Genomic DNA, 56,851 nt, shown 5'->3' on the forward strand with positions numbered 1-56,851 from the left:
GATCTTCTCTCACATGGATAGTGATTTGATCAGCTAAATTTGCACTCAAAATAGCAGCTTCAAGTAAATCAGGATCATTTACTTTTCTAGCTTCTCTTAAAACTGCTATATGATCGATATTAACCCCTAAAAGCATAAGTTTTCCTTATAAGTTTTTTGCTATTATACTTTAAATTTTTTAAGGAGAGCTAGTGCTAGGTATTGATATGGGTTCAAATACATTAAGAGTTGTTTTAATGGATGAGAATTTTAATAAATTAAAAAGCGAAGAATTTATCATAGGTGCAGCTAAAAATATGCAAAATGACACCATTAACGATGAAGCCATAGAAAGAATTTTTAGCGCTTTAAAAATCTTAAAAGAAAAAAACTATGATTTAAGTCAAGCCAAAGCAGTCGCAACAGCTGCTTTTAGAAAAGCAAAAAATACTGAGTTTATTTTTGAAAAAATTCAAAAAGAATTTAAACTTGATGTAAAATTAATCGATGCAAAAACCGAAGCAAAACTAAGCATTTTAGGTATGCAAGAGCGTCTTAAAGCTCTTAAGCTTTTTAGAAAAGACCTAAACTATTGTGATTTAGGCGGTGCTTCTTGTGAAATTTCAAATGAAAAGTTTAGTAAAAGTTATGATTTTGGAATTATTAGTTTTTATGAAAGAATGCATTTTAAAGCCATAAAACCAAGTGCTTATGTAAGATTTTTTAAAAAATATCCACAAAATCTTGCACGTATTAAAGATGAAAAATTAAAAATTCATCTAAGCCCCTACCCTGCGCATTTAAAACAACTTGCCCTAAAAGCTTTTAATCTTAGTAAAGATATAAAATTAAAAGGAAATTTTTTCATATTAAATTCAGGAGTACCCACCACACTTTGTGCTTATAAACAAAACATAAAATACAAAGATTACCTAGAAGAAAATGTAAATGGCAAAATACTCAAACGCAAAGATTTTTTTGATTTTGCTTTAAAAATTTGGAATTTAGAACAAGAAAAAGCTAAAATTTATCTTGGGGAAAATAGAAAAAAATACCTCATAGCAGGCTCAATGATACTTTTTGCTTTATTTAATAAGCAAAAGCTCATTGTAATTGATGATGGTGTTAGAGAAGGTGTGTGTATAGCACATTTTAAAAATATCAAATTTTAAAGGAGAAAAAATGGGTTTAAAAGATCAAATTTTAGAAGATATTAAAGAAGCTATGCGTAATAAAGATGATTTTAAAAGAAACACTTTAAGAACGCTTAATGCTAGCTTTAAACAAGTAGAAGTTGATGAGAGAATTACGCTTAGTGATGAAAGAATATATAAAATCATTGCAAGCGAGATTAAAAAACGAAATGAAGCAGCTTTGGCTTTTTCTAAAGGCTCTAGAGAAGATTTAGCACAAAAAGAACTCCAAGAAGTAGCTATTTTAAGTGCTTATTTACCAAAACAACTTAGCGATGAGGAATTAGAAAATGAGCTAAAAAAACTTATAGATAAATTACAAATTAGCTCTTTAAAAGAACAAGGTATTTTGATGAAAGAAGCTAAAGCAGCTTTTGGCGCAAGCGTTGATGGTAAAAGACTTAACGAAATGGTAAGAAAGCTTTTAGCATGAAAAAAGTTTTAACACTTTGCGCCTTAGCTTTAAGCTCTTTTGCTTATACTCAATATGAATTGCATCCTAGCTTTAAAGCTTATTTTAAAGACTGCTCTTTATTGATGGATAAATATTATTATATTAATTGTTATGATTATAATTATAAAGGCACTAAGGCTATTGCCTATAAACTAGAAGCTAAAATTTTAAATCAAGGACACATCAAAAAACGCCCAAGATTTCAAGAAGATACAAATATACCTAAAAAATACAGAACTTATTGGGAGGATTATCTAAGAAGTGGTTATACAAGAGGGCATGTCGTGCCAAATCAATCCATGAATGCAACCCCACAAGCTCAACTTAGCACTTTTTTAATGAGCAATATCACTCCGCAAAAAAAAGATATTAATGCAGAAATTTGGAATGAAATCGAACAAAGAGAAAGATATTTAGCAAAGAAAAATAAAGAATTAGAAGTCTTAAATTTAGTACTTTATGATGATAAACCAAAACACATTAAAAACAATATAGCCATTCCTAGTTTTTATGTCAAAATTCTTAAGGCTAAAAATTTCAGCGAATGTTATAAAGTGCCAAATAATGATAATTTTGCAAGATTTGATAGAAATTATTTTAAGGAAGATTGTAAAAAATATATTGATTAAACTAGAAGCAACAAGGCTTCTAGTTTAGTTTTTACTCAACTTCAGCATCGATTACATCATCGTCTTTTTTCTTTTGAGTGTTTGGTTCTTCTTTTTTATACATATTTTCTGCTAATTTATGAGAAACTTCACTTAAAGCTTTCATTTTACCTTCGATTTCTTCTTTAGAAGCATTAGCATTTTTCAATGTCTCTTTTAACTCATCTAAGGCTTTTTGAATATTTGCTTTATCATCATCGCCTACTTTATCTCCAAGCTCACTTAAAGATTTTTCTACTTGATGCACTAAGCTATCAGCAGCATTTCTAACTTCTACTGCTTCTTTGCGTTTTCTATCTTCTTCTTTGTGAAGCTCTGCATCTTTTACCATGTTGTTGATTTCTTCTTCACTTAGTCCGCTTGAGCCTGTGATTTTAATCTCTTGAGCTTTACCTGTAGCTTTATCTTTTGCACTAACTGTTAAAATACCATTTGCATCAATATCAAAAGTTACTTCAATTTGTGGCATACCGCGAGGTGCTGGTGGAATTCCTTCAAGATTGAAATTTCCTAAAGATTTATTATCACGGCTAAATTCTCTCTCACCTTGTAAAACATTGATAGTAACTGCGCTTTGATTATCTTCAGCAGTTGAGAAAACTTGCTCTTTTTTAGTTGGTATAGTTGTACCTTTTTCGATGATTTTAGTCATCACCCCACCTAAAGTTTCAATACCCAAAGAAAGTGGAGTAACATCAAGCAATAATACATCTTTAACATCACCTTTAATAACCGCACCTTGAATTGCCGCACCTATTGCAACAACTTCATCAGGATTTACTGATTTATTAAGCTCTTTTCCAAAAGCTTTTTTAACTTCTTCTTGTACCAGTGGGACACGAGTAGAACCACCCACCATAACAACTTCTTTTACTTCACTTTTATCAAGTCCTGCATCTTTTACTACCTCGTTAATCTTACTAATAGTTTCAGCAACTAAGCCATCAATCATACTTTCAAATTTAGCTCTTGTTAGAGTTTTAGTTAAGTGTTTTGGACCACTTGCATCAGCTGTGATAAATGGTAAATTAATATTAGTTTCATTAGCTGAACTTAATTCTTTTTTAGCATTTTCAGCTGCTTCTTTTAATCTTTGTAAAGCCATTACATCGTTTTTAAGATCAATACCTGTTTCATCTTTAAACTCATTTGCTAAAAAGTCGATTAACTTATTATCAAAATCATCGCCACCTAAAAATGCATTACCACCGGTTGCCAAAACTTCTACAACATTATCACCTGTTTCAAGCACAGTAACATCAAATGTACCACCACCTAAATCATAAACTACAATTTTTTCACTTTCTTTTTTATCAAGTCCATACGCCAAAGCTGCTGCAGTTGGTTCATTGATAATTCTTAATACATTTAATCCTGCAATTTGTCCTGCTTCTTTTGTAGCTTTTCTTTGTGCATCATTAAAATACGCTGGAACAGTAATAACCGCATCTTCTACTTTTTCACCTAAGAAAGCTTCTGCATCTTCTTTTAATTTCATTAAAACTTTTGCTGAAATTTCTTGTGGAGTATAAATTTTACCTGCTATTTCAATCGCACAAGCCCCATTTCTCTCTGTGATATGATAAGGTAAGCGATTTTTAGCTTCTTTTGCTGCTTCTTCATTGATCATTAAACCCATAATTCTTTTTATAGAATAAATAGTTTTTTCAGGATTAGTAACCGCTTGACGCTTAGCGCTATCTCCAACTAAAACTTCACCTTTATCTGTAAAAGCAACTACCGAAGGAGTAGTATTTTTACCTTCTTTATTTGGGATAACTTTACTCTCACCTCTTTCATACACACTCACACAAGAATTTGTTGTACCTAAATCTATACCTATAACTTTTGCCATTTTTTATCCTTTTTATTAAATTTTATTTTGCAACACTAACTTTTGCTGATCTAATCACTCTATCATTCATCATATAGCCCTTTTGTAAAATTTGGACGATATGATTGCTTTCATGATCAGCACTTTCAACATGAAACATCGCTTCATGTAAATTTGGATCAAACTCACCATCTGCTTCTATTACTTTAACCATATGTTTTTCAAGTTTTTTCAAAAGCAAGTCTAAAGTGTTTTGAACCCCTTCTTTGATTTTCAAACTTATTTCATCATTAGCTTCTACATTAATAGCCGCCTCTAATGCATCAACTACATCAAGCAAATCTTTAGCAAAACTTTCATTTGCATAAATTGTTGCTGAAATTTTTTCTTTTTCCATTCTTTTTTTGATATTTTCAAATTCAGCATTTGCTCTTAAATAAGTATCTTTTAACTCATTATACTCTGCTTGAAGTTTTTCTAATTCATTGTTTTGACTTTCTGAATTTTCCACTGCTTCTTCTAGCATTTGCTCATTTTGCTTTTCTTCGCTCACGCAGCCTCCTTTATAATATTTAACATTGTTTTAAAATCAGAATACACACTACCGGCAAAAACCACATTAGATTCTTTGCCTAAAAATGTACTCTTAAGCTTTAACCCCATAAAACCCTCTTCAAACAAAGGATCAAATTGCAATTTATCATTAAAATAAAATCCAATTTGAGGAGATAAAAGCTTAGCAAATTCATCATTTTGATAAATTTGATAAGCCTTACTCTCATTATATCTATAATAAACCATAGCTTCTTTTAGCATGACAATTTTTTCCAATAACTCTTTAAACTCAACTCTAAAAGCTAAATTTTCAATACTTTTTAGATCAAGCCCTATAAGTCTTTGCAAGAAAATCAAACTATCTTGGCTAAATCTTAAAACCAACTCATTTTGTCCAAAATCAAGTATGATAAATTTATCATTAACCTTAGTAATATCTTGCAAAATAAGCTCATCACCACCATAAACTAAGGTATAAATTTCAAACTTATCAAGCAAAAACTCTAGCAAAGCAAGATCATTAATTACAATCTCATTTTCGCAAAGTTGCTCATACCAATAAGCCTTCATAGCACTAAAAGTTGGTATGCGACCACTGCTAATATGAAGTTGTGTTAATACACCCTCATCGCTTAATTTTTTAAAATAAACTCTTATAGTAGAAGCAGGTATGCTTACTTTATGATTTAACTCATTAGAACCCACAGGATTATTACCCTCTAGATAGGTCTCAATGATGGTTTTTAAAATTAAATCTTTTTTACTATAAGACTTCACTACAAAACCTTAAATTTTTTATTTTAGCACTCAATGTTTTTAAGTGACAAAATAATTATACAACTTTAGTATAATAATGTCAAGTTATTTTTAAATAAAAATATTTAAAATTATTTAGTCTATATAACTAAAGTTTATTTAGCCATTTATATATAATATATAAAAACTTATTTTTCAGTTTTTTTAAAAGAAAAGATAATATAATTGCGTCTAGCAATATTTTTTAAAAGGTTTACAATAATGAAAAATCTTACTTTAAGAGAAAAGCAAGATCTTGAAGCTTATGTGTTTTCCAATATAGAAAGAAAAAAAATGGCTTTAAGTAGAATTTTAAAGTTATATTATTTAAGATTTTTTAGATTAGTTTTTTAATTTATATTTTCTCATACCCTCTTTTGTGAAAGATAAGTCTTTAAAATCAGGGGATGAGATTAACTCCATACAAGTTTTATCCAAATTTTCCATTCCGCTTACTTGCATACTAGCTTGCAAATTTTCATCTAAATACAAATCAAAAACTACACAAGTTTGATCATTAACCTTGTAAAGAATTTTTCCACCTTTTTTCTCATCTAGTTCATATGCTTGTAATTTATCATTTTTACTCATTTTCTTAATTTCATCTGCAAAAGATTGATGTAAGGTATAATAAATCATAAAATCACGCATAATATTTTTAATATCAGCAATTTCTTTTCTTAGTTTTGATAAATCTTTAGCGTATAAACTTATAAATTGCGTATTTAAGTATTCATTTAGACTTTTTTCATTTAAATTTTCACACAGTGGATAAATTTTAACCACGAAAGCCTTATTTTTAGCAAGCACTATATCCACACAAGCTTGTTTGTTTTGTTTGTATTCTAAAAATAAAGCTTGACTTGAGCTTAAATTTAGCGTGTTTTGTTTATTGTAAGCAAAATCACTTAGATCTTCATAGATATTTGCATAAGAAAAAATTCCCATAAAAAGCAATAATAAAATTTTCATTCAAATAAATCTTTATGATGAATTTTTAAGTACTCTACCACTTCTAAGATCTCATCAACTCCTTCTTTTTGAGTATTTTGACAAACCTCATCAATACAATCAATATAAACCTCAATTGCTTTTTCTAATTTTGCTCTTTTTACCCCAGCAAACAAAAGCATTGCCTCTAAAACTATGCTTAATTCATATTGTAAATTTTCTATTTCTTCTTTAAAATCATGATTTGTTTTCATTATTTTCCTTTAATTCTTTGCTTTTAATTAAATCTACAAATTGTGCTTTTATGAAATCATAATTAGAACTATCTTTATACGCAGCAAATAATCCACCGCTAGCATTTTTATGCCCTCCCCCATTGACCAAGCTTTTAGCCATCAAACTCACATCGATTTTATTATTTGCTCTAAAACTTAAGGTTTTTCTTGAACTAAGATCAACAAAAAAATCAAAATCGGGATTTTGCATTAAAAAATCATTTCCAATTACAGAAGTATTGCCTATATTTGAAGTTAATAAACCTTTACTTCCTTTATAAAATACACTAAATTTTTCTTTATTTACACTTAGTCTTTCTACCACAAATTTGGAAATTAAATTGCTTAAAGTATCATCATTTTCTTTTTTAAAAAAAGATTTTTTTAAGCCATGCAAATCATCATCTAAATTAATATGAGCATTTTTTTGATGAATGTATTTTCTACAAACATCAAAAAGATAAAAAAGATATTTGATATTTTCTTGTGCAAACATTACTCTATTGATTTCTTTTGCTCCAGAAACCATACCAAGTAATACTTTTCCAAGTTCAAAGTTCTCATCTTCACTCAACCAAATATCTACTGCATTTACCACATCTACAAATTCTGACAAAGCCTTATTTTCGCCATAACATTTACTAAAAAAATCATAAACAATCTTAGTAGCACATCTTTTATCATCTAAAAAATACCAAGGATATTTTTGCATACACTCTAAGCCACTTTGATGATGATCTAAAAGTAAAAGCTTGATTTTTTTACCTTCTATAGCTTTTTGAAAATCTTCACATTGACTTAAAGTTAAATTTAAATCCGTGATTAAAATCACAAATTCTTCATTAGGATTTTGCTTTAAATCTTCCTCTATATTTTTAAAAATCACATTAAAATTTTCATTAATCTCTTTACCATAATTAGAATTATAAAAATAACAATTCTTAAAATAAAAATCTAGCACATACTGACAAGCATAACCATCTAAATCTGTATGTGAAAGATGATAAATTTTCATATTTTTCCTTTATAAATTAACAACTTTTATGATACCTTCTGTTTCAAATTTGGTATTTTCTGCAATCTCAGCAAAACTTAAAACTGTAATATTAATACCAAAATTAGAACAAATATCAGCGATAAATTTTCTAAGTTGTGGCTCAACACAAAGCAAGAAAGGTTTAATTCTTGTATTTGCCACACTTGCAAGTTCAGCTTTTAAAGCTTCTACCAAAGCGCCGGTTTGAGCTACATTTATCATTAAATGATACGAACCATCTTTAAACTGCACATGCTCCATTAATTTTGCAGCCGCAGCAGCATCAAAAATATAAAAGCTAATTTGTCCTTTTTCATCCACATATAAATTTGTAATTGCTCTTGCTAAAGAGGCCCTTACATGCTCAATAATCATATCCAAACTCTTACTTACTTCAGCTATATCACTAATTGATTCTAAAATTGTAAGCATATCTTTAATAGGAATATGTTCTTTAAGTAAAGCTTTTAAAACTTTTTGAATCAAACCTATGCTAGCAACTCTTAAACAATCATCTACCACGATAGGATAATCATTTTTGATTTTATCCAATAAATTTTGAACCTCTTGTTTGGTTAAAAGCTCTGAAGCATTAGCTTTTATAAGCTCGCTCATATGGGTTGAAATCACACTTGCTGGATCAATTACAATATAACCATTTAACGTTGCCTCATCTTTTAAAGATGATTCTATCCATAAAGCATCAGAATTAAAAGCAGGTTCTTTAGTAGCTATACCTTCGATAGGCTCAGTGATAAATCCACTATCCATAGCCAGATATTTATCAGGATAAATTTCAGCACTAGCTATACCCACACCTTTGAGCTTGAAAGTATATTCATTAGGCTTTAATTGTAAATTATCTCTAATTCTAATTTTAGGCATTAAAAAGCCTAAACTTTGAGCTATATTGCGTCTTGTTGATCTAATACGCTCTGTTAATTCACTTTCTGCTAGCTTGATAAGTCCATAACCTAATTCTAATTCTAAAATTTCTAATTTTAAAATATCTGTGATTTTATTTTCTTCTTCTCTTAAAATTTCTTCCTCACTGCGTTTTTGAGGTTTAGTTTGCTCTTGCTCATCAGCTTCTTGGGATTTTTTAGCTGAAATTGTATTAATTTGAATTTTACCCTCTTGCACTTGTTTTATCATATAACCAAGTCCTAAAAACACTAAAGCCATAAAGCCTAAAGAAAAATGTGGTAAACCAGGCACTAAAGCAAAAATAAACAAAACAAAACCTACAATTAGTAGTGTTTTGTATTCTCCTAAAAGCTGATTAATAGAACCTTCAGCAAAATTATCCTCATCTTTGCTAGCACGCGTAATAATAATTGCAGTTGCTGTTGAAGTTATAAGTCCAGGAATTTGAGAAACAAGTCCATCACCTATTGTTAATATAGTATAAGTTGAGGCACATTCTCCAAGCTCCATATCATGCTGAAAATAACCTATCATAAACCCACCAATTAAATTTACAATAGTAATGATAATCCCAGCAACAGCGTCTCCTTTTATAAATTTAGAAGAACCATCCATTGCTCCATAAAAATTTGCTTCAGCTATGATTTCTTGGCGTCTTGCGCGTGCAGTTTTTTCATCAATCAAACCTGCATTTAAATCCGCATCAATAGCCATTTGCTTACCTGGCATCGCATCAAGAGTAAATCTTGCTTGAACTTCAGAAACCCTTGTACTACCTTTAGTTACAACCATAAAATTAATCAAAACCAAAATACAAAAAACAACCATACCTATAACATAATTACCACCAACAACAAATTCCCCAAAACTTGCCACTATATCACTAACAGCAGTGGGACCTTGATGACCCTCACTTAAAATCATACGCGTTGTGGCAATATTAAGTGAAAGTCTAAAAAGTGTGATAATTAAAATCAACGTCGGAAAAGTTGTTAAATCTGTAGGTTTTGGAATATATAAAGAAATTAAAATAATTAAAACTGAAATTGCAATACTTAAAGCAAGAAAAAAGTCTAAAACTATACTTGGTAAAGGCACTATAATAATTGCTAAAATTGCAATAATTACAGCTACTATAGTTAGACTCTTTGCCTTTAAAATAGGTGCAACAAGCGGAGCAATCCAAGGCAATACTAAGCTAAAAATATCTCTTTTAGCCATTATTTTGAATAATATCCTCTAGAGTAATAGAAACTAAAAAATCATCTATCTTGTTTTGAAGTTTCACTAAAACAGGCATAATTTTACAATTTTCTTCTTTTTGCGAAGGACAAATTCCATTACTACACTCAAAAACATTAATAGATTTTTTCTCTACGCTATTAATAATTTCTTTTAAAGTATATTCACTTGGCTTTTTAACAAGCATAAATCCACCTTTAGCACCCTTATAAGATTTCAAAAGTGCGTCTTTAGCAAGAGCTTGTAAAATTTTTGCTAAAAAACTTTTTGGTATATCCAAAACGTTTGACATAGTATCTACATCTTGCGGTTCTTGAGATTTTGCTATATGAATTAAAGACAATAAAGCATATTCGCTAGCTTTGGTAAATAACATTTGTTCCTTTCAAGTTATAAATATAATATATTATTTTTGGTTATTAATAAAAATTTTTATTATATCAAAAATAAGTATCGATAAATATTAAATTTCATATTTTTTAAAATTCAGCATTTTTTTTGGTTTTTTAGTTATAATTACACCTTTTAATTTAAATACCGCTCAGGAGGTCTATTATGGCTTTAGATTCGGCTAAAAAAGCAGAAATAGTTGCAAAATTTGCTAGAAAAGAAGGAGATACAGGTTCTCCAGAAGTTCAAATCGCACTTTTAAGTGCAAGAATTTCAGATTTAACAGAACACTTAAAAATCTACAAAAAAGATTTTTCTTCTCGCTTAGGTCTTTTAAAGCTTGTTGGTCAAAGAAAAAGACTTTTATCTTATCTAAAAAGAAAAGATTATCAAGCTTACACTAAATTAATCAGCGAATTAAACTTAAGAGATAAATAAGCCTCGTGCTTATTTATCTTTATATATTTTTTATTATATTTATTTACTACTACTTTAATTTAAGCTTTCAAAATTTTGATATTTTATTCACAAGAGTTTCACAATGTGATTTTAGCTTCTAAGCACCTAAAAATAGCACTTTAAGTTTTATAAATAAAAATATTTTTCACATTTAAATTTATTGATTTTTAAAGTTTTTTCACTTTTGCTATAAAAAACCCATCTGCATAGTCATCTGGTAAAACTCTTTTGGCAAATGATAAATCAAACTCATCACTTTTTGAGTAAATAAAATTAACATTAGCTAAATCAAAATCAAGCAATTCTAATTTAAAATTTTCATTTCTTAATGCATTTTCTAAAACTGCTTCATTTTCTTCTCTTAAAAATGTACAAGTGCTATACACCAACTCGCCACCATGTTTTAAAGCTAACAATGCTGAATGCAAAAGTTTTTTTTGTAAATTTGCTATCTGCTTAATTTCTTTTGTATTTTTTTGTATTTCAAAACCCATTTTTGCAAAAGTTGAGCAAGGTGCATCAAGTAAAATTTTATCAAATTTCAAAGGACAAGCTTTACCTATAGTACGCGCGTCTTTTAAGAAGCATTTTACAATTTTAACTTGATAATTTTCCATAGTTTTTTTTAAGGTAAAAAAACGTGTTTTAGATAATTCACAACTTGCTAAATAACCCTCATTTTGCATAAAATTAGCTAAATTTAAGCTTTTTCCACCAGGAGCTGCGCACATATCTAGCACATTCTCACCGGCTTTAGCACCTAAAGTTTTAGCACATAAGTATGAAGAATAATTTTGTATATAAAACTTGCCCTCATCAAAAGCTTTCATTGAACTTAGTTTGCTTTTGAAAATACTAGGTATTTTATAGCAATATGGATCAATTTTTTCAAATTTTATATTTTCATTATTTAAAATTTCTTCTAGTTTTTCATTATTAATAAGCAAGGAATTTCTAAAAATATTAATATATTTTTCTTGATTAAAACTTTGAAGGATTTGTTCTTTTTGCTCTTTTGTATAAATTTCATCTAAAGCTGTATTTAAATCAAGTAAGGCCATAAAAATCCTTTAAAAATAAATACGCAGCTAAAGAATCAAGTTTGCCATCTTTTTTCTTTAAATTCACCATGCCAAGTTCTTGTGCATTTTTAGAACTAAAACCCTCATCAACAAAAAAAACTTCTTTGTCAAAATCAAGTAAAGATATGAAATGCTCTATCCTTTTTCGCATTTCATCTTCACTAGATCCACCTAAAGGAATTCCTACTACTAAAGTATTGATATCATACTCTTTGATATATTTTTTTACCTCATTTGCTGCTTGATTACGATTTTTTCTAATAATAGCTTCAAGTGGCATAGCTATACTTTTATTAATACACAATGCAACACCTATACGCTTTAAGCCTATATCTAATGCTAAAGTTTTCATAAACAAGTTCTTATTTTCACTCCAGAAATTTCTACCAAACCCTCAAGTTCATACTCATAAACTCTATCGCCAAATTTTTTTAAAACTTTTTCTAAATCGTCTTCATGTTTTAAAAAACTTAGTAAATCATCTTCGCTTTGTTCATGATGAAGTTCTCCAAACATTCTTACAAATTCTTCAAAATTGTGAATTAAATTTGCTTTTTTTGTAGCTAAAAGTAGATTTGTTCCTTCGCTTTCATCTTTCTTATGAGGTAATACATATATAGGTTTATTCATACTTAAAGCAAGTCTTGCACTTTGCATAGAACCACTTTTTAAATCAGCTTGAGCTATTATAACAACCTCGCTTAAAGCAATGATAAGTCTATTTCTTAATAAAAAATCATAGGGCTTTGCCTTGTAATTTCCTTCATTTTCACTTAAAGCCAAAGCATTTTCATAAATATTTAAAATTTCATTTGTGTTTGCTTTTGGATAAATCTCATCAAGTCCATTAGCAAATATAGCTATGGTTTGAGGATAAGCTATTTTAGCTGCTTGGATATCCACCCCCAAAGCTCCGCCACTTACCACACAAACCTTAGCTTTTTTTAACAAAGTCACCAATTCAACAAGACAATTTTTAGTATAAACACTCATTTTTCTAGAACCTATAATAGCTACTTTTCTAGCATTTAAAAGCTCTAAATTACCTTTATAATAAATCTTTAAAGGCGGATTTAAAAGATTTTTAAAATCTTCAATATTCTCAATAAATTTCATTTAAATACACAAGCTCAACTGAATTTAACAAATCTTTACTTTGCACTAAAGCTTTAAAAGTCTTTTCTCTTGGATGACCAATAGCGATAGCAAAACCTTTCTTTTTTGCCTCTTCTACTGCTTGTCTGAGTTGGTTTTTAATATATGCTATATCATCTTCATTATCCAAAAAAACATCTCTAGCTATATAAGGTTGTTCAAAATGACTTACTAAATTTTTAGCTTTAGAATTTCCTATGGTTCTTGAATCTACAAAAATAAAATCATTTTGTTTAAAGGCACTAAATAATTTTTCCATAGCCTGCTTATTTGCAGTAAATAAACTTCCTGTGTGGTTGTTAATAAATTTTACTTTTGGAAATTGCTCTTTTACAAAAGCTACGCGTTTACTTATTTTTTGTATATCATCACTAGGGTGTAAAGTATTTAATTCTGCCTTGTCATATTTTATAGCAGCAAGAGGCAAATGCACCATAAAAAAGTCAAAATCCTTTGCAAACTCAGCTGTATAAGGATGGCGTTTATCAGGTGGAAAAAAAGATGGGATTAATTTTAAATTTGTTTTTTTAAGCATATCTACATGAGTGTGACTTGCCATATCATCTATAATAATTGCTAGACGAGGTTTGCTATTTTTTTGCACTAGGATTTGAGTTTTATTATCCTCATTTTTATCTGATATATTTTGCTCTTTATTGATTAATTCTTTGCTTGTATTTTGATCTATTACTTCTAAAATTAAAGTTTGATTATCCTCTTTAGTTTGATTTAACTCTGTATTTACAGGGTTTAAATTTAAAATTTCACTAATGTTTTTATCTAAAAATTCTAATTTTTCATTTTCTAAAGTCAAATTTATATCATTAAAACTAAAATTGCTTTCTTGCTCTTTTGTAGGTGGTAATAGTTCTTTTTTGGTTTGATTATAGTCTAAGGTTTTATTTTCTTCTTTTTTTAAAAACAAAGCTCCAAATGCAAAAAGAAAAATTCCAAACACAATAAGACAAAGTGCTATAAGCACTTTGTATTTTTTATTTATAGTTTTCAAATTAGTTTTTATCTTTATCAACTAATTTTTTAGCGCTAATCCAAGGCATCATAGCACGAAGTTCGCGTCCTGTTTTTTCTATCAAAGAATCATTCATTAATTTACGCTCTGCGTGCATTCTTGCAAAATTTGCTCTTCTTTCTAAGATAAAATCTTTAGCAAAACTTCCATTTTGTATGTCTTTTAAAACACCTTTCATAGCCTCTTTAGTTTCTTTGGTAATAATCTTAGGCCCTGTGATATAATCTCCATATTCAGCAGTATTAGAAACAGAATATCTCATATCAGCAATACCACCTTGATAAATCAAATCTACAATTAATTTCATTTCATGCAAACACTCAAAATACGCCATTTCAGGCTCATATCCTGCTTCAACTAAGGTTTCAAAACCAGCTTGGATTAAAGCACTAAGTCCTCCACAAAGCACTGCTTGCTCACCAAATAAATCTGTTTCAGTTTCAGCTTTAAAAGTCGTTTCTATAATACCTGTTCTACCACCGCCTATAGCACTAGCATAACTTAAAGCTAAATTTTTAGCATTTTTACTCTCATCTTGGTGGATAGCAATTAAACAAGGAGTACCCCCGCCTATACTAAATTCATGCCTTACAGTATGACCAGGAGCTTTAGGAGCTATCATAATCACATCTATGCCTTTTGGAGCAACAATTTGTCCATAGTGGATATTAAATCCATGTGCAAATGCTAGAGTTTTACCTGCTTTTAATTCAGGTTTAATTTCTTCATTAAAAATTTCACTTTGAATTTCATCAGGAGCTAAAATCATAATCAAATCTGCTTCTTTAGTAGCTTCTTTTACGCTTTTTACTATAAAATTTGCTTTTTGAGCTTTTGCCCAACTTTGCCCACCCTCTTTTAAGCCTATGATCACTTCTACACCACTATCTCTTAAATTCATAGCATGAGCATGACCTTGAGAGCCAAAACCTATAATAGCTACTTTTTTTGATTTTATTAAATTAATATCACAATCTTTATCATAATAAATTGATACAGCCATTATGCACTCCTAAAATTAAAATTAAAGCAAAGATTATAACTAAAAAATATAAATTTAATCCTTTTATGATAAAATTTAAGTTTTGAAAAATTACTATAAAGAGTCTTATGAAAGAATTATTTAATCAACTAAGTTATGGTCTAAATGCTAATGAAATTACCAATAAAAACAAGCAAATAATTAGAGAATTATTAACTTGTGATATTATTAAATTTTATAAAAACAAATACTATTTAAAAGATGGCTTTACTTTTGGTAAAATTGACATTTCTGTTAATGGAACGGGATTTTTAGAAAGTTTTGATCCTGCTTTTAAGCGTGATTTGCTCATAGAAAATAAAAATTTAAAAGGAGCAAATTATGCTGATATAGTTGTAGCAAAATTACTCCCTCTTAAAAAAAAGCGTCCAAGTGCTAAAGTTATTTTAATACTTAAAAGAGCCCATGAAACATCTTTGGTTATGACTAAAAAATACGGCGAAGCAGTCCTTGGAGTAAATATTCAAACAGGGCTTACATGTGCCTTAAAAGCCTCTCAAAAATCCTTAAAAGCTCTGCCTTTAGGAACTATTTTAAAAATAGAAAATCATGATAATAATATCACTGAAGTGATAGGGCATATTGATGATGATTTTGTGGATGAAAAAATTTCCTTAGCACTTTTTAATAAAAATGCAATTTTTGATAATTTATGTGAAAATGAAGCAAAAGCTTATGGAGATAAAGTTGATGCAAGTATGTATCCATCAAGAAAAGATCTTAGAAATTTAAATTTTTGCACCATTGATCCAATTGATGCAAAAGATTTTGATGATGCAATTTATTATGATAAAAATGAACATGCCATTTATATAGCCATAGCCGATGTAAGCGCTTATGTGCATGCTTATAGCGCCATTGATAAAGAAGCAAGATCAAGAGGCTTTTCGATTTATTTTCCTCATATTGCCATACCTATGTTGCCAAGAGCTTTGAGTGAAAATATTTGCTCACTAAAACCTAATGAAGATAGGTTAGCATTTTGTTTTAAAATAAGCTTAGATCAAAACAATGAAGTGATTAAAGAAGAGCTTTTTGAGGCTATTATCAACTCAAAACGCCGTTTTAATTACGATGAAGTTGATGAGTATTTACAAAAGCAAGAAGATTTAGGCGCAATCAATTGGCTTTATGAGGTTTTCAAAATCACTCAAAATTTACGAAAAAAACGATTAAAAAATGCTTGTGAGTTTAAAACCCAAGAGTTAAGAATGACTTTAGATGAAAATAATAAACTCATAAAAACACGCCTTGAAAATGACACTGCCTCGCATAATTTAATCGAAGATTGCATGCTTTTAGCTAATAAAGCTGCAGCAAAACTCATTGATATAGGAGTTTTTAGAAATCACTTAAGTCCTGATTATAAAAAAATAGATCAATTACTAGCCGATCTTTCAACACTTAGTATAGATATTAATCCTAAAAATAATGTCATAGAATTATTTAAAGACATTCAAGTCTTAGCAAATGAGCTAAATATAAGAGAAGAAGTAGATAAGCTCATCATCAAAGCGCAAAAAAAGGCAGAATATTCTAGTGAAAATGCGGGACATTTTGGCTTAGGTTTTGATAAATATACCCATTTTACAAGCCCTATTAGAAGATATTCTGATCTTATTTTACATAGACTTTTAAAAGCTAAAATCAATAATGATGAAAAAATGTTTAATTATTTGCTTTTAAACATACAAAGCACTTGCGAGGAATTAAGCTTACTAGAAAGAGAGGCAGATAAAGTTGCTTGGCATTTCATGGATAGAAAATTTGCAAGATGGGCAAAAGAAAATATAGGAAAAAGATTTAAGGCTTTGGTAGTAGAAAATCAAAGTTCATTGCAAGTCAAATTAAATGATGAAATTAAGGGAGCTTTGATTACCATCATAGGTTCAAGGGCAAATTTATTAGAAAATGTAGAAATAGAAATCACTGAAGTAGATATTGTCAGTGCTAAAATTTTTGGCAAAATCACCAAGCATTTTAGTTTAGAAAGAAACCAAAATGTATAAAAATCAACTCCAAAGCTTACTTAATGGCAATAATTTTCCTAATTTTTTCTTGCTTTATGGAGCGGATAATTTCCAAATAGAACTTTATGCTAAATTTATTAAAGACAAATACTCTTTTGATGAGAGTTTAAGATTTTATTTTGAAGAATATGATTTTAAGCAAGCTTATGATTATTTATCTAGCGCTTCTTTATTTAGCGAGAGAAAACTGCTAGAAATCAAAACTCAAAAGAAAATCCCAAGTAAAGAACTCAAGCAACTTTTACAGCTTTGTCAAAATTCGCAAGATAATTATTTTTTACTTGAAATTTATGATGAAAGCTCCAAACAAAGTGAAGCGGAGAAAATTTTTGCTAATAATTTTTGCAGATTTTATAAAGTAAATTCAGCTAAAGAGGGCATGGAGTTACTAGCTTTAAAAGCTAAAGAATTAAATATCAATATCACTCAAAATGCCCTTTATGCTCTTTTTTATAATTTTAATGAGAATTTATATTTAGCAGCTAATGAGTTAAATAAATTTAGTGGTTTAAATATCGATGAAAAAATCATTCAAGAGCATTGTTATAGTTTAAGTACTATTAGCTTTGAAAGTTTTTTTGATAAACTGATGCAAAAACAAGATTTAAGAAACGAACTTGAAAATATTTTAGAAAATTATAATGAAATAGCATTGATTAATGCCTTATATGCAAATTTTTCTAGACTTTTTAAAATTGCATTACATGTTAAAATTTATGGAAATTTAGACTTAAAAGAAATTTTAGGCTATACCCCGCCTATTTCTGTGGCACAAAATCTTCAAAAACAAGCTCTTATGATCAAAATACCACAATATAAACATATCTTTTTGACACTTTGTAATTGCGAATATGAATTAAAAAAGAATTCTAAAATAGAAAAAAAAGAGTTTTTAATCGCAACACTTTTACAACTTAGCTCCATATTAAAAAGTTAAATTAAGAAAACTTATGGTAAAATAAAATTTGCATTTTATGCAAATCCTTGCCTAAAAATTTTAGGCTTTATATCCATAAGGAGAAATTAAATGAGACATTATGAAGTTTTATTCATATTAAAACCGACACTTACAGAAGAAGAAGTAAGTGCTAAGTTGGAATTCGTAAAAGAAGTCCTTACAAAAAATGGCGCAGAAATTGAAAGCGTAGTTCCAATGGGAACAAGAAAACTTGCGTACAAAATTAAAAAATACGAAAGAGGAACTTATTTTGTGATTTATTTTAAAGCTCCTACAAATTTAATAGCAGAGCTTGAAAGGGTATTAAGAATCACTGAAGAAGTAATTAGATTTTTAATCGTAAAATATGAAAATAAAAAAGAAATAGCAGCTTGGGAAAAACTAAGCAAAGGTATCAAACAAAATAAAAAAGAAATCAAAGCTAGCGAAAGTACAGAAGGCTAATTAATGTTTAATAAAGTCGTTTTAGTAGGTAATCTTACAAGGGATATAGAGATGCGCTATGCTCCATCAGGTAGCGCAATAGGCTCTTCTGCTATAGCTGTAACAAGAAGATTTAGTACAAATACAGGAGAAAAAAGAGAAGAAACCTGCTTTATCGACATTAGTTTTTTTGGTAGAACAGCAGAGATTGCTAATCAATACCTTAACAAAGGTAGTAAAGTTTTAATTGAAGGTCGTTTGAGATTTGAGCAGTGGAGCGATCAAAATGGACAAAATAGATCAAAACACAGTATTCAAGTTGAGAATTTAGAAATGTTAGGTTCAACTGTACAAAATAACCAACAAAACAATTTTGACAATCAAAATTATGGCTATAATCAGAATTTTAACCAACAACAAAGTTTTGATCCTTATGCTCAAGTACAAACTAGAACAAACCCATCTAATACCTATCAAAATCCTCAAAAGGAAACCCCTATGAAGGAAATTGATATTGATAAATATGATGATGATACAGAATTACCATTTTAAAGGAAAAAATCATGGCAGAAAAAAGAAAATATTCACGTAAATATTGCAAATACACTGAAGCTAAAGTTGATTTCATTGACTATAAAGATACAGCATTATTAAAACATGCTTTATCAGAAAGATTTAAAATCATGCCACGCCGTTTAACAGGTACTAGCAAAAAACACCAAGAAATGGTTGAAGTTGCTATTAAACGTGCAAGACATGTAGCACTTATCCCTTACATCGTAGATAGAAAAGAAGTTGTTACTAATCCTTTTGAAGGGCTATAATTATTAAATCAAACCCAAGCTTTTAAGCTTGGGAAAATAAAAGGTTGTTTTATGTTTTCAGATATAGAATCTGAAATTTATATAATTTTACTTGCTTCTGTTGCTATTATAGCAGTTTTGAATCCTTTTGGAAATCTTCCTCAATTTCTTGCAATGACTGAGGGCTTAGATGCTGATACAAGAAAAAAACTTTTTAGAAATATCATTTATACTGCATTTTGTATTGTTTTAGTTTTTTTACTTTCTGGACCATTCATCATGAAATATTTATTTAAAATAGATATTAATGATTTACGAGTTGCGGGCGGTTTGATTTTAATCATCATGAGCACTAAAAACTTACTTTTTACTCCATCAAGTTCTCAATTTCAACATTATCAAGGATTAAGCCATAAAGAATTATTGAAAAAAAGTATAGTACCAATGGCATTTCCTATGCTAGTAGGTCCTGGAACACTTTCTACTATAGTGGTTATTTCAGAAGATCAAAATTTAGCTATAGCTATAGCTTCTGTATTGCTTACCTTTGCTTTTATTTTTGTTTTATTTCACTTTTCAGCTACTATTGAAAAAGTCATAGGAAAACTTGTGCTTTATGTTTTTTCGCGCATTGCTTTAGTTTTTATTATGGCTATGGGAGTAAAAATGATAGCTATTGGAGTTCAAACTTACATTCAATCTAATTTAGGATAAACAAAAAAACTTTTTTGTAAAAACACTTCTTCATTTACTGCTTTATTGTCATTTAATAACACGCTAATATTTACCGCTATAATGCTTTTTGCATTAGTATCATTTGCTATCAATTTATATCCTTTACACTCACCCAAAGGATAGGCATAATCAATTCGTATTTTTATATTATTATATTCAAAATTATATTCATTTAAGCATTCTTTACCCTCTAAATAGGCTTGATATAAAAAATATTTAGAAAGCTCTTTTACATCATGAAGTAAAATCTTTCCTTGAGTATAAAGAGTTAAATCTTTCATAATTCTTGGAGAATATGAAGAAATTTTTATTACAAATGCCATAACAAAAGAGATAAATAAAATAAAAGATATTGTATAAACCATAGCAAACGATTTTTTCATAAAAACATCCACTTTGATAAACATTCATTTTGACTTTTATCGCATATTAGAACTTTTAGCGTCTTATCATCTTGCTTGAAAATAAGCTTTGAAATATTTTGAGCTAGTAAAAAAGATCGTTTGTTATGATTTAAATCATCTATTTGTATATAAATATTTTCATTTTCTAAATATACTCTAACATAAGCATATAAAATAGTATAAAATCCACTAAATTTCTCATTAATAAAATGGATTTTCTCTCTATCACTAACTAGCGCTTTATAAATTTTTGAATTTTGTATATCATAAAAATACATATAATCATTAGCATATATTTTTAACTTTTTTTCACTATGCATATCTTTATAATTACTTAAAATTCCTTTAGAACTTCCATTTTCTATAAAATGCAAATTGCTTTTTGGACTAAAAAAACTTTCATTGTTTTCTAAAATAATGCCACTAAAGTTTAATTTTTTTAATGACAAATCGTAAAAAATATCATCATTTGCACTCATATAACACTCAAAAGAACTACTTGTCAATGTCACATTTAAACAAGAATGATAAATTTTTTCCATACTAAGCAAAGTTTGGTTTAAATTTAAAAATACTGTGTTGGAATTTTTAATTTTGTAACTATGATTATAAAGATGTATGGCCGGATTACTTAAGATAATAATCAATACACCCAAGATAATAAGGCTTAGTGTAAGCTCTAATAAACTAAAAGCTTTTTTCATCTATAAAAGCTTCTTTATAGGATAAATCTTTTATTTTTAAAGATTTGAGTTTAAACTCATCACTAGTGTATTCTAAAAAATTATAAGTGTTTATATTTACTTCTTTTGCTTTATATGAAGGATTTTGCATAAATAATTCTTTTTCTTCATTAAAAAGGATTTGATTTTGCCATATAACATTTAAAGATTTATTTGCAAATATAAGATAATAAGATCCAAAAACAAAAGATAAGATTACAATACAAAAAGCAAGCTCTAGGAGACTAAAAGCTTGCTTCATTTATTTAAACTTGCATTAAAAGCTTCAAAAAAAGTACCGCGCAAAGCTCTTTTTTCTAAAGCCTCAACCCCTCTTATAGTCACCCCTGCTGGAGAACAAATTTTTTCTTTGATAATAGCAGGATGTGTATGGTTAAACAAAGCACTAAAGCTTTCAAAACTTGCACGAGTAAGCTCATAACTAAGCTCATTTTTTAAACCATTTTTAACACCTGCATTTGCTAAACTTTCTGCTACCAAAGCCAAAAACGCAGGAGCACAGCCACTTAAAACCATAGCCACATCAAATTCTTTTTCATTTTGCAAACTTATGGCTTTACCAAAAGTATTTAATAACGATAAAATTTCATCTTTATATAAATCATTTTCCATCAAATACGCAGTCGCTGAGGCTTTAAATTCAGCTGCTGTATTTGGTATGATTTTTATATAATTTTGCGCATTAACACAATGAAGTTGCTCAAAAGTAGTATTTGCTAAAACTGAAATAAGCCATCTTGCCTTGCCTTTTAATTTAACAGCTACTTCTTCTAAAGCATAGGGTTTAAAAGCCAAAATAACATTTTTATTTTCCATATCAAACTCATCATACGATATGACTTTAAAATTTAAACTACTTGCTTTTTTTAAATCTCTTGCAACTATTATCACTTCATAAGCATCACTTATGCCTTTAGCTATAGCACTTGCCATAGCGCCATTTCCTAAAATATAAATTTCAGACATTATTTTGTTTGTTTAATAAAAGCTGAAATCTTTTCAGACTGAAAATAATTAGGATATTTGCTTGTATCTAAAATCACTTGCACTAAAGAATTATTATCATAATTCATAACAACAGGTGCTAAAAAATTAACTGTAGATTCTTCTAATGGCTCATTAATAGCCACTATAACAAATACACCAAAATTAGTTTGTTCATTTAAAGCTAATAATTCTTGATAATAATCAGGTACTTCAAAATCATAATCAGGACGGATCATATAAGGATCAATCATCACAAAAGAAAAATCTTTACCATCAAGGCTTTTAAGTCTATAAAAAACCTCATCTATTTTGTAAAAGTTCATATTTTTGGTATCTTCAAACCCCAAAATAGGACATTTAACTTCTAAGTTCATTTTGCCTCCTAAAATCTATTGACTAAGAAATTACAACACATAAAGCAATTTTAGTTCCAACTTTTTAAATTGCGCTAATTAAAACTTTTTAATTATAATTTTAATTTAAAAATTAACATTTTCATAAACATAAAAACACTATAATTGCAAATTATTAAATTTATAAGGTAACACCATGAAAAAACTTTTTATTTTTTCGCTTATTATCGCAGGTTTATTTTTAGGAGCATGTAGCTCAAAAAAAGCTGAAGATTTATATAATCTAAGTTCTATGGAATGGTATCAACAAATTATAAAAGATTTACAAGAAAAAAATCTCGAAGCAGCTGATAAACATTATACTTCAATGGCAGCTGAGCATATTGCTGATCCATTATTAGAACAAACTTTGCTTATATTAGCTCAAGCTCACATTAGTGAAGAAGAATACGAAATGGCAAATTTTTATCTTGATGAATACTTAAATAAATTTGGTGATTCAAAAAATGTAGCTTATATAAGATATTTAAAAATCAAAGCCAAATTTGACTCTTTTGCTGTACCAAATCGCAACCAAGCACTAATGTTAAAAACAATAGAAGAAATCAATGAATATAATCAAAACTACCCTAATGTGCAATATAATGATTTAATTGACACCATGCTTACTAAATTTAATCTTGCAGTTTTTTACCTTGATACTAGCATAGCAGAGTTATATCAGAAAAAAAACAGAGAGCAAAGCTATGAAATTTATAAGCAAAAAATAGAAAATTCCGATTTTAATAAAATCGATATGATTAAACCAGAACTTCCATGGTATAGAAAAATATTTGAAGAAGGTATAATGTAATGAAATTAGAAAATACTCAAAACTATCCGACAAAACTTCCTGTTCTTGTGGAAGATGAGCTTTTTTTATACCCTTTTATGATAACACCAATTTTTTTAAATGATATGCAAAATATCAAAGCCTTAGATACTGCTTTACAAAATGAAAGTATGATTTTTGTGGCACCATCAAAAATTGAAGGTGGACGTGGTTTTGATGATATTTATGATTGTGGTGTTATTGGAACTATTATGAGAAAAGTTCCACTACCTGATGGTAGGATTAAAATTTTATTTCAAGGTTATGCTAAAGCTAAGATTGTTGAAAAAATTTCAGATGATCCCTTGCTTGCTCTAGTTGATTTAATCCACCAAGAACCATTATGCAACACAAAAAAAGAAGCAATTATCGAAGTGGTAAGAGAAAAGGCTAAAGCTTTATCGACTGTAAGTCATTATTTTCCACCTGATCTTTTAAGAACCATAGAAGAAGATGTTGAGCCTAGTAGAATTTGTGATTTAATACTAAATTCTATCAAAATAAAAAAACAACAAGCATATGAATTTTTTATCGAAACTAATTTAGAAACCAAGCTTTTAAATTTAATTGATTATTTAGCTAAAGAAATCGAAGCAAACAAAATCCAAAAAGAGATCAAAAACAAAGTTCATTCTAAAATAGATAAAGTCAATAAAGAATATTTCCTAAAAGAGCAACTCAAGCAAATTCAAAGAGAGCTTGGAAGTGACATACAAAAAGAAAGCGAAGTAGAAGAATATAATAAAAAATTAGAAAAGAAAAAAGCTTTTATGTATGAAGAAGCTTATAAAGAAATCAAAAAACAAATTCAAAAATATGAAAGAATTCATCAAGATAACTCAGAAGCCTCTATGGTACAAACTTACATAGAAACGGTTTTAGACATACCTTTTGAACACTCTTCAAAGAAAAAGCTTAATCTAAAAGATGTGTCTTTACAGCTTAATAGCGATCATTATGCATTAGAAAAACCAAAAGAACGTATTGAAGAATACTTTGCAGTTAAAGAACTTTTAGAAAAACGCAAAATTAAAGATAGAGACGGTGCTAAAGTTATCTTGTGTTTAGTTGGGCCTCCAGGTGTTGGTAAGACTTCTTTAGCAAATTCAGTTGCAAAAGCATTAAAAAGAGAATTAGTGCGCATAGCTTTAGGTGGTTTAGAAGATGTAAATGAATTAAGAGGACATAGAAGAACCTATATAGGAGCTATGCCAGGACGCATTATACAAGGACTTATAGAAGCAAAACAAAGTAATCCTGTGGTTGTACTTGATGAGATTGACAAACTAAGTCGTAATCATAGAGGAGATCCAAGTGCAGTTTTACTTGAAATCTTAGATCCTGAGCAAAATACTAAATTTAGAGATTATTATCTAAATTTCAACATTGATTTGAGTAAAATCATTTTCATAGCCACCGCAAATGATGCTAGTTTAATCCCACCTGCTTTAAAAGATAGAATGGAATTTATAGAACTTAGCTCTTACACTCCTCAAGAAAAATTCCAAATAGCCAAAAATTATCTCATACCTGATGAAATAAAAAAACATGGATTAAAAAAAGAAGAAATTAGCTTTGATGATGAAGCTATAGAATTGATAGTCAATGAATATACCAGAGAATCAGGTGTAAGAAATTTAAGAAGAAAGATTGCGGAAGTTTGCAGAAAATGTGTTAAAAAACTTCTTTTAGAAGAAAATACTAAACACATTCAAATCAATACTGAAAATTTAAAAGATTTTTTAAGTAAGAAAGTTTTTGAGATAGAAAAACATGAAAAAGAAAATAAAATCGGTCAAGTAAATGGACTTGCATGGACTGCAGTGGGTGGAGATGTTTTAAAAATAGAAGCCATTAAGATCAAAGGTAAAGGCGAGTTGACTCTTACAGGAAGTTTGGGTGATGTGATGAAAGAATCAGCAAAAATTGCTCAAAGTCTTATTAAAAATTTAATTGATGAAAAGCAAATCAAAACGCCAAAAAATCTTTCTTATAAAGAAGATGAAAGCATTTATAATCAATACAATCTTCATATTCATGTTCCAGATGGTGCAACACCAAAAGATGGACCAAGCGCAGGTATAACAATTACCACAGCCATTGCCTCTATTTTTAGTGACAAAAAAGTAAGATCTGATGTTGCAATGACAGGAGAGATTGACTTGATGGGTAATGTTTTACCAATAGGTGGCTTAAAAGAAAAATTAATTGCTGCTTATAAAGCTGATATTAAAACGGCTATTATTCCACACAAAAACTACGAAAGAGATTTAAAAGATATCCCAGAAGAAGTAATAAAAAACATGAAAATAATTGGGGTAAAAACTTTAAATGAAGTATTAAAAATAGCTCTTGTTTAAAAAAACTAGAAGCTCATTAAGCTTCTAGTTTATCCATAATAGCTTTACTTTCTTTTTCTAACTCTTGTATATCATAAACTATTGCATCATATGTATCTTTATCAATATTTTCATTTTTAGAAAGTTCAACCGCGGTATTAGCTTTATTTTGTATCAACTCACGTTTAATATCTAATTCCTTAGGCGAAACAAGCGAGCAAAATACACTTTGAGCATCTTCATCTTTACATAAAGTAGAAATAGGATCTAAGTTTTGAAGTTTTTCTTGTGATCCATTAAGTGTTAAATACACATCAGATTTATATAAAATATGATCTATCTTCATAGCAGAAAGAGTTAAATTAGAAGCAAAACCCACAAATTCTCTTCCTAAATGCAAGCTTTTATCTTCAAGCTCTTTAAATGCTTTGCTAAAATCTAAAATTTTAGTATCCGAAGAATTAGCAATATCATAAACTTTTTCACTATTTTCTTGTATAGAGCCAATCTCTTGATTCATTACTTGAATTGCCAAGGTAATCTCGCCAGTTGCTTTTTGTGTTTTTTCAGCAAGTTGTCTTACCTCATCTGCAACTACCGCAAAACCTCTTCCATGCTCTCCTGCACGTGCAGCTTCAATAGCTGCATTTAAGGCAAGCAAATTTGTTTGATCTGCTATATCTCTAATTACACCTACAATAGAATTAATATTTTGAGAATTTGAAACAAAAGTATTAATCACGCCTTTACTTTCTTCGGCAACCTCCATCATCATATCCACTGAAGATTTAAGCTCATCGACTTCTTTTCCATTTTTTTGCGCAGTATCTGAGATAACCTTAATATCTCCAAAAACTTCCCTCATTAGTTTTATATTATTATTTAAAGCATTAGAAACATTAATCAAATTTTGATTTTGATTATTTAAACTTAAATCCATTAATTTTCTTGATAAAGCATTTTTAAAAACAGACTTTCCTGTTTTTTCTATATCATCTAATGCTTTATTGATGAATTTAATATTATGAACAAAAATCCCTTTCAATCCCTCAGGAATAGCTCTTCTAAAATACTCCCCTTTTTGTGAGCAAGCAATAGAAGTATTAATTTCTCTCAAATAAGCCTCTAAGCCATCTATGGTATTGTTAAGATTATCAGCAATTTGTTTAAGTTTTTTGTCGCTACACTTAATATAAACTACACGTCCATCAAAGTTTCCATTTTTTAATTCTTTACTTAAATTTAAAATTTTATCCACAAATTGTTCATTGGAATTTTCTAAATAAGCACCAAAAACAAATACTAACAACAAAAGCGCGAAAAATCCTACTGAAAAATATTCTTTAAAATATAAAGCACAAAGTATTGCCAAAACATTTAAAATAACTCCACTATATATTATTTTTTTCATCATCCACCTCACTATTTTTGAAGCTCTAAGATTAGTTGATTATAACTCATACCATAAGAATTAACTATTTTGACAAGTTCTTCTACACCAGCTTTTATTCCACCGCTTTTTTCTGCTTCTAAAAGAATTTTATAAACTTGCTCTATGGTCGGTATAGCTTCTCTTTTAGGTTTTCTTCTTACTGAATAATAATTTATAATATTTCCTTGATCATCAAATGAGGCTGTAACATTAGTAAAAACCCAATAATAATCATTTTGTTTGGTTTTATTTTTCACAAAGGCAAAAATTTCTTTTCCATCTTGTATATAATCCCACAAACACTTAAAAACCGTTCTTGGCATATCAGGATGACGCACTATATTATGAGGTTTATATAGAATTTCCTCCATTTTATAACCTGCGTATTTTAAAAAGTCATCATTAGCATAAATAATATCCCCTTTTAAATCTGTTTTAGAGGTTATTAGTGTATCTGGCTCTAAAATTTTTTCTTGCGACATTTTTTTCCTTATTATTTATTTACAAAATATTATATTTCATTTATCATAAAATTTCATTAAAATTAAAACCTTTATCATAAAGTATCTTTCTAACTAATTCTTGATGCTCCTTTCCTTTAGTTTCTAAAGTAATTGAAATCATCGCATCGCCATACTCAAGCTTAGTTGAAAATCTATCATAATCAATTTTAACTATATTAGCTTGTGCTTCTTTAATAGCATCACTTAAAGCACTCAAAGCACCCGGCTTATCAATCAAAGTAACATTAATAAGCATTTTTCTAAAAGCTTTAAATAAACCTTTTTCTATAATGATATTTAGCATTTGCACATCGATATTTCCACCACTTAAAATCACTCCGATTTTTTTATGGTTTTTCAAATCTATTTTTTTATGCAAAAGTGCGGCAACTGCTGATGCTCCTGCTCCTTCGACTGTAATTTTATGCTTTTCAAGTAAATACAATACTGCATTAGCTATTTCTTCATCATCAACTTGAATAAAATCATCAACACATTCAAGAATAATATCAAAATTAATTTTATTCACATCACGCACTGCTATGCCATCAGCTATAGTTCTAACAGCTTTTGAATTAATCATTTTTTTGCTTTTAAAACTCTCATACATCGCAGGAGCTCCCTTAGCACTCACTCCGATGACTTTTATAGCAGGATTAATTTGCTTAGCAGCACTTGCCACTCCACTAATCAAACCTCCTCCACCAACTGGAGCTAAAATCATATCCAAATCACTTATTTCATCAAGCATTTCAAGCATTAAAGTGCCCTGTCCTGCTATAATACTTTCATTTTCAAAAGGATGAATAAAATTTAAATGATGTTCTTTAGCATAATTTAGTGCATAAGCATAAGCCTCGTCAAAATTATCCCCTTTTAAAATCACTTTTGCACCTAAATTTTTAGTCGCACTTACTTTTAATAAAGGCGTAGCTTCAGGCATAACAATCACAGCTTCTATGCCAAATTTTTTAGCACTAATTGCTACTCCTTGTGCGTGATTTCCTGCACTTGCAGCTATTACACCTGCTTGTTTTTGTTCTTTAGTTAAATTAGCTATTGTATTATAAGCTCCTCTGATTTTATAAGCACCTGTTTTTTGCAAATTTTCACATTTTAAAAAAACATCAGTTTCTAAAAACTCACTCAAAAAAGAAGAATGCACAAAAGGGGTTTTTAATACAAAATCTGCAATTTTTTGTTTCGCTTGATAAATTTTATTTAATTCAACCATGATTATCCTTTTTGTAGTTCTATTTTAATACAACGATCTTGAACGCAATTTATACCATATTTTTTACATTTTTGCATTATTTCTTCATTGATAATGCCAAGTTGCATCCAAAAATTTTTAATCTTTTTACTTAAAAGGTCTTCAAAAATTTCATTTGCAAAACTTGCTTTTCTAAACATTACAACCGTATCAACCTCAAAAGGGATTTCTTTTAAGTTTCTATAAACTCTTTCATTTAAAATAAAATCTTCTTTAGGATAGATGGGATAAATTTTATAACCTAAATCTTGTAAATATTTACTTACAAAATGAGAAGGTTTATCTTGATTAGGGCTAAGTCCTATGATGGCTATATTTTTCATAGTACTTAGTATTTTATAACTATCGCACAATGCTTTTTCCTTTTTAAAGCATTGTATCTAAAATCAAATTAATAAGAAGCTTTTTTTACAACCAATAAACAATACAAAATCAAAGCCATTGTAACTAATAAAGCACAAAAAGCGTAAACATTAGCAAAACCTATACTTGGCTCTATAATGCCTAGCAAATAAGGACTTACTCCTATACCAAAATCTAAGGCTATAAAAAATGTAGAATTAGCCAAGCCCATTTTTTCTTTAGGTGCAAGTTTTATAGCTAAAGCTTGAGCGCTTGAAGTAGCATTAGCATAACCTAACGCACAAAAAACTCCAGCTAAAATAATCATATAAAAATTTAATGCAAAAGCAAGTAAAAGCAAACACACTATAAAACTCAAAAAGGAAAAAATCATCACAATGTTAGCACCATATTTATCAAACACTTTACCAGCAAGTGGTCTAAAAACCATAGAAAACCCAGCATATATTACAAAAAACATAGATCCAGCAAAAGCTAAATTTAAACTTTGGGTATAAGCACTCATATAAGCTATAATAGCACCAAAAGGACATGCGAGTAAAAAAGTCACTAAGGCTAAATTTAAAACTGATTTTTCAAAATAATTATAAATACTAAATTTTCTTTTTGTATGATGATGTTTTTTAAATCTTCTTACTTTTAAAAAAATAGATAAAACTAATGCAAAGACAATACTCAAACAAGCTATTAAAAAACTAAGCCAAAATTGATTGATAGAGTCAAGTTTTATAGCCAAAAAAGGCCCTAAGGCTGAAGTTAAAACAACGCTTGTAGCATAATATCCTATTCCAACTCCTCTTTTATTGCTAGGTATTATCCTAGCAATAGCTACCCCACAAGCACAAGAGCAAATTCCATAACAAACCCCTGCTAAAAAGCGTATTAAAATTAAAAAATATACATTATAAAATTTCAAATACAGTAAATTAATAAAAAGATAAAACAAAAGTGAAAATACTATAACCTTTTTTATATTAACATCATCGATTATAGAACCAAAATAAAGTCTAGAAAGCAAAGCACCTATAACAAAAGCTCCCATGATAAGACCTGCGGTGCTAGTTTGAAGGTTTAAAACACCTAAAACATAATCTGTACTAGAAATAGTACTCATATAAAAAACAAGACAAATAGCAAAATTTATCCCAAAAATACAGAAAAAATTTACATTAAATAAATTATATTTTTTACTTAATCCCATGAAAAAACCTTTTAAATTTTCTCATTGATATAATCAAGTAATTTTAAAAGTCTTTCTTGATCTTTTACATCTAAGATATCTAAAATATTTCTTTCGTATTTTCTTATATAAGCATTTGCATCTAAAAAAATTTCTTTACCTTTAACGCTTAAAGTAATGATTTTTTCTCTTTTATCATCTGCTTTTAAAAACTCTATATATTCAAGTTTTGCTAATTTAGAAACAACTCTAGAAAGTATAGCTTTATCCATCTGATAAAACTCACATATTGGAGCTAAAGTGCTATAACCATGCTGATTTAAATATACAAAAACCCTCCAATCACTTGATTTTAGTCCAAAGGGTTTTAAAATTTCATTGACTTTATAGAGTATTTTTCTATTTGTATAAGTAATTTTTTGAAATAAAATAAGAAATCCTTTATAAAAATTAATTGATTAAATCAACTATTTTTATAATAACAAAGCTTGTATAAATTCTAACTTATACTAAGCTTTTATTCTTAAATGTACCCCACATTCAAGATGAGGAGTATTAGCAAATTGATCAAAAAAAGCTAAATTTAAAATTTCATGACTTTGACATAAGATTTCAAGATTTTCTTTTAAAGTGATAGGATTACACGAAATATAAATGATATTTTCATAATTTTTAATAAGTTCAATCACGCTTAGATCAAGCCCTGCTCTTGGAGGATCAACCAAAACATGAGATATTTTAAAGCTATCTAAATCTATACCTTTTAAGCGGTTAAATTCTCTTTCTTTTTTCAAAGCTTGACTTAACTCTTCACTAGAAAGCCTTGTAAAAGTTATATTTTCAATAGAATTTAAAACGCAATTTTTTAAAGCAAATTCGATATTTTTTTTAGAAATTTCAGTTGCTAAAACTTTGTTAAAATTTCTTGCTAAAGCTATAGTAAAATTTCCATAACCACAGTAAAGCTCTAATAAATCTTGTTTAAAATCACTTCCAATACAAGATATAACCCATTCAATCATCTTTTCATTGATAAAAGTATTAGGCTGGATAAAACAATCATTATTAAACTCATATAAAAATTCATTTGTATTGATTTTTAAAGCTTGTCTTAAATTTTCCCCATTAAATATAAGTTTTTTACCCCTGCTTCTTGCTATGAGTTTGAGATTTAATTTTTCTGCTAATTCTTGTAAATCTTGTGCAATTAACTCTATATTTTTATGGAAAAGTAAAGTTATACTTAAATCTAATTTTGTAGCTAAAAACTCTACTCCAAAAAGCTTTTGTTTTAAATTTTCATTTAGATTATTTAATAAAATAGGCATATGTTTTTGAATTTTTTCATCTGCTATATCAAATTTTTCAATAGGAATTTTTTTCTTATTTTCAAACATTGCATAAGAAATTTCCCCATTTTCATGATGATATATAGAAAATTCTGCCCTAGTTCTATAAGCTTTTAAAGGTGATTCAAAGCACTGAATTTCTCCATCATATAAAGAAGAAAACAATGCTTTATTTAAAGCAATTTTTTCTTCAAAATGCATCTATGCATCTACCTTTTTGCCAACTACAAAAAGTAAAGCTATCATAGCTAAGATTCCAAAAACAAGCCCTAGCCATACATTAAGTCCTAGTGCTACTGGTAAATAACCACAAAGAATACTAATAGTACAAACACTCAAAGCATAAGGCATTTGCGTGCTAACATGAGCTAAAAGATCGCACTTACTTCCCATAGATGAAAGTATCGTGGTATCAGAAATTGGCGAGCAATGATCTCCAAAAATAGCTCCTGTTAAAACCCCTGAAATATTAATAATCATATATTGGTGCAACTCTGCTCCACTTAATTCATTATGAACCCCAACAGCCATAGCTAAAGGAATAGCTAAAGGCATTAAAATACCCATAGTCCCATAACTAGTTCCTGTTGAAAAAGAAATAATAGAAGCAAAAATAAAAATTGCTGTAGGAAGCAAGTAAATAGGTGTTTTATCTGAAAATAAATCAATTAAATATTTAGAAGTTCCTAAATCCTTAATCACAGAAGCTAACGACCACGCACAAAGTAAAATAATCACAGTCATAATCATAGTTCTCCAACCATGAGTCCAAACCGCAATAGCCTCTTTTAAAGTAAATATTTTTCTATACATTCCTAAAATAATAGCTACTATGGTAGCTAAAAGTGCTGCTTGAAACAATACTACAGAAGCATCAGCTGCACCAAAAGTTTCTCTAAAGGCAAATAAACTAAGCGGTGCTGCATCAATTTGTGTTTTAATACTCGCATCATCTAGGGCATTATAACCACTAAAATAAAAACCTATAAATGAAAATACAATCAAAACAGCTAAAGGTATAATAGCATTAGAAGCTTGTAATTTTACATGCTCTTTTGGCTCTAAAACCTTATCTTCTATATTATCAATTTGCTCATGACCATGAGAAAATTTACCCGCTCTAGCTCTAAGCTCAGCTTTTAACATAGGTCCAAATTCTCTACCTGTATAAATAGTCAAAACAACAAAAATCAACATAAAAAGATTATAAAATCTATAAGGTAAGGTTTGTACAAAGATTTCAAAAGCATTGATTTCTTCTTTTACTATACCTAAATGCGCAAAAGTTGCATTATCGATTAGATCATATCCGCTACGAATCAAAGAAATTTCAAGTCCTATCCAAGTAGAAATGATAGCAAGACCGGTAATTGGCGCTGCAGTTGCATCCATAATAAAAGCAAGTTTTTCACGGCTTACTCTAAATTTATCTGTCACTGGACGCATGATAGGACCTACGATTAATGAATTAGCATAATCATCAAAGAAAATAAAAATCCCCATACACCAAGTAGCAAATTGTGAGCTTTTTGCCTGCTTAGCTTTAGTAGAAAGCCAAACCGCAACTGCTTTTGTACCACCTGTTTTAGTAATAAGAGCTACAACCCCGCCTATAGTTAAAACTTGTAATAAAATTCCTGCATTACCCGGACTTGCCATAGCATTTACCACTTTAGAAATAAAGCCTGTAAAAGAAGCAATAATAGCATGATAAATGCTATTTTCAATAAGTCCTAGCATAAAAGTACCACTTAATGCACCAATAAACAACGAAAGCACTACATCTTTGGTAATAAAAGCTAAAATAATAGCTATCACCGGTGGTAAAAGCGTCCAAACTCCAAAAAGCTCTGCATTTGCTTGTGCATCAGCAAATAACAATAAAGGAGCTAATAATAAATAAAAAATTTTCATATTTTTCCTTAAGTTTTTATATTTTCTCGCTAAAAGTTCCTGCCCATGTTTGAGTCACAGGCATAAGTTCAATTTCGTTAATATTAATATGCTCAGGCAAGCTAATAATAAAAGTAATAATTTTTGCTATATCTTCAGCTTTAATATATTTAGTATTTTCATAAACCTCATCAGCCTTTTTAATATCACCTTTAAATCTCACTTCACTAAATTCGGTTTTACAAAGCCCTGGTGCTATATTAGTTACTTTTATATTGCTTCCGCGCAAATCCGTTCTTAAAGCTTTAGAAAATTGCGCTACAAAAGCTTTTGTACCACAATAAACATTACCTCCATAATAAGGCACATTTGCCGCAATTGAACCAAGATTAATCACATGAGCATTTTTTGCCTTTCTAAGTAAAGGTAAAGTAGCTCTTGCTATGTATAAAAAGCCTTTGATATTAGTATCTACCATGGCTTCAATATCTTCAATGTCCAAAGAATCAAACTCATTTAAACCCAAAGCAAGACCTGCATTATTAACAAGCAAAGAAATATTTTGCAAATCTTGAGGTAAATTTTCAATTGCTGTAAAAACTGCTTGTTTATCCCTAACATCAAGCACGATAGGATAAATTTTATCCCCATAAAGCTCTTGTAGTTTTTCTAATCTTTCTTTGCGTCTTGCTATGGCTATAACCTTATAATCAAGCTCTATCAAAGCTTTTAAACTTTCTAATCCAAAGCCTGAGCTTACCCCTGTTATTAAAGCAATTTTCATGGTTGCGCCTCTTCATATAACATCAAATTTTCATTTTCTTTTAAACCAAGTTTTTTTAAAAATTTAATATTTTCTTCTTTTTTTGCAATGATGGCAAAATCAAGAGCATTAAATCCTAAATCATCTATTTCTTTATAATTAGCTTTATAATCTATAAGTAGTTTAAGCATTTTTACATCAGCATAATTTGCCCCATGCATAAAGATATTTTTAGAAGTATGCTCAAGCGCGCATAAGGTGATAAAATATGGCGTATTACTTCCCATACTGGCAATAGAAAGTTTTTCATTATCATTAATGTATTTTTGATTTACATTTGCACCATTTTCAAGCAAAAGCTTGGCAACTTTATAGTTGTTATATTCAACAGCATAAAACAAAGGTGTTTTTCCAAAAGAATTTTTATAATCAACCACCGCTTCATTTTCAAGCAAAAGCTTAACATTTTCTGCATTATCTAGTGCAAAAAATAAAGCAGACTCATAACCTTCATTTATTTTTACACCCAATTTGATAAATTCTCTTATAATCTCACTTTCTCTAATATTTAACAAGGCTGATTTAAAACCATTGTTTAATTCTAAATTACTAATTTTTTTAGTATAAATATACTCTTTAATCTGCTCTAAAGAGTTATTTTTATTAGCTACAAATTTTTCAAAATCTGAAATATCTTTAAAGATTTTAGTCTCGCCAACCGCCCAGTTTAAAAATTCATTCAAAGCATTACTAGCAAAATAAATCGCACTTGCTTTATCTAAATTAAATTCCTTTTGAAAATATCTTGTTAAAGGATTAATCGCATTATTATATTCTTTCCAAAATTCCTTAAAAAGTTTAAAATTTCCAATGCTTTGATAAGCCCAAAATCTAAAATACGCTTTTAATTTTGCAAATTTTTCTTCAAGTATTATAGGATCTTGCAAAGTCTTTTGATAGCCTTGTGGATCAAGTGCAATTTCTAATAATTTAAAATCAAATTTTCTCAAATCACTAAAATATTCTCCACCCATGCAAGCACTATTGCTTCCTCTAATTTCATTAGCAAGCTCATATAATCTTTTTGTGATTTGATGGTTTTTTAAAGAAAAAGCACAATTTAAATCCACTTGAGCAAAATCTTGTGTATTTTTTGGCTCAAATTCTTTAAAAAAATCAGCTTTATTTTCCTTAACATACTCACAACTATAATCCAAAGCTAAAGCATTTAAACTTATAATCAAACTAAATAATAAAATCTTCAAATATTTTCCTTGAATATAAATTAAATCACTATTTTAACTAAATTTTTGCTTTAATAACAATTAATTAATTTAAAATTCATACAATGCTTGCTTTTAAATAAGGAAAAATATGTATCAAAGTTTTTACAAGGCTAATTTTGCTTATATTCTTTTACAAAGTGATAAAGATAAGCTTATTAATGTTGATTTTACTATATATAAGCCTGATTTTACTAAAGATAAACCCCCTGTTTTAGAACAAGCCTTAGAAGAACTAGACCTTTATTTTAACAAAAAGCTTTTTGCTTTTAACACTCCCCTAGTTCTTCAGGGAAGCGAATTTGAACAAAAGGTATATAAAGCTTTGATAAAAATTCCTTATGGGCAAACTAAAACTTATCAAGAAATTGCTTCTTTTATCAATCATCCAAAAGCTTTTAGAGCAGTAGGTAATGCAAATTCTAAAAATAAACTTGCAATTTTTATACCTTGCCATAGAGTAGTAGCTAAAAATCACTTAGGTGGATACAATGGTGGTTTATTTATCAAAGAGGCTTTACTTAAATTAGAAGGCGCACTTTAAAATGCCAAGCTTATTGCTAGCAAGTTTTATTTGGGCTTTTTCTTTTCCATTAATTGGGCATTTTATTACCTTAGAAATGGATAGTTTTTTTGCAGCATTTGCAAAAGTTTTTTTGTCTTTATTGGTATTTTTACCTTTTTTAAATTTTAAGATAAATTTGCATTTAAAATTAAAACTCATAAGCATTGGGGCTTTGCAACTTGGCGTGATGAATTTATTTTATTATCATTCTTTTTTATATTTAAGTGTAAGCGAAGTAGCGCTTTTTACGATTTTTACACCTTTTTATGTTGTACTTTTTTATGGGCTTTTTTCAAAAAATCTTAGATATTTATATTTTATAAGTATTTTTATATGCATTATGGGTGCTTTTGTAGTTAAATTTGATAATATTAACTCTAATTTTTTATATGGATTTTTACTTATTCAAGGGGCTAATTTAGTATTTGGAGCTGGACAAAGTTTTTATAAAATTTTATTAGAAAAAAATACAAATTTAAGCCAAAAAGAAGCTTTTGCTTATTTTTATCTAGGCGCAACCAGTATAACCTTACCTGCATTTTTATTTTTTGGAGATTATAATAATTTGCCATCCAATTTAAGTTCTTGGATAGCCTTGATTTATCTTGGGACTATTGCTTCAGGACTTGGATATTTTTTATGGAATAAAGGCTCTACTGAAGTAGATAGTGGAGTTTTAGCCTTGATGAATAATGCCATTATACCTATAAGTATTTTTATCAACATGAGTATTTTTGGAGTAGATGTAGAGCTGCTACCTTTTTGTATGGGGACTTTAATCATTCTTTTTTCATTTTTTATACATAAAAAAATCATGCATTATTATAATAAGAAATCTTACTCAAATACAAACCACTAGCAGGAGCTAAAAATCTACAATGAGCTTTTTTAGCATTAATTTGCTCCAAAAGCTCATTTTGGCTCATTTTTCCTTCTAATACTTTTAAAATACTTGCCATCATCATTCTAATTTGTGATCTTAAAAAACCATTTGCTTCAAAATAAAACACAGTGTAATTTTTATAAGCATAAACTCTAGTTTTATACATTTTTCTTATGCTTGTTTTATTATCAGAGCCTTCTTTTTGAAAAAGTTTAAAATCATGCTCTCCTTCAAATAAAAATGCAATTTCCTTGGCTAATTTAATATTTATTTTTGGATAAAAATACACATATGAGGCTAAAAAAGGATTATATTTTTCATGACTTATAATATAGCGATATGCTCTTTTTTGCACATCAAAACGCACTTGAAAATTTTCTTGCATTCTTTGAATATGCTTTATATGTATAAATGGGTGCGCAAAATGATTGATTTTATTTTTTAAATATACAAAATCTTTAAAATGTTCTCCCGCTTTTACACAAGCGACTGCATTAAATGCATGCACACCTTTATCAGTTCTTGAAGCAAATAAAGGCTTTTCATAAATACCCAAATGCGACAAGGCCTGCGCTAAAGCATCTTGGACACTAAGCTTATGTGGCTGAGTGGCTGAACCTTGAAATTTAGAACCATCATAAGAAAAAGTTAATTTTAAAAGCATTAATACTTACTTGCAATTTTTGCTTTAAAATAAAACAAAGAAGTAATTAAAAAGCTTGAAAAAATCACAGCAATAGCTACAAAAGGAGGATTATAAAAACTAATCAAAAGCGTAAAATAAGCAAAAATAATCACAAAAATTCCAAAATAAGCAAAACCTTTTTCATAACGATAAGTTACTATACCAAAAGAGAGTGCAAAAAGCACGCTAGCTAAAGGGAATAAAGCTATAAGAATATAAATAACAAATTCTTTTGCTTTTTCTTTATTGCTTGTTACATCAGACCAATACCCATAAAAACTTTGAGTATTTAATTCTTTAGAAGAAAGCTTGCTTTTAATTAATAAATTTTTAAAACTAGAAATATGCCAATCTTCTTCTTTAATCTCATAAGCTTTTCCCTCATCTAGCTTAAAAGTAATAACCCCATCATTGGTTTCTAACTTTCCTTCTTTGGCTAAAATCACTTGTTCTTTATCTTGTGGGTTTTTCTTTGGATGATACATTATGATGTTTTTATAAGTTTCATCAGAATTTTTAGCATCGATAAAAACAAGCCATTCCCCATATCTTTGTCCAAATTCTCCTGTTTTTATGCTTACTTTAGCGCTAATTTTTTTATAATCTACAAAATTATCAAAAAGTTCAAAAGATATAGGTATAAAAACCAAAACCACCACAAGCATAAAAGCACTTACTAAAGCTGCAATTTTTGCAAAAAAACTTGCTATCATACTTGGAGCTATACTCAAAGCAAACAACACTGTGCTTTCATTTTCCCTAGAAAGTCTATAAAAGGCCAAAGTTAAAGCAATGAAAAAAGATATGGGTAAAGTAAAAATCAATATCTTTGGTAAAAGAAAAATATATAATTTGATTAATTCAAAAAAAGTAATTTCAATATAAGCAGTAATTTTAGCAAGTTGTATAAAAAATATAATCGAAACAATAATAAATAAAGTAAAAAATAAAGACAACATTGTGCTTAAAAACTGATTAAGCAAATACTTATAAACTAGTTTCATAATATACTTTCTACACTTAGATTAATCAAAATTCCGCAAAATAAAAAAGGAATCATAGGCATTTGATAATCTTTCTTGGCTATTTTTATAAACATCAAAAGACTTAAAAAACTTGCAATAAATAAAATTAAAAAGCCTTTTTCATAGCCAAAAATTCCAAAAATCAAAGCTATTATTATAACATCACCTTCCCCTAAACTTTCTAAAATTTCATCTCTTTTTTTAAAATTTTTAATAAAATTAATCACACTTTTTAGTATGAAAATTAACCCCGCTCCAAAACACACTCGAAACAAAAAGCTATCTTGAAAATCCTCTAAATTTAAACCATTTTGTAAAAAATCAAAACAAAAAGCTAAAATAAATAAAATCCAAAGCCAAAGCTCACTCACTGCTTTTAAATAATAATCCATCCAAGAAAGTGCTAAAAATATAGCTAGCATACAAGCAAAAATTAAAATTTGAAAAACATCTTCGATTAAATAAAAAGCAAAGACAAACAAACACGCGCAAAGAAATTCATTAAAAGGATAAATCAAAGAAATTCTTTCCTTACAAAAAGCACATTTGCCTTTTAGAAATACAAAAGATAACAAAGGAAAAAGATGATAAAATTTCAAAGTTTTAAGACACTTAGGACATTTTGATCTTGGACTTATTATGCTTTCTTTATTAATCGTTCTTAAAATCAAAACATTAACAAAAGAACCAACACAAAGTCCTAGTAATAAAAAGAAAAATATCATTTACCAAAGGTTCTTTTGCGTTTTTTAAACTCAGTAATAATATTTGCGATTTCTTTTTTAGTAAGTGCAGGAAATAAGGTTTGACTAAAATAAATTTCTGCATAACTTGATTGCCATAATAAAAAATTTGAAATTCTTTTAGCACTCCCTACTCTTAAAAACAAATCCACATCCTCGCTTAAGTCAAGATTTGCTTGTATATTTGCTTCGTTAATTTCAAGATTTTTTTCAATCACCTTTTTAACCGCTCTAACTATTTCATCCTTACCTCCGTAAGAAATAGCTAAATTAACGCATAATTTTGTGTAATTTTTAGTTTGTTCTTGAAAATTTTGTATTTTTTTTAAGGTTAATTCATCTAAAAGACTTAAATTTCCTATAGCTTTAAAACGCACTTCATTGGCTACAAATTTATTTAAAGACTCATCAAGATATTTATTTAATAGTTTAAAAAGAAACTCCACTTCTTCTTTTGGTCTTTGCCAATTTTCTGTACTAAAAGCATAAAGGGTTAAATTTTGAATTTTTTCATCTATACATACTTCTATGATTTTTTCAACAACTTTAGCACCTTGACTATAGCCAATTTTTTCTAAAAGTCCATTTTTTCTAGCCCATCTTCTATTGCCATCCATTACCACAGCAAGATGTTTTAATTCATTCATTCTATCCCTTTATATCCATCAATCTTTTAAAAACAAACATAGGATTGAGCGTATTAACTACTTCAAATTTAAAATACTCGTTTAAAAAATGTGCTACTTTGGCAAAAGGTGTTTGTATACGTGTGATTTTACCATTATCAATTATAATTTTTAAAGCACCAAAAATTTCAAAATACAAATACACTTCTAAAATATTTCCATTTTTCTTAGCTTCAAACAAAGCCCTATTTCCCTCATAAACAAAAGGTATATGATAAATTCCTTCAAAAAATGCAAAAAACATTTCCTTATAAATTTCAAACTCATATGCGCTTTTGCTTTCCATAAGTCTTTGGATAATGAATTTTTTATACCAAGCTTTTTCATCACCTTCTTGTAAAAGCTTTTCTATAAGTTCGGTCCCTTCTTCAAAAAGTCTAATTTTAGGTTTTTTCAAAAGATTTTTAAAAGAAATCATGCCCTTATCTTCATAAACTTCAGCTAAATATTCCTCCCCTACTTCAAGCTCTATCATACTTTTTGTTTCAAGCTTTTTAGTATTTAAAAGCAATACATAGCGATTATATGCGCGTTTTTCTAAAATTTGCATTCTTACAGGTAAGGTTGAATTGATGATATTCACCAAAGTTTCCTTAATTCTTGCGCTAAAATAAAACCAAGTTTTTCTTTGCTTTGTTTAGAACTTTGAGAAATACTATCTTTAGTGATAAAACAAATGCTATTTTCATCACTTCCAAAGTTCATTTGCTCATTTAAGACATTTAAACACACCATATCTAATTTTTTACTAACTAAAGATTTTTTAGCATTTTCTAAAGCATTTTGCGCGTCAAATTCCATCTTAAAGCCTATTTTTTTGCCTTTAAAATCTAAATTTTTTAAGATGTCTTCATTCAGCTTTAATTTTAAATCAAGTCCGTTTAAATGCTCATTTTTCTTAATCTTACCCTTATAAGCCTCAAGAGTAAAATCACTCACAGCAGCAGCCATAATTAAAGCATCAAAATCTTTGTATTTTTGCAATTTTTCTTTTAACTCTAAAGAAGATTTAAATTTTTCTAATTTATAAGGTGTTTTAAACTCTACTGAGCTAACTAGCACCACCTTAGCACCTAAAAAATATAAAGCATCAGCAATTGCCTTTGCCATTTTTCCACTTGAAAAATTACTAATACATCTTACATCATCAATTTTTTCTTTAGTTCCACCACCGCTTATAACAAAACTTTTATCTTTAAAAAAATCTTCTTGCATTAGACTTCTTTTTAAAGCATTTATAATGCTATCAAGCTCAGCCAAAGCACCCAAACCCTCATCTTTACAAGCTAGGGTTTTAACTATAGGATCAATGATAATATAACCTTGTTCTTTTAAATTTTTTAAAGAATTTTGAGTACTAAAATGTAAATACATGTTTGTATTTGCAGCGGGTGCGATTAAAAATGGTTTATTTTTATCTACTGCTATTAAAGTTTGAATAAATAAATTATCTGCTATACCATAGTTTAATTTATTGATAGAGTTTATACTAGCAGGCGCAAAAAGCACACAATCACAAGTCTTGCTAAAGGCTATATGATTATTAGTATTTTGCCAACTTTCATTATCTTCACATAAAATTTCATCCGCTAAAGCTTCAAAGCTAAGCTTAGTGCCAAATTTTAAAACTCCAAAGCTTAGCAAAACTTTAACCCTAAAACCTTCTTTTTTTAATAAAGAAATAAGCTCATAAGCTTTATAAAAGGCTATGCTTCCACTTACTGCTAGTAAGATTGTTTTCATTTTTTACCTAGTTTTTTATAGTAAAAATCTTCTATGATTTGCACTTTTGCCCTATTAATATGCAAAGAACCTTTTTCTACATCCTTACACACAGTACTTCCTGCTGCGATGATTACCTCATCTTTTATCTCTACTGGAGCGATAAATTGCGTATCTGAACCCACAAAAACATTTTTACCTATTTTAGTTTTATGTTTTTTAACTCCATCATAATTACAAGTGATAGTACCACAACCTATATTAGTTCCCTCATCTATTTCACAATCCCCTAAATAACTCAAATGCCCTGCTTTAACTCCATTTAATAAAGCATTTTTGCATTCTACGAAATTTCCTATATGGGTATTTTTAAGCTGACATTTTGGACGCAAATGCGCTAAAGGACCTACATCGCTATTTTCCACTATACTATCTTCAATCACACTTGAACTTTTAATGATAGAATTAATGATTTTTGATTTTCCTTCTATGCGCACATTTTCATACACTTCACACTCGCCTACAAACTCAACTTCATCTGATATAAAAGTCGTCGCAGGCATATGAAAAATCACTCCTTGCTTCATCCATTCTTTTTTAATCGCTTCTTGCATAAGATCTTGAGCTAAGCAAAGCTCAATTTTATCATTTACCCCCATAAAATCTTGCTCATTTACAAATACCGCATCGATTTCATAGCCCTTTTCTTTTGCTAAATAAACCGCATCGGTTAAATAATACTCTTTAGCTTTATTATCATTTTTTATCAAAGGCAATACTTCTTTTAAAATTTGTGCTTTTATAGCATAAACACCACTATTGCAAATGTTTATAGCAAGTTCTTCTTTGCTTGCATCTTTTGTTTCTACTATTTTTTGAATTTTATTTTCTTTTAACACTATTCTTCCATAACTTTTTGGATCTTTTGCCTCAAAAACTGCCACATTAAAATCACTCTCATTTAAAGCTATTTTTTCTAAATCATCTGCTTTAACTAAAGGCATATCACCACATAAAATCAAAACTTTTTCATGCTTACTCTCATAACCCCTTAAAGCCCCTGCAGTACCTGGAAAATTTTGCAAGTCTTGCTCTAAAAAGCGTGTATTTGGAAAATGCTCTAAAACAACTTGTTCAACCTTTTCTTTTTGATGAGAAAGCGCCACACATACATCATCACTAATTTTATATGCTTGTTTTAAAATATGTAAAATCATTGCTTTTGAGCAAATTTTTTGAAGCACTTTTGGATTTTGTGATTTCATACGCGTGCCAAGTCCAGCAGCCAAAATAAGCACAGAAATTTTCATAATTTACCTTTGTTTTAAAAATTATTGCTTATTTTAACAAGCTAAAGTAAAAATTATTATTTTTTATAAAATCATTTTTATTCTTTTAAGAGTAAAATTGCTAAAATAACGCTTTTAATTTTAACCAAGGAAATATTTTGAGGGTTTTACTAGCTTTAATTTTATCAAGCTTGGCTCTTTTAGGCGCTGAAGCAACCATACCAACTGTAAATTTAAGCCTAAGTGCTCCAAATAGCCCACAACAACTCGTAACAACCCTAAATATAGTCATAGTTTTAACCATACTAGCTCTTGCTCCTACCATTGTTTTTGTAATGACTTCATTTTTAAGACTTGTTGTAGTATTTTCTTTTTTAAGAACAGCCCTTGGTACTCAAACTATGCCACCAAATACTATTTTGGTTACCTTAGCTTTGATTTTAACTTTTTTCATTATGGAGCCTGTGGCTACAAAATCATACAATGAAGGTATAAAACCCTATATCGCTGAACAAATAGGTTATGAAGAGGCTTTTGCTAAAGGTGTTAAGCCTTTTAAAGATTTTATGCTAAAAAACACTAGGGAAAAAGACTTAGCGCTTTTTTATAGGATTAGAAATTTAGAAAATCCAAAAACCATAGATGATGTGCCTTTAACAGTTTTAGTGCCAGCCTTTATGATAAGCGAGCTTAAAACTGCTTTTGAAATAGGCTTTTTACTTTTCTTGCCATTTTTGGTTATTGATATGGTAGTAAGCTCGGTATTAATGGCTATGGGTATGATGATGCTACCTCCTGTTATGATTTCTATGCCTTTTAAACTTTTGATATTTGTGCTTGTAGATGGATGGAATTTACTCATACAAAATTTAGTCAAAAGCTTTTTAACCTAGCAGAATAAAATGTATATTTTTTCTTCCTTATTTAGTATATTTTGTTTGCTTTTTGGTGGATATTTTGCTAAAAAAATCAAAATTTTAAAACAAAAACAAGCGCGTGCTTTTTTAGATTTTGCTATTATTTTTGCCTTGCCTTGCTTGATTTTTGAGCGTGCTTATCATTTAAATTTTGATTTTTCTTTGATTGTTATTATATTGCTTGGGTTGGGTTGTGCTATTTTTTCAGCATTATGTTGTGTATTTTTAGCTCTTTGCTTTAAATTTAGCAAAAGCACTCTTGTAAGTATTTTTTTACTTTCTAGTTTTGGAAATACTTTATTTGTAGGTATACCTATTATTAGTGGAATTTATCAAGATCCTCATTTTTTGGGCGAGATTATCCTTTATGATGCTCTTGCTACTTCTTTGCCTGTAGCTTTACTTGCTCCCTTTATCATATCTTTAGCTAGCGAGCAAAAAGTAAGCTTTTTACAAAATCTTAAAAAAGTTTTTACTTTTCCACCTTTTGTTGCTTTGATTTTAGGACTTTGTTTTAAGCTTACTGCACTTCCTAATTTTATCTTTGAACCTTTGCGTATGCTTGGAGCTAGTGCCACACCTATAGCGCTTTTTGCCATAGGTTTAAATTTAGGCTTTTTAAGTATAAAAACTTCTTATAAAGCAACTATAATAGTCATTTTTGGTAAAATGATACTCACACCTTTAATCTTTTTAGTGCTTTTAAAGCTTTTAAATTTCAAATTAAATCCTAGCTCTATCATTGCTTTACTTGAATCAGCTATGCCTACTATGACAATGGTTGCAGCTATGATTATGAAAGCAAAACTTGATACAAATTTAGCAGTTAGTTCTGTGGCTTTTGGTATAGTTTTTGCCTTTATTTCTTTACCTATTTGGGTATATTTTCTAAGCTAAGGATATCAATGACATTTGCTATCTTTGGAAAATATCTTTATGATGATCTTGCTTTTACTCTTAAAGCTCACACTCAAAAAGAAAGCAAAAAAGCTTTTAAAGCTATAGAAAAATACAAAAATCAATATTATTTTTTAGGTTATATTCAATATGAATTTTATAAATATCTAGAAGATAAAAACTATAAAAGCAAAGAGCCTTTTTTATATTTTTTTGCTTTTAAATCAAAAAAAATCTTCACAAGCGAAGAAAAAAATTTAGACTTTTATCCAAGTTTTTCATCCAATTTAAACCAAGAAAAGTATTTTGAAAACTTTGACAAAGTTAAAGATGCTATAGCTAAAGGTCAAAGCTATCAAGTTAATCTCACTCAAGAATTACATTTACAATCAAATCTTAATATGTATGAGAGTTTTTTAAGCCTTTATCCTAAGCAAAATACCCCTTATAAAGCTTATATGAAAAATGAATTTTTAGAACTAGCTTCATTTTCACCTGAGCTTTTTTTTAAAATCAAAAATAAAAAAATCATCACAAAACCCATGAAAGGCACAATCAAACGCTCAAATAATCCAAAAGAAGATGAAAATCTAAAAAAATTTTTAAAATGCGATGAAAAAACCATTAGCGAAAATGTAATGATAGTTGATTTATTACGCAATGATATTTCAAAACTCATCAAAAAACATTCTTTAAAATGCGAACTTTTTAAGGTTAAAACCTACCCTACCTTACACCAACTTATTTCAAAAATAAGAGGAAAATTAAAGCAAAAAAATGATTATTTTAAAATTTTCAAAGCCCTTTTTCCATGTGGATCCATCACAGGTGCACCCAAAATAGAAACTATTAAACTCATAGAAAATTTAGAGCAAAGAAAACGCGGGATTTATTGTGGTGCAATAGGTTTAATCCATAAAAACAAAGCAAAATTTAGCGTAGCCATACGCACTTTAGAGAAAAAAAATAATGATGATTTTTTAAGATATGGTGTGGGAAGTGGGCTTGTGTGGGACTCACAAAAGCAAGATGAATTTGAAGAATTAAAACTAAAAAGCAAAATTTTAGAACCTAACTTTTACTTGTTTGAAACAATGTATTATAAAAATCATTCTATTTTATTTTTCAAAGAACATTTACAAAGAATTTTAAACTCAGCTAAATTTTTTGGATTTGATACTCAAAGATTAATACATGATTTTAAAAATATACTAGAGAGTAAAGATAAAAAATTCCATTTTAAATCTTTACAAAATTTTAACAATTTTGTTTTCAATCATCATCATTTTTTTACAAAAAGTAATTTTACTCAAAAAGGTTCAAAAGCTATTAAGCTAAAACTTTTTAAAAATGGCCTTTATGAGTTTGATTTTAGCAATATACAAGAAAATTCAAGTAAAAAACTACTCATAAGTAAAGACATTGTAAAAGTAAATCTTTTAACACACCATAAAACTTCTCTGCGTAGTTTATATGAAGCAAATTCTCATCTATGGAAAGAAAATATTTGCTATGATATAGTTTTTTTTGATGAAAAAGGCATACTTTATGAGGGTTCAAGAACTAATATTATTATAAATTTAAATGATGAGTATTTTACCCCTTATGCTAAAAACTGCCTCAATGGCATTTATAGACAAGCACTCTTAAAACACAAGCTCATCAAGGAAAAAGATATCACTAAAGATGAGTTTTTAAATGCTAAAGAAATTTATGCTATTAATTCTTTAAGAGGCTTAAAAAGGGTGTTTTTGTGAAAGTTTTGATTATAGATAATTATGATTCTTTTACCTATACCATAGCCTTTTATTTAAAAGAATTAAATATTACTTATAAAATCATCAAAAACGATAAATTTAAAAATCCAAAAAAGCTTAAAAAATATGATTTTACCCATCTTTTAATCTCCCCTGGACCAAATTCTCCAAAAGAATCAAAGTTAAGCTTAAAAGCTATAAAATATTTTAAAAAAGATAAAAAAATTCTTGGAATTTGTCTAGGACACCAATGCATAGCACATGTTTTTGGTGGTAAAATTTCTAAACTTCCAAATCCAACTCATGGTAAGGTAAAAACTATAAAATTTAAACCAAACCCACTTTTTAAAAACCTTGAGCAAAATTTTAAAATTTGTTTATATCACTCTCTTTATGTTAGCCATATAGGTAAAAAATGTGAAATTTTAGCCCAAAGTGAAGATAATATCATCATGGCTTTAAAACATAAAAAATACAACATTTATGGAGTTCAATTTCATCCTGAAGCCATACTAAGTCAAAATGGCAAAAAGCTACTTAAAAATTTTCTTGCTTTATCATTACTTTAAGTTATATTTTCTATAATAAAACAAAAAGTTTAAAAATGAAAATTTTATATTTACTTTTCTTGCCCTTATTTTTGCTAGCTAATAATCTTAAAGAATTTATAGATTTAAGTTTAAACAATGAAAATTATTTACAAAAACAACTCCAATTTTCAAAAAGTATTTTAGAACAAGAAAGTGTGCAAAATGCTTATTTACCAAGTTTACATTTAGGTGTTTCTTATCTTGGTTCAAACAAAGATCGCTTTATCATAGAACCCCAAGAAAGTCTAATGAGTACTCTTTCGCTTAAATTTTTACTTTTTGATGGGGGCAATAGAGAAGCAAAAATCGCTAGCATGCAAAGTCTAAAACAACTTGCTCATCTTGAAAAAGAAAACATGGCAAATTATATGGCACTTAGTGCTAGTGTTTTGTATTTTAATTATCTTAGCTTAGAAAGTATTATAGCAAGCGATAAACAAAAAAGAAATCACTCTGCAAAATCAACTCAAGCGCTTAGAAAATTTTTACCAAGCTGGACTTGCTAGCCAAAGTGAGCTTGAGAGCATAAGAGCAAAATTTGAATTAAGCTCTTATGAATTAGCTCAAAATGAATTAAAACTATATGAATTAAAAAATGAAATTTATAATCTTAGTAAAACGCATTTTACGCCTTCTTTTCAAAATATTTTACAAGAACCAAGTGTAGAAAAAAACAAAAGCTATGAAATAGCCCTTATGCAAGAAAAATTAAATTTAGAAAATTTAAAAATAGACTCTGCTAGAGCTGAGTTGTTTCCAAAAATATTTTTACAAAATAGTTTTAGTTTTTATGATATGAACTACAATCCTAAATTACCGCATGAGCTAAAATCAACAAGCGAAAGCTTTCTAAAAGAACATGGACAAAGCAATCGTTTTATTTTAGCTTTTGAATGGAAAATTTTTGATTTTGGTGCTAATCAAAAAGCTCTAGAAGCTCAAAAATATACAAGTAAAATCACTCAATTAGAGCTTGAAAAAACTAAAAGAAAGGTAGATATAGAACTAGATAATCTTTTACAAGAAATTGAAATTTCTAAAGTTAAAATAAAAGCATTAAATGCGAGCTTCAACGCAGCTAATTTAGCTTTTGAGGCCATTGAAAAAAAATACACCGCAGGACTTTGCTCATATGTAGAATACCTAAATGCATTAGAATTAAAATACAAAAGTCAAAGTCAGCTTGAACTAGCTAAAAATGAACATGAAATCACAAAAGCAAGGTATTATTTTGCAGCTGGAATTGATATAAAAACAAAGGTTTTAGAATGAAATTAGTATTTTTAATTTTATTTTCTCTACTCACTTTAAAAGCTGAAGAAATTTATGCTAGTTTTGATGTGCTCGCACAAAATCAATCAAAATTATCCTTGCAAAGTGCTGGTATAGTTAAGGCAATTTATGTGAATGTTAATGATAAGGTAAAAAAAGATCAAGTTTTACTTAAACTTGAAGATTCTAGCGAGCAAATAGCCTTAAAATTAGCACAAAATGAATACAAACTTGCCACTCTTGCACTAGAACATGCTAAAAGTTCTTTAGAAAAATTTAAAAAAGTACAAGAAGTTATAGATAAGCAAAGTTATGAAAATGTTTTATTTGAGTTTCAAAAAGCACAAAGCTTGCAACAAAAAGCCTTTTTAAATATACAACACTATAAAGACTTAATCGATAAAAAAACTTTAAAAGCACCTTATGATGGGATTATTTCTAACAAATATATTGACATAGGCGATGGAGCTAAGGGAATTTCTCATGTTTTATTTGATTTTTTTTCTTATCCAAAAGTAAAATTGCTTTTAAGTTTTGATGAAAAATTTAAAGACAAGGTAAAAAATCGATGATATTTTTATTTATAAAATAGACTCAAATGAAAAAGAATATCAAGGTAAAATCACACTTATTTATCCAAGTATAGACATAAAAACACGAAAAATTTATGCAGAAGTTGAGGCCTTAAACTTTACTCCAGGTTCTTTTGGAGAAGGAAAAATCATCACCAAGGATTAATCTTGTATCGTTTTGCTATTAATAATCCTATTGCTGTTTTGATGTTTTTTATCGCTTTGGTGATTTTTGGTACTTTTTCTATTTTTAGTATACCCATTAATCTTTATCCAAAAGTAGATATTCCTTTGATTAAAATTACCACAACCGCTAATGGAGATTTAAAATTCATAGAATCTAAAATAACCAAAGAAATAGAAAATGCAATTTCAGATGTACAAGGGATAAAAAATATCAATTCTACAAGTTATAATAATTTTTCTATTTCTGTTGTTGAATTTGAACTAGGCAAAAACTTAGAAGTAGCTGCAAATGATATTAGAGATAAACTTAATACTATTAATCTTCCAGCAAAGCCAACCTTAGAAAAAATATCCCCTGATGCAGGATCTGTTGTATCATTATTTTTAAGCTCCAAAGATCATTTAAAACTTATGCGTAAGATTGACAATGATATAAAACCATTTTTACAAAAAATTTCAGGAGTTGGAACGATCAATGATATAGCCTTTTTAAAACCACAAGTTCAAATCAAACTCCTGTCTAATGCCTTACAAAAATACCACATTAATGCACTTGATGTAGCTAAAATCATCCAAAGTCATAATTTTAAACAATATCTAGGTGAGTTTGAAAATTCAAAAAATAATTTCGCCATCAAAGGATATTTTGAAGCACAAAATTTAAAAGAGTTAGAAAATATACGCATTTTTAGAGGAATATTTTTAAAAGACATAGCAAATATTAGCTATGGCTTAAAAGATCAAAAGCAGTTTGCAATGCTTGATACAAAAGATGGGGTATTGCTTGAGCTTAATAAAATTTCTGGTTACAACTCCTTAAAAGTTATAGAAAATATCAAAAATTCTTTAAAAACATTACAAACAATAGTAGGCAATGAGGTAGAAATTAAAATAGTTTATGATAAAAGCCAAAATATCCTAAAACATATCAATCAAGTTATTTTTGATATGGTTTTTGGCGTGATTTTGACACTTTTAATAGTGTATGTATTTTTAAGAAATATCAGTGCGACTATTTTAGCTTTTATTGTTTTACCAACTTCAATTATTTCTAGTTTTTTTCTCATTAATCTTTTAGGTTATGATATTAATCGCTTAACCATCATAGCTCTTACTTTAAGTATAGGAATTTTTATAGATGATGCTATAGTTATTATTGAAAGTATAGCCAAAAAAGCAAAAACACTCCCTCCTTTGCAAGCTTCATTCGAAGGGATCAAAGAAATAGGCTTTAGCGTCTTAAGCATTAGTGCGGTTTTATTGTGTGTGTTTATACCTATTGCTTATATGAATTCAGTTCCTGGTTTATTTTTTAATGTATTAGCTACTAGTGTTGCTTCTGGTGTGATTATAAGCTATCTTGTAAGTGTATTTTTAATACCTACCTTAAGTGCTAGATTTTTAAATACTAGCGAAAGCACATTTTATAAAAAAAGTGAATTTTTATTTATAAAACTTGACTTATTTTATGAAAAGCTACTTTATAAAGTTTTAGCTAATAAAATTAAATTTATCCTATCAACGCTTGTTGTAATTATTTTATGTTTTTCTTTAGCTCCTAAAATAGGCTTAGATTTTCTACCTATAGAAGAAGATAGTGAAATACAAGTTTTATTAGAAAGCAAAAACGACTTATCTTTAGAAGCTATGAAAGCAAAAAGTTTAAAAGTATATGAAAATATAAAGCAAGATCCAAGTGTTGCTTATGCATATTTACTTATAGGATATAATGACGCAAAAGAAATTAAAAAAGCAAAAATTTATGTAAAATTAAAACCTTTAAATGAAAGAAAATTCAGACAACCTAAGCTTATTAGTCTTTTTCAAGAAAAATTAAACTCCTATGAAGACTTAAAGATAAAAGTTTTAGAACTCCCTAAAATAGAAGGAGCAGGCATTGAAGATCCGGTTCAAATTCAAATTTTAGGTGATGATTTAAAGCTAATAAAAGAAGCTATTGATAGAATGAAAGAAGTGTTTTCAAAACATGAAGGTTTTGTTGCTATAGATGATAATGAAGGGGATTTAAAAGAAGAAATTGCTATTAATATCAATAGAGAAAAAGCTGCCAAACTTGGTATTAACCCTCAAGAACTTGCTTATGTCTTGGCTTATTCCTTTGGAAATTTAAGCGTTGGAAATATGGATTATAAAAATTTTAAAGATGAAATTATCCTTAGCTTTGATGAAGCTTTTAAGCAAAATCCAACTAGTTTAGAGCTAATAGAACTTAAAAATCATAACAATGAAAGTATAAAACTTGCTAGTATTGCTAGCTTTTCTTATAAAAAAGATCTTTCTTTGATTAACAGACACAATAAAACTACTAGTATAAAACTCACTTCAAGCATAGAAAACATTTCTTTAGGTGAAATAAGAAAAATTTTTGAGTCCAATTTAGCTTATATTTTAGGAAAAAACAACCTATCTTTTGCTTATTCTGGCTTTTTGGACTTTTTAGATGATACCATTAGTGGATTTTTGTTTTCTATATCTTTGGGAATGATTTTGATTTATTTAATCCTTGCTTCTTTGTATTCAAGTTTAATACTTCCTTTAATCATCATGATAAGCATGCCTTTGGCTTTTGGTGGAGCTTGTTTTGGAATTTTTATCACAGGAAATCACTTTTCTTTATTTGTACTTGTAGCTATTATTTTACTTTTTTATAAAGATATGTAAAAAAGTAAAGTGAGAGAAAATTTAATTAGAGTATTATTTTATAGTATTTTGATTAGATTTTTTTAGAAATCAAAGTGAGTTTTTATATTTACATTTTTTTACATTATACTTTACATATCTTTTACATTCTTTTTACAAATACTTTACAAAGTCTTTTAAACACCTTTAAAAATTAAAGAGTGGTCTTTTTAAAATACCCTACAACGCGTCCGAGTATTTCAAAGTTTTCACCTTCTAAATCAATGGGTTCATACGCTTTGTTATCGCTAAGGAGTTTTAGCTTGGGGCGTTTTTGAAGGCGTTTTACATAAAGCTCATCTTCTATGCGTGTTACGCAAATTTCGCCTTCTTTTACTTCGCCTTGTTGGATTAAAAGGTAGCAGTTTTCAGGAAGTGTTGGTACCATAGAATCGCCTTGTCCTAAAATCACAGAGAGATTTGCAAAAGAATATAAACCAAAACATTCGCGTAAAAAGCCTTTAGAGAGACTCATGGTCTGTTCATTATCTTCATCGTTATAAGCGCCACTTCCAGCACTTGCTCTTACATTCTCAAAAAAAGGAATGTTTATCATGTCATCGCTTAAGGTTTCTTGTTGATTTTCCAACTTAGGGACATTTTTATCTTGACTTAGGGACATATTAGGAGACATATTAAGGGACAACTTAGGGACATTTGCAAAATAATTCAAATCAATATCTAAAACTTTTGCAATTTTTATTAAATTATGTATTGTTATATTAGATTCTTTTGTTTCATATCTTTTTATTGAATCCAGTGAAACACCACTTGATTTAGCTAATTCTAATTGTGTTAGGTTTTTAGCTTCTCTAGCATTTTTAATTTTTTGAGAAATATTCATAAAATACACCTTTTATCTTGACAGGTTTAATAAATTACACTACAATTACATAACTTTTTTGGTAATGGTAACAATAAAAAATTTAAAAAAAGTTAAAGGATAAAATATATGTCGCTTGTAAAAACTATGAGTGCTAAAGGTGTAAAGCTTATGACTTGGGCTAAGGCTAAGGGTCTAAATCATAAAGATATGGTTATACTTTATGATCTGTCTAATGGTAGGATTAAGGGTATAAGAGGTAGAGCTAAAGAGCTTAGGATTATGCTAGAAAAAGATGGGTTTAAGGTGGCTTAAATGTGGATAAGTAGTGTAGAATTTGCAAAGCAATATAATATAAATTACGAAGCACTCAAAAAATCTTGTATTCGCACAAATAAGCAGTCTAAAAAAATTTGTATTTCAAGTAGTCATATAATACACTTTAAATACACCCAAGGCAAAGGACGCGGTGGTAAAACCCTTCAAATCTGGTCTAAACCTTTAAGCAAGGAAGAAGCACAGCTAGTAGAGCAAGGTTTTAACATAGAAGATATAAGCAATACTACTATAACTCCTAAAACAACACAAGAAGTTTTAAGCAAAGCATTAAACGATGATGTTTTGCTTAAAAATTCTAAAGCTTTGCAAGTGCAAAATACTAACAAAACTTTGACAAAACCTAGCGAAAATGTAGAGTCTAATAAAAGCACAAAAGAATTTAATGCTCAAGAAAATCTACTTATAAACAATACAAACAGCTTAAGCCTCTTTGCAAAAGCTAGTTCTAAAAAGCAAAATTTAGCTTTGCAAAAAGCCGCTGTGGTTAAAGAATGGCTCCATGCTAAAGGCAAAATAAACACAAATGATTTCATAAGTTATATTAACGCTAAAAAAATCTATGAGTTTAAACTCACACAAAACAAACTCTTTGCTTGGCAAAAAGAATACTTAGCAAACGGGCTTGATGCTTTAATAGATAAAAGAGAAAATAAAAAAGATGATGCCATTAGCGCTCTTGGTATAAAAGAGCTTTTTGTAAATACTTTGCTTGCTCAAAAAGGAAGGCTTAATGCTTCTAATATTCACAGGGTATTAAATTATGAATTAGCAAAAAATGGCAAGTTAGATTTAAAAGATTTTCTAGGTAAAAAAGATGAATTTATAAGCTATGAGTGTGTTTTAAGAAGTATGAAAAAATACTTAAAAGAAAACAAACTTATAAAAAATATCATCTTGCATGGCGAAGATGGAGCTATAAGCAGACATCTACCAGCACTTGGTGTGAGCAATTGGAAAGTTTCTACTATCAATGAAATCGTAGAAATTGATGCAAGTCCGCTTGATGCTATTTGTAAAGTAGATTTTATCAATGAAACTTATGGGCTAAAAGGCGATGAGTGCTCTTGGCATAAACGCTACACTATAATATCATTAATCGATACTTATAGTGGTGTGGCTAGCTTTTATCTTGGCTTTAGTGAAGATAGTTTAAGCATAGCAAGAGCCATTGCAAAATACATCAGCACTTATGGTGTACCAAAATGCATACACTCAGATAATGGCAAGGCATTTTTAAGTAAAAATGTCAAAGCTCTTTTAGAGAGATTAAACATTGACTATAAAGCAATGCCTGCATATAGTGGCTGGACTAAGCCTTATATAGAAAATAAATTCAAAGATTTACAAAACTCACTCACTGCAAATTTAGTTGGATACATAGGAGCCAATGTTAAAGAAAGACAGGCCATTGAGTTTTTTTATTCTAAAAAAGAAAGAAGACTTAAAAAAGGCTATAAAACTAATCAAAGAAGACTTAAAACACTTGAGTATATGAGAGAGCGCATTGATGATTATAGTGCGTATTTTATGAATAACAAATGGCTTGACCGACTAGGTGCTACTCCAAAAGAAAGTTATGAAGAAAAGATTAGTGATGCCACTAGTATAGATGAGCTTAGTCTTAGCATGTATTTAGGTGGGGAGTTAAAACTTAGAAAGGTGCTAAATAAAGGACTTAGTCTTAATGGAACTCTTTTTTATAATCCAAAATTATACACCCATGAAGAAGTGTTTGTGTGTGAAAATCTTAATAATACTAATGAGATTTTTTGCTTTGATAAGCAAAAAGAACTTATTTGTGTAGCAAACAACTTAGATTTAGAACTTGGAGTAAGCATTGAAGAGGCAAAAGAAGCTAGAAAACTTGTAAATAGAGCCATAAAAGCAAACAAAGACAAAATCGATGAGCAAAGAATGATTTTAGAAAAGAATATGGAAAAGTATTTAGCTCTTGGTAAAGAAAAATTAGAAAAAGTCAAAACTCCAAAAACAAAAGCTAGCAACAACGCTAAAAAAGAACTTGAATTTTCAAAAGCCCTTGTTATCAATGGTGATTTTGAACATTTGAGTACAAAAGTTATAAAAGATACCAAATGCAAAATTCCAAAATGGGAAAATGCTGCTAAAAAGGCTGGATATTAAAAGTCTTTAAAAGCTTTTAAAGCCTATTTAAACACGCTTTGAAAGTTTTTAAAAGCTTTTATAAAAGCTTAAAAGGAAAGGATTGATTATGCAGGATTTAAGTAAAGAGTTAAAGTGCTTTTTAGAGCAAAGTGGTATGAAGCCAAGTGCATTAGCAAGAGCTATAGGAGTAAGCGCTTCTTTGATTTCACAGATTAAAAGTGCAAGCTATAAAGGTGATGTGGTTTTATGGAGCAAAAAAATAAGAGATTTTATTGCCAATTATAAAGATAAAAGTGAGGTAAATATCACAAGAGAAGTCTTGTTTAAAAGCAGAGATTTTTCTATGGCTACTTTTGTTATGAATGAAGCTGTAAATGAAAAAGAAATTGCTCTTATTTTTGGTGAAGCAGGAACAGGAAAAACTACCATTATAAAAGAGTTTATTAAAAACAAACCTCAAAGTATCTTAATAGAAGCGACTTGTCATACAAGTGTGGGTGTAATGCTTGATGAGCTTTTAAATGCTCTTAAAATCGAAGCAAATAGTAATAATGCTTCAAAACTAAAAGCAATTGCAAGATTTTTAAAGACCAATGAAAAGATTTTAATCGTAGATGAGGCTGAGTATTTACCATTAAAGGCTTTGGAGGATTTAAGACGCATCGCTGATTTTGCTAGGGTGCCACTTATTTTAGTAGGAACTGAGATTTTATATAAAAACCTAATGGGTAAAAACAAAGAATTAAAACAACTTTATTCTCGTATTTGTGGCAAATGGATGATGAAGGGTCTTAGCGAAGAAGAAAGTAATGAATTTTTTGGCAAGAGCTATTTTAGATTTACAAATGGTAATTTTAGAAGCAGTGCAAAGATTCAAAAAAAGGCTTTAAGATTAGCAGAGCTTGAAGAATGTGAGCTAAGCGATGAGCTTATACTAACGGCTAGTGAGATGGTTATTTTATGACCTTTAAAAAAATTGCTCGCGAACTTGGCATATCAAGAGTTAGAGTTAATCAAATATATAAAAATGCCTTAAAAAAGCTAGCTCATCCAAAAAACAAAGAAAAATGGAGAGAGATTATGGATACCTTAGAAGCTTTAGAAGAGCAAAGAGTAAAAAAAGAAAATTTAATGCAAGGAGAAAGAAAATAAGAAGAATGATTAGAGGCGAAAGAGCTGATTATAGCACTTCTTTGTATGTGGTAAAAGGCATAAATATTATTTACAAAGAAAGCGGTGAGTTTATAGATATTTTAAAAGGAATTTATCCTGATCATATTGCCTTAAAAATAATCAATCATAAAAAAAGCAAAAAGCTTAACAA

At 28.7% G+C, this 56,851-nt stretch carries 63 protein-coding genes and 2 pseudogenes (2 of these 65 only partly in view); 28 read left to right on the forward strand and 37 right to left on the reverse strand.

Annotated elements, in window-relative coordinates; all coding sequences use genetic code 11:
* A protein-coding gene (locus L8W68_RS00270; RefSeq protein WP_263674555.1) for a pyridoxine 5'-phosphate synthase crosses the window boundary here: on the reverse strand, window positions 1-136 show its 5' portion. Its footprint begins 632 nt before the window's first position; 136 of the gene's 768 nt are visible here — the first part of the coding sequence; the start codon lies at window positions 134-136; the stop codon falls past the left edge of the window.
* A 55-nt stretch (window positions 137-191) separates the two neighbouring features.
* Here L8W68_RS00270 and L8W68_RS00275 point away from each other — a divergent pair, with 55 nt between their 5' ends.
* The 3 genes from L8W68_RS00275 to L8W68_RS00285 are packed head-to-tail and all read left to right on the forward strand — an operon-like array spanning window position 192 to window position 2,255.
* Window positions 192-1,151, forward strand: coding sequence for a Ppx/GppA family phosphatase (locus L8W68_RS00275; protein ID WP_263674556.1), 960 nt, complete (start codon window positions 192-194; stop codon window positions 1,149-1,151).
* 10 nt (window positions 1,152-1,161) lie between these two features.
* On the forward strand, window positions 1,162-1,605 hold the full coding sequence (locus L8W68_RS00280) for a GatB/YqeY domain-containing protein (protein ID WP_263674557.1): 444 nt from the start codon (window positions 1,162-1,164) through the stop codon (window positions 1,603-1,605).
* Window positions 1,602-2,255, forward strand: a complete 654-nt coding sequence (locus tag L8W68_RS00285; protein WP_087685044.1) for a DNA/RNA non-specific endonuclease — start codon at window positions 1,602-1,604, stop codon at window positions 2,253-2,255. The genes L8W68_RS00280 and L8W68_RS00285 overlap by 4 nt, the downstream gene beginning before the upstream one ends.
* 31 nt (window positions 2,256-2,286) lie before the next feature.
* Here the strand turns inward: L8W68_RS00285 and dnaK are convergent, their stop codons facing one another.
* Genes dnaK through L8W68_RS00300 form a run of 3 tightly spaced genes read right to left on the reverse strand, consistent with a single transcriptional unit; the run spans window position 2,287 to window position 5,460 of the window.
* Entirely contained in the window at window positions 2,287-4,149 is a 1,863-nt protein-coding gene (dnaK, locus tag L8W68_RS00290) for a molecular chaperone DnaK (RefSeq protein ID WP_263674558.1), read from the reverse strand.
* 22 nt (window positions 4,150-4,171) lie between these two features.
* Window positions 4,172-4,681 carry a nucleotide exchange factor GrpE gene (gene grpE, locus L8W68_RS00295; RefSeq protein WP_263674559.1) on the reverse strand — a complete coding sequence of 170 codons (510 nt, stop codon included), beginning with the start codon at window positions 4,679-4,681 and terminating at the stop codon, window positions 4,172-4,174.
* Window positions 4,678-5,460, reverse strand: coding sequence for an HrcA family transcriptional regulator (locus tag L8W68_RS00300; protein WP_263674560.1), 783 nt, complete (start codon window positions 5,458-5,460; stop codon window positions 4,678-4,680). Before L8W68_RS00300 ends, grpE begins: the two co-directional genes overlap by 4 nt.
* Before the next feature lie 240 nt (window positions 5,461-5,700).
* Between L8W68_RS00300 and L8W68_RS00305 the strand changes: the two genes are divergently transcribed.
* Complete coding sequence (locus L8W68_RS00305; RefSeq protein WP_256374638.1) at window positions 5,701-5,832, forward strand: hypothetical protein; 132 nt, start codon at window positions 5,701-5,703, stop codon at window positions 5,830-5,832.
* Here L8W68_RS00305 and L8W68_RS00310 read toward each other — a convergent pair.
* The 5 genes from L8W68_RS00310 to L8W68_RS00330 are packed head-to-tail and all read right to left on the reverse strand — an operon-like array spanning window position 5,821 to window position 10,285.
* Window positions 5,821-6,450 (reverse strand): hypothetical protein, encoded by a 630-nt coding sequence (locus L8W68_RS00310; RefSeq protein ID WP_263674561.1) that lies wholly within the window; start codon window positions 6,448-6,450, stop codon window positions 5,821-5,823. The genes L8W68_RS00305 and L8W68_RS00310 overlap by 12 nt on opposite strands.
* Window positions 6,447-6,683: a hypothetical protein gene (locus L8W68_RS00315; protein WP_263674562.1), complete on the reverse strand. Its 237-nt coding sequence runs from the start codon at window positions 6,681-6,683 to the stop codon at window positions 6,447-6,449. The genes L8W68_RS00310 and L8W68_RS00315 overlap by 4 nt, the downstream gene beginning before the upstream one ends.
* On the reverse strand, window positions 6,667-7,719 hold the full coding sequence (locus tag L8W68_RS00320) for a DHH family phosphoesterase (protein WP_039618500.1): 1,053 nt from the start codon (window positions 7,717-7,719) through the stop codon (window positions 6,667-6,669). The genes L8W68_RS00315 and L8W68_RS00320 overlap by 17 nt, the downstream gene beginning before the upstream one ends.
* Before the next feature lie 9 nt (window positions 7,720-7,728).
* Complete coding sequence (gene flhA, locus L8W68_RS00325; RefSeq protein WP_263674563.1) at window positions 7,729-9,888, reverse strand: flagellar biosynthesis protein FlhA; 2,160 nt, start codon at window positions 9,886-9,888, stop codon at window positions 7,729-7,731.
* Window positions 9,881-10,285: an Rrf2 family transcriptional regulator gene (locus L8W68_RS00330; RefSeq protein WP_263674564.1), complete on the reverse strand. Its 405-nt coding sequence runs from the start codon at window positions 10,283-10,285 to the stop codon at window positions 9,881-9,883. The genes flhA and L8W68_RS00330 overlap by 8 nt, the downstream gene beginning before the upstream one ends.
* 179 nt (window positions 10,286-10,464) lie before the next feature.
* Between L8W68_RS00330 and rpsO the strand changes: the two genes are divergently transcribed.
* Window positions 10,465-10,737 carry a 30S ribosomal protein S15 gene (gene rpsO, locus L8W68_RS00335; RefSeq protein WP_039618506.1) on the forward strand — a complete coding sequence of 91 codons (273 nt, stop codon included), beginning with the start codon at window positions 10,465-10,467 and terminating at the stop codon, window positions 10,735-10,737.
* A gap of 188 nt (window positions 10,738-10,925) precedes the next feature.
* Here the strand turns inward: rpsO and L8W68_RS00340 are convergent, their stop codons facing one another.
* From L8W68_RS00340 to ilvC, 5 genes are read right to left on the reverse strand one after another with little or no spacing between them, the layout of a single operon-like run.
* Window positions 10,926-11,819: an RsmB/NOP family class I SAM-dependent RNA methyltransferase gene (locus tag L8W68_RS00340; protein ID WP_263674565.1), complete on the reverse strand. Its 894-nt coding sequence runs from the start codon at window positions 11,817-11,819 to the stop codon at window positions 10,926-10,928.
* Window positions 11,806-12,192, reverse strand: coding sequence for a Holliday junction resolvase RuvX (ruvX, locus tag L8W68_RS00345; RefSeq protein WP_263674566.1), 387 nt, complete (start codon window positions 12,190-12,192; stop codon window positions 11,806-11,808). Before ruvX ends, L8W68_RS00340 begins: the two co-directional genes overlap by 14 nt.
* Window positions 12,189-12,956, reverse strand: coding sequence for a DNA-protecting protein DprA (locus L8W68_RS00350; protein WP_263674567.1), 768 nt, complete (start codon window positions 12,954-12,956; stop codon window positions 12,189-12,191). The genes ruvX and L8W68_RS00350 overlap by 4 nt, the downstream gene beginning before the upstream one ends.
* A complete protein-coding gene (locus L8W68_RS00355) occupies window positions 12,943-13,977 on the reverse strand; it encodes a divergent polysaccharide deacetylase family protein (protein WP_263674568.1) in 1,035 nt (344 codons plus the stop codon). Before L8W68_RS00355 ends, L8W68_RS00350 begins: the two co-directional genes overlap by 14 nt.
* A gap of 28 nt (window positions 13,978-14,005) precedes the next feature.
* Window positions 14,006-15,028, reverse strand: coding sequence for a ketol-acid reductoisomerase (gene ilvC / locus L8W68_RS00360; RefSeq protein ID WP_012661655.1), 1,023 nt, complete (start codon window positions 15,026-15,028; stop codon window positions 14,006-14,008).
* Between the two features lie 107 nt (window positions 15,029-15,135).
* Between ilvC and L8W68_RS00365 the strand changes: the two genes are divergently transcribed.
* The 6 genes from L8W68_RS00365 to L8W68_RS00390 all read left to right on the forward strand — a co-directional run bounded on the left by L8W68_RS00365 (window position 15,136) and on the right by L8W68_RS00390 (window position 19,995).
* Window positions 15,136-17,076, forward strand: a complete 1,941-nt coding sequence (locus L8W68_RS00365) for a VacB/RNase II family 3'-5' exoribonuclease (protein ID WP_263674569.1) — start codon at window positions 15,136-15,138, stop codon at window positions 17,074-17,076.
* Entirely contained in the window at window positions 17,069-18,034 is a 966-nt protein-coding gene (gene holA / locus L8W68_RS00370; RefSeq protein WP_115645696.1) for a DNA polymerase III subunit delta, read from the forward strand. The genes L8W68_RS00365 and holA overlap by 8 nt, the downstream gene beginning before the upstream one ends.
* 90 nt (window positions 18,035-18,124) lie before the next feature.
* The gene (gene rpsF, locus L8W68_RS00375; RefSeq protein ID WP_012661658.1) at window positions 18,125-18,499 is read left to right on the forward strand and encodes a 30S ribosomal protein S6; all 375 of its coding nucleotides are present in this window, start codon (window positions 18,125-18,127) and stop codon (window positions 18,497-18,499) included.
* Window positions 18,500-18,502: 3 nt separating this feature from the next.
* Window positions 18,503-19,030 carry a single-stranded DNA-binding protein gene (locus tag L8W68_RS00380; RefSeq protein ID WP_115645698.1) on the forward strand — a complete coding sequence of 176 codons (528 nt, stop codon included), beginning with the start codon at window positions 18,503-18,505 and terminating at the stop codon, window positions 19,028-19,030.
* Window positions 19,031-19,041: 11 nt separating this feature from the next.
* Window positions 19,042-19,302 (forward strand): 30S ribosomal protein S18, encoded by a 261-nt coding sequence (gene rpsR / locus L8W68_RS00385; protein WP_039618521.1) that lies wholly within the window; start codon window positions 19,042-19,044, stop codon window positions 19,300-19,302.
* 51 nt (window positions 19,303-19,353) lie between these two features.
* Complete coding sequence (locus tag L8W68_RS00390; protein ID WP_263674570.1) at window positions 19,354-19,995, forward strand: MarC family protein; 642 nt, start codon at window positions 19,354-19,356, stop codon at window positions 19,993-19,995.
* Here the strand turns inward: L8W68_RS00390 and L8W68_RS00395 are convergent.
* From L8W68_RS00395 to fliW, 5 genes are read right to left on the reverse strand one after another with little or no spacing between them, the layout of a single operon-like run.
* Window positions 19,977-20,399 (reverse strand): hypothetical protein, encoded by a 423-nt coding sequence (locus tag L8W68_RS00395; protein WP_263674571.1) that lies wholly within the window; start codon window positions 20,397-20,399, stop codon window positions 19,977-19,979. The genes L8W68_RS00390 and L8W68_RS00395 overlap by 19 nt on opposite strands.
* Window positions 20,396-21,124 (reverse strand): hypothetical protein, encoded by a 729-nt coding sequence (locus L8W68_RS00400; protein WP_263674572.1) that lies wholly within the window; start codon window positions 21,122-21,124, stop codon window positions 20,396-20,398. The genes L8W68_RS00395 and L8W68_RS00400 overlap by 4 nt, the downstream gene beginning before the upstream one ends.
* The gene (locus L8W68_RS00405) at window positions 21,108-21,404 is read right to left on the reverse strand and encodes a hypothetical protein (RefSeq protein ID WP_214114776.1); all 297 of its coding nucleotides are present in this window, start codon (window positions 21,402-21,404) and stop codon (window positions 21,108-21,110) included. The genes L8W68_RS00400 and L8W68_RS00405 overlap by 17 nt, the downstream gene beginning before the upstream one ends.
* Window positions 21,401-22,129, reverse strand: a complete 729-nt coding sequence (locus tag L8W68_RS00410) for a pyrroline-5-carboxylate reductase (RefSeq protein WP_263674573.1) — start codon at window positions 22,127-22,129, stop codon at window positions 21,401-21,403. Before L8W68_RS00410 ends, L8W68_RS00405 begins: the two co-directional genes overlap by 4 nt.
* Entirely contained in the window at window positions 22,129-22,524 is a 396-nt protein-coding gene (gene fliW / locus L8W68_RS00415; protein WP_012661666.1) for a flagellar assembly protein FliW, read from the reverse strand. The genes L8W68_RS00410 and fliW overlap by 1 nt, the downstream gene beginning before the upstream one ends.
* A gap of 175 nt (window positions 22,525-22,699) precedes the next feature.
* Between fliW and L8W68_RS00420 the strand changes: the two genes are divergently transcribed.
* Both L8W68_RS00420 and lon read left to right on the forward strand, forming a co-directional pair.
* The gene (locus L8W68_RS00420) at window positions 22,700-23,356 is read left to right on the forward strand and encodes an outer membrane protein assembly factor BamD (RefSeq protein ID WP_258108478.1); all 657 of its coding nucleotides are present in this window, start codon (window positions 22,700-22,702) and stop codon (window positions 23,354-23,356) included.
* Entirely contained in the window at window positions 23,356-25,734 is a 2,379-nt protein-coding gene (gene lon, locus L8W68_RS00425) for an endopeptidase La (RefSeq protein ID WP_263674574.1), read from the forward strand. Before L8W68_RS00420 ends, lon begins: the two co-directional genes overlap by 1 nt.
* 16 nt (window positions 25,735-25,750) lie before the next feature.
* Here lon and L8W68_RS08200 read toward each other — a convergent pair whose 3' ends face one another.
* From L8W68_RS08200 to L8W68_RS00475, 10 genes are all read right to left on the reverse strand, one after another.
* Window positions 25,751-27,127, reverse strand: coding sequence for a methyl-accepting chemotaxis protein (locus L8W68_RS08200; RefSeq protein WP_318529695.1), 1,377 nt, complete (start codon window positions 27,125-27,127; stop codon window positions 25,751-25,753).
* 8 nt (window positions 27,128-27,135) lie between these two features.
* Window positions 27,136-27,627 carry a PAS domain-containing protein gene (locus tag L8W68_RS00435; protein ID WP_263674575.1) on the reverse strand — a complete coding sequence of 164 codons (492 nt, stop codon included), beginning with the start codon at window positions 27,625-27,627 and terminating at the stop codon, window positions 27,136-27,138.
* A 43-nt stretch (window positions 27,628-27,670) separates the two neighbouring features.
* A complete protein-coding gene (gene ilvA, locus L8W68_RS00440) occupies window positions 27,671-28,882 on the reverse strand; it encodes a threonine ammonia-lyase (RefSeq protein WP_012661672.1) in 1,212 nt (403 codons plus the stop codon).
* Between the two features lie 2 nt (window positions 28,883-28,884).
* On the reverse strand, window positions 28,885-29,244 hold the full coding sequence (locus L8W68_RS00445) for a CoA-binding protein (RefSeq protein WP_052243414.1): 360 nt from the start codon (window positions 29,242-29,244) through the stop codon (window positions 28,885-28,887).
* A gap of 68 nt (window positions 29,245-29,312) precedes the next feature.
* Window positions 29,313-30,485 carry an MFS transporter gene (locus L8W68_RS00450; RefSeq protein ID WP_263674576.1) on the reverse strand — a complete coding sequence of 391 codons (1,173 nt, stop codon included), beginning with the start codon at window positions 30,483-30,485 and terminating at the stop codon, window positions 29,313-29,315.
* 11 nt (window positions 30,486-30,496) lie between these two features.
* Window positions 30,497-30,919, reverse strand: a complete 423-nt coding sequence (locus tag L8W68_RS00455) for a MarR family winged helix-turn-helix transcriptional regulator (RefSeq protein WP_318529678.1) — start codon at window positions 30,917-30,919, stop codon at window positions 30,497-30,499.
* 54 nt (window positions 30,920-30,973) lie between these two features.
* Window positions 30,974-32,014: a tRNA (uridine(54)-C5)-methyltransferase TrmA gene (gene trmA, locus L8W68_RS00460; RefSeq protein WP_263674577.1), complete on the reverse strand. Its 1,041-nt coding sequence runs from the start codon at window positions 32,012-32,014 to the stop codon at window positions 30,974-30,976.
* The gene (locus L8W68_RS00465) at window positions 32,015-33,727 is read right to left on the reverse strand and encodes a Na+/H+ antiporter NhaC family protein (protein ID WP_263674578.1); all 1,713 of its coding nucleotides are present in this window, start codon (window positions 33,725-33,727) and stop codon (window positions 32,015-32,017) included.
* A gap of 16 nt (window positions 33,728-33,743) precedes the next feature.
* Window positions 33,744-34,490 carry a short-chain dehydrogenase/reductase, subgroup 5 gene (locus L8W68_RS00470; protein ID WP_039618550.1) on the reverse strand — a complete coding sequence of 249 codons (747 nt, stop codon included), beginning with the start codon at window positions 34,488-34,490 and terminating at the stop codon, window positions 33,744-33,746.
* Complete coding sequence (locus L8W68_RS00475) at window positions 34,487-35,734, reverse strand: ankyrin repeat domain-containing protein (protein ID WP_263674579.1); 1,248 nt, start codon at window positions 35,732-35,734, stop codon at window positions 34,487-34,489. The genes L8W68_RS00470 and L8W68_RS00475 overlap by 4 nt, the downstream gene beginning before the upstream one ends.
* A gap of 109 nt (window positions 35,735-35,843) precedes the next feature.
* On the opposite strand from L8W68_RS00475, the gene L8W68_RS00480 reads away from it, so the two are divergent.
* Both L8W68_RS00480 and L8W68_RS00485 read left to right on the forward strand, forming a co-directional pair.
* A complete protein-coding gene (locus tag L8W68_RS00480; protein WP_263674580.1) occupies window positions 35,844-36,296 on the forward strand; it encodes a methylated-DNA--[protein]-cysteine S-methyltransferase in 453 nt (150 codons plus the stop codon).
* 1 nt (window position 36,297) lies between these two features.
* Entirely contained in the window at window positions 36,298-37,176 is an 879-nt protein-coding gene (locus L8W68_RS00485) for an EamA family transporter (protein WP_263674581.1), read from the forward strand.
* Here L8W68_RS00485 and truA read toward each other — a convergent pair.
* The 7 genes from truA to glmU are packed head-to-tail and all read right to left on the reverse strand — an operon-like array spanning window position 37,130 to window position 43,371.
* A complete protein-coding gene (truA, locus tag L8W68_RS00490; RefSeq protein ID WP_263674582.1) occupies window positions 37,130-37,864 on the reverse strand; it encodes a tRNA pseudouridine(38-40) synthase TruA in 735 nt (244 codons plus the stop codon). The genes L8W68_RS00485 and truA overlap by 47 nt on opposite strands.
* Complete coding sequence (locus L8W68_RS00495) at window positions 37,864-38,889, reverse strand: LptF/LptG family permease (RefSeq protein ID WP_214100351.1); 1,026 nt, start codon at window positions 38,887-38,889, stop codon at window positions 37,864-37,866. The genes truA and L8W68_RS00495 overlap by 1 nt, the downstream gene beginning before the upstream one ends.
* Window positions 38,886-39,635, reverse strand: a complete 750-nt coding sequence (locus tag L8W68_RS00500) for a prepilin peptidase (RefSeq protein ID WP_263674583.1) — start codon at window positions 39,633-39,635, stop codon at window positions 38,886-38,888. Before L8W68_RS00500 ends, L8W68_RS00495 begins: the two co-directional genes overlap by 4 nt.
* Window positions 39,632-40,300, reverse strand: coding sequence for a polyprenyl diphosphate synthase (gene uppS / locus L8W68_RS00505; RefSeq protein WP_263674584.1), 669 nt, complete (start codon window positions 40,298-40,300; stop codon window positions 39,632-39,634). The genes L8W68_RS00500 and uppS overlap by 4 nt, the downstream gene beginning before the upstream one ends.
* A gap of 1 nt (window position 40,301) precedes the next feature.
* Window positions 40,302-40,922: a hypothetical protein gene (locus L8W68_RS00510; protein ID WP_263674585.1), complete on the reverse strand. Its 621-nt coding sequence runs from the start codon at window positions 40,920-40,922 to the stop codon at window positions 40,302-40,304.
* Window positions 40,919-42,082 (reverse strand): bifunctional phosphopantothenoylcysteine decarboxylase/phosphopantothenate--cysteine ligase CoaBC, encoded by a 1,164-nt coding sequence (gene coaBC / locus L8W68_RS00515; protein ID WP_263674586.1) that lies wholly within the window; start codon window positions 42,080-42,082, stop codon window positions 40,919-40,921. Before coaBC ends, L8W68_RS00510 begins: the two co-directional genes overlap by 4 nt.
* Window positions 42,079-43,371, reverse strand: a complete 1,293-nt coding sequence (gene glmU, locus L8W68_RS00520; RefSeq protein WP_263674587.1) for a bifunctional UDP-N-acetylglucosamine diphosphorylase/glucosamine-1-phosphate N-acetyltransferase GlmU — start codon at window positions 43,369-43,371, stop codon at window positions 42,079-42,081. Before glmU ends, coaBC begins: the two co-directional genes overlap by 4 nt.
* A 137-nt stretch (window positions 43,372-43,508) precedes the next feature.
* Here glmU and fliP point away from each other — a divergent pair, with 137 nt between their 5' ends.
* From fliP to L8W68_RS00560, 8 genes and pseudogenes are all read left to right on the forward strand, one after another.
* Entirely contained in the window at window positions 43,509-44,243 is a 735-nt protein-coding gene (gene fliP, locus L8W68_RS00525; protein WP_263674588.1) for a flagellar type III secretion system pore protein FliP, read from the forward strand.
* Between the two features lie 9 nt (window positions 44,244-44,252).
* Window positions 44,253-45,164 carry an AEC family transporter gene (locus tag L8W68_RS00530; protein ID WP_263674589.1) on the forward strand — a complete coding sequence of 304 codons (912 nt, stop codon included), beginning with the start codon at window positions 44,253-44,255 and terminating at the stop codon, window positions 45,162-45,164.
* A gap of 8 nt (window positions 45,165-45,172) precedes the next feature.
* Complete coding sequence (locus L8W68_RS00535; RefSeq protein WP_263674590.1) at window positions 45,173-46,921, forward strand: bifunctional chorismate-binding protein/class IV aminotransferase; 1,749 nt, start codon at window positions 45,173-45,175, stop codon at window positions 46,919-46,921.
* On the forward strand, window positions 46,918-47,490 hold the full coding sequence (locus L8W68_RS00540) for an anthranilate synthase component II (protein WP_263674591.1): 573 nt from the start codon (window positions 46,918-46,920) through the stop codon (window positions 47,488-47,490). Before L8W68_RS00535 ends, L8W68_RS00540 begins: the two co-directional genes overlap by 4 nt.
* 35 nt (window positions 47,491-47,525) lie before the next feature.
* Window positions 47,526-48,017, forward strand: a complete 492-nt coding sequence (locus tag L8W68_RS00545) for a TolC family protein (protein WP_263674592.1) — start codon at window positions 47,526-47,528, stop codon at window positions 48,015-48,017.
* Between the two features lie 190 nt (window positions 48,018-48,207).
* A complete protein-coding gene (locus L8W68_RS00550) occupies window positions 48,208-48,783 on the forward strand; it encodes a TolC family protein (RefSeq protein ID WP_263674593.1) in 576 nt (191 codons plus the stop codon).
* Window positions 48,780-49,521, forward strand: a pseudogene (locus tag L8W68_RS00555) (efflux RND transporter periplasmic adaptor subunit). The gene L8W68_RS00550 and the pseudogene L8W68_RS00555 overlap by 4 nt, the downstream one beginning before the upstream one ends.
* Window positions 49,522-49,523: 2 nt before the next feature.
* Window positions 49,524-52,208 (forward strand): annotated as a pseudogene (locus L8W68_RS00560) (efflux RND transporter permease subunit); the annotation flags it as partial.
* Window positions 52,209-52,395: 187 nt separating this feature from the next.
* Here L8W68_RS00560 and L8W68_RS00565 read toward each other — a convergent pair.
* A complete protein-coding gene (locus tag L8W68_RS00565; RefSeq protein WP_263674594.1) occupies window positions 52,396-53,085 on the reverse strand; it encodes an XRE family transcriptional regulator in 690 nt (229 codons plus the stop codon).
* Between the two features lie 108 nt (window positions 53,086-53,193).
* On the opposite strand from L8W68_RS00565, the gene L8W68_RS00570 reads away from it, so the two are divergent.
* The 5 genes from L8W68_RS00570 to L8W68_RS00590 form a co-directional block, all read left to right on the forward strand.
* A complete protein-coding gene (locus L8W68_RS00570) occupies window positions 53,194-53,379 on the forward strand; it encodes a hypothetical protein (protein WP_240386832.1) in 186 nt (61 codons plus the stop codon).
* Complete coding sequence (locus L8W68_RS00575; protein ID WP_263674595.1) at window positions 53,380-55,545, forward strand: Mu transposase C-terminal domain-containing protein; 2,166 nt, start codon at window positions 53,380-53,382, stop codon at window positions 55,543-55,545.
* Window positions 55,546-55,633: 88 nt separating this feature from the next.
* Complete coding sequence (locus L8W68_RS00580; RefSeq protein ID WP_263674596.1) at window positions 55,634-56,491, forward strand: AAA family ATPase; 858 nt, start codon at window positions 55,634-55,636, stop codon at window positions 56,489-56,491.
* Window positions 56,488-56,679, forward strand: a complete 192-nt coding sequence (locus tag L8W68_RS00585; RefSeq protein WP_257942301.1) for a sigma factor-like helix-turn-helix DNA-binding protein — start codon at window positions 56,488-56,490, stop codon at window positions 56,677-56,679. Before L8W68_RS00580 ends, L8W68_RS00585 begins: the two co-directional genes overlap by 4 nt.
* A gap of 5 nt (window positions 56,680-56,684) precedes the next feature.
* Window positions 56,685-56,851, forward strand: partial view of a hypothetical protein gene (locus L8W68_RS00590; protein ID WP_263674597.1) — the 5' portion only. The gene runs 10 nt beyond the window's last position; the window shows 167 of its 177 coding nt (coding positions 1-167); it begins with the start codon at window positions 56,685-56,687; its stop codon lies beyond the right edge, outside the window.

It is taken from the genome of Campylobacter sp. FU_497 (genome assembly GCF_025772425.1).
GTDB classification, from domain to species: domain Bacteria; phylum Campylobacterota; class Campylobacteria; order Campylobacterales; family Campylobacteraceae; genus Campylobacter_D; species Campylobacter_D lari_C.

Coding starts and splice junctions, on each gene's coding strand:
- ruvX (WP_263674566.1), bottom strand. CDS start 12,192: ATGAAAACTTTAGCATTAGATATAGGCTTAAAGCGTATAGGTGTTGCA.
- L8W68_RS00305 (WP_256374638.1), top strand. CDS start 5,701: ATGAAAAATCTTACTTTAAGAGAAAAGCAAGATCTTGAAGCTTATGTG.
- L8W68_RS00570 (WP_240386832.1), top strand. CDS start 53,194: ATGTCGCTTGTAAAAACTATGAGTGCTAAAGGTGTAAAGCTTATGACT.
- L8W68_RS00545 (WP_263674592.1), top strand. CDS start 47,526: ATGAAAATTTTATATTTACTTTTCTTGCCCTTATTTTTGCTAGCTAAT.
- fliW (WP_012661666.1), bottom strand. CDS start 22,524: ATGAACTTAGAAGTTAAATGTCCTATTTTGGGGTTTGAAGATACCAAA.
- L8W68_RS00410 (WP_263674573.1), bottom strand. CDS start 22,129: ATGTCTGAAATTTATATTTTAGGAAATGGCGCTATGGCAAGTGCTATA.
- L8W68_RS00365 (WP_263674569.1), top strand. CDS start 15,136: ATGAAAGAATTATTTAATCAACTAAGTTATGGTCTAAATGCTAATGAA.
- L8W68_RS08200 (WP_318529695.1), bottom strand. CDS start 27,127: ATGATGAAAAAAATAATATATAGTGGAGTTATTTTAAATGTTTTGGCA.
- L8W68_RS00470 (WP_039618550.1), bottom strand. CDS start 34,490: ATGAAAATTGCTTTAATAACAGGGGTAAGCTCAGGCTTTGGATTAGAA.
- L8W68_RS00535 (WP_263674590.1), top strand. CDS start 45,173: ATGACATTTGCTATCTTTGGAAAATATCTTTATGATGATCTTGCTTTT.
- L8W68_RS00585 (WP_257942301.1), top strand. CDS start 56,488: ATGACCTTTAAAAAAATTGCTCGCGAACTTGGCATATCAAGAGTTAGA.
- L8W68_RS00530 (WP_263674589.1), top strand. CDS start 44,253: ATGTATATTTTTTCTTCCTTATTTAGTATATTTTGTTTGCTTTTTGGT.
- flhA (WP_263674563.1), bottom strand. CDS start 9,888: ATGGCTAAAAGAGATATTTTTAGCTTAGTATTGCCTTGGATTGCTCCG.
- rpsF (WP_012661658.1), top strand. CDS start 18,125: ATGAGACATTATGAAGTTTTATTCATATTAAAACCGACACTTACAGAA.
- uppS (WP_263674584.1), bottom strand. CDS start 40,300: ATGAATGAATTAAAACATCTTGCTGTGGTAATGGATGGCAATAGAAGA.
- rpsO (WP_039618506.1), top strand. CDS start 10,465: ATGGCTTTAGATTCGGCTAAAAAAGCAGAAATAGTTGCAAAATTTGCT.
- L8W68_RS00390 (WP_263674570.1), top strand. CDS start 19,354: ATGTTTTCAGATATAGAATCTGAAATTTATATAATTTTACTTGCTTCT.
- L8W68_RS00445 (WP_052243414.1), bottom strand. CDS start 29,244: ATGAAAAATATAGCCATCATAGGACTTAGCCCTAATCAAGATAAACCT.
- L8W68_RS00280 (WP_263674557.1), top strand. CDS start 1,162: ATGGGTTTAAAAGATCAAATTTTAGAAGATATTAAAGAAGCTATGCGT.
- truA (WP_263674582.1), bottom strand. CDS start 37,864: ATGCTTTTAAAATTAACTTTTTCTTATGATGGTTCTAAATTTCAAGGT.
- L8W68_RS00565 (WP_263674594.1), bottom strand. CDS start 53,085: ATGAATATTTCTCAAAAAATTAAAAATGCTAGAGAAGCTAAAAACCTA.
- dnaK (WP_263674558.1), bottom strand. CDS start 4,149: ATGGCAAAAGTTATAGGTATAGATTTAGGTACAACAAATTCTTGTGTG.
- L8W68_RS00315 (WP_263674562.1), bottom strand. CDS start 6,683: ATGAAAACAAATCATGATTTTAAAGAAGAAATAGAAAATTTACAATAT.
- rpsR (WP_039618521.1), top strand. CDS start 19,042: ATGGCAGAAAAAAGAAAATATTCACGTAAATATTGCAAATACACTGAA.
- glmU (WP_263674587.1), bottom strand. CDS start 43,371: ATGAAAATTTCTGTGCTTATTTTGGCTGCTGGACTTGGCACGCGTATG.
- L8W68_RS00350 (WP_263674567.1), bottom strand. CDS start 12,956: ATGAAATTTATTGAGAATATTGAAGATTTTAAAAATCTTTTAAATCCG.
- L8W68_RS00550 (WP_263674593.1), top strand. CDS start 48,208: ATGCAAGAAAAATTAAATTTAGAAAATTTAAAAATAGACTCTGCTAGA.
- L8W68_RS00340 (WP_263674565.1), bottom strand. CDS start 11,819: ATGGCCTTACTTGATTTAAATACAGCTTTAGATGAAATTTATACAAAA.
- L8W68_RS00320 (WP_039618500.1), bottom strand. CDS start 7,719: ATGAAAATTTATCATCTTTCACATACAGATTTAGATGGTTATGCTTGT.
- L8W68_RS00500 (WP_263674583.1), bottom strand. CDS start 39,635: ATGATATTTTTCTTTTTATTACTAGGACTTTGTGTTGGTTCTTTTGTT.
- ilvC (WP_012661655.1), bottom strand. CDS start 15,028: ATGGCTGTATCAATTTATTATGATAAAGATTGTGATATTAATTTAATA.
- holA (WP_115645696.1), top strand. CDS start 17,069: ATGTATAAAAATCAACTCCAAAGCTTACTTAATGGCAATAATTTTCCT.
- ilvA (WP_012661672.1), bottom strand. CDS start 28,882: ATGGTTGAATTAAATAAAATTTATCAAGCGAAACAAAAAATTGCAGAT.
- trmA (WP_263674577.1), bottom strand. CDS start 32,014: ATGCATTTTGAAGAAAAAATTGCTTTAAATAAAGCATTGTTTTCTTCT.
- L8W68_RS00465 (WP_263674578.1), bottom strand. CDS start 33,727: ATGAAAATTTTTTATTTATTATTAGCTCCTTTATTGTTATTTGCTGAT.
- L8W68_RS00310 (WP_263674561.1), bottom strand. CDS start 6,450: ATGAAAATTTTATTATTGCTTTTTATGGGAATTTTTTCTTATGCAAAT.
- L8W68_RS00330 (WP_263674564.1), bottom strand. CDS start 10,285: ATGTTATTTACCAAAGCTAGCGAATATGCTTTATTGTCTTTAATTCAT.
- L8W68_RS00450 (WP_263674576.1), bottom strand. CDS start 30,485: ATGGGATTAAGTAAAAAATATAATTTATTTAATGTAAATTTTTTCTGT.
- L8W68_RS00485 (WP_263674581.1), top strand. CDS start 36,298: ATGCCAAGCTTATTGCTAGCAAGTTTTATTTGGGCTTTTTCTTTTCCA.
- L8W68_RS00480 (WP_263674580.1), top strand. CDS start 35,844: ATGTATCAAAGTTTTTACAAGGCTAATTTTGCTTATATTCTTTTACAA.
- L8W68_RS00575 (WP_263674595.1), top strand. CDS start 53,380: ATGTGGATAAGTAGTGTAGAATTTGCAAAGCAATATAATATAAATTAC.
- lon (WP_263674574.1), top strand. CDS start 23,356: ATGAAATTAGAAAATACTCAAAACTATCCGACAAAACTTCCTGTTCTT.
- L8W68_RS00405 (WP_214114776.1), bottom strand. CDS start 21,404: ATGAAGCAAGCTTTTAGTCTCCTAGAGCTTGCTTTTTGTATTGTAATC.
- L8W68_RS00285 (WP_087685044.1), top strand. CDS start 1,602: ATGAAAAAAGTTTTAACACTTTGCGCCTTAGCTTTAAGCTCTTTTGCT.
- L8W68_RS00400 (WP_263674572.1), bottom strand. CDS start 21,124: ATGAAAAAAGCTTTTAGTTTATTAGAGCTTACACTAAGCCTTATTATC.
- coaBC (WP_263674586.1), bottom strand. CDS start 42,082: ATGAAAACAATCTTACTAGCAGTAAGTGGAAGCATAGCCTTTTATAAA.
- L8W68_RS00395 (WP_263674571.1), bottom strand. CDS start 20,399: ATGAAAAAATCGTTTGCTATGGTTTATACAATATCTTTTATTTTATTT.
- L8W68_RS00435 (WP_263674575.1), bottom strand. CDS start 27,627: ATGTCGCAAGAAAAAATTTTAGAGCCAGATACACTAATAACCTCTAAA.
- L8W68_RS00580 (WP_263674596.1), top strand. CDS start 55,634: ATGCAGGATTTAAGTAAAGAGTTAAAGTGCTTTTTAGAGCAAAGTGGT.
- L8W68_RS00380 (WP_115645698.1), top strand. CDS start 18,503: ATGTTTAATAAAGTCGTTTTAGTAGGTAATCTTACAAGGGATATAGAG.
- L8W68_RS00495 (WP_214100351.1), bottom strand. CDS start 38,889: ATGAAACTAGTTTATAAGTATTTGCTTAATCAGTTTTTAAGCACAATG.
- L8W68_RS00420 (WP_258108478.1), top strand. CDS start 22,700: ATGAAAAAACTTTTTATTTTTTCGCTTATTATCGCAGGTTTATTTTTA.